The sequence below is a fragment of the Streptomyces sp. NPDC050147 genome (assembly GCF_040660195.1).
Classification (GTDB): Bacteria; Actinomycetota; Actinomycetes; order Streptomycetales; family Streptomycetaceae; genus Streptomyces.
On sequence record NZ_JBFALJ010000009.1, the window covers coordinates 228,186 to 272,347 of the forward strand.

The 44,162-nt window shown below is 70.2% G+C and carries 39 protein-coding genes (1 of these 39 only partly in view); 20 read left to right on the plus strand and 19 right to left on the minus strand.

The annotated features are described in order from the left end of the window. Window positions 1-168 carry the final stretch of an amino-acid N-acetyltransferase gene (locus tag AB0I94_RS16930; RefSeq protein ID WP_363310334.1) on the plus strand. 366 nt of this gene lie to the left of the window's left edge, so only the last 168 of its 534 coding nucleotides appear in the window; its start codon lies beyond the left edge, outside the window; the stop codon is at window positions 166-168. A 223-nt stretch (window positions 169-391) separates the two neighbouring features. Continuing rightward, the gene (locus AB0I94_RS16935) at window positions 392-730 is read left to right on the plus strand and encodes an Lsr2 family protein (protein ID WP_363310335.1); all 339 of its coding nucleotides are present in this window, start codon (window positions 392-394) and stop codon (window positions 728-730) included. On the opposite strand, the gene AB0I94_RS16940 is transcribed toward AB0I94_RS16935, so the two are convergent. Beyond that, on the minus strand, window positions 709-1,302 hold the full coding sequence (locus AB0I94_RS16940) for an SCO3374 family protein (protein ID WP_363310336.1): 594 nt from the start codon (window positions 1,300-1,302) through the stop codon (window positions 709-711). The genes AB0I94_RS16935 and AB0I94_RS16940 overlap by 22 nt on opposite strands. 441 nt (window positions 1,303-1,743) lie before the next feature. On the opposite strand from AB0I94_RS16940, the gene AB0I94_RS16945 reads away from it, so the two are divergent. Further along, a complete protein-coding gene (locus AB0I94_RS16945; RefSeq protein ID WP_363310337.1) occupies window positions 1,744-4,269 on the plus strand; it encodes an ATP-dependent Clp protease ATP-binding subunit in 2,526 nt (841 codons plus the stop codon). A gap of 143 nt (window positions 4,270-4,412) precedes the next feature. Here AB0I94_RS16945 and AB0I94_RS16950 read toward each other — a convergent pair whose 3' ends face one another. Beyond that, window positions 4,413-6,977 carry an NACHT domain-containing protein gene (locus AB0I94_RS16950; protein ID WP_363310338.1) on the minus strand — a complete coding sequence of 855 codons (2,565 nt, stop codon included), beginning with the start codon at window positions 6,975-6,977 and terminating at the stop codon, window positions 4,413-4,415. A gap of 344 nt (window positions 6,978-7,321) precedes the next feature. Next, the gene (locus AB0I94_RS16955) at window positions 7,322-7,768 is read right to left on the minus strand and encodes a PPOX class F420-dependent oxidoreductase (protein ID WP_363310339.1); all 447 of its coding nucleotides are present in this window, start codon (window positions 7,766-7,768) and stop codon (window positions 7,322-7,324) included. Between the two features lie 208 nt (window positions 7,769-7,976). On the opposite strand from AB0I94_RS16955, the gene AB0I94_RS16960 reads away from it, so the two are divergent. Next, on the plus strand, window positions 7,977-8,699 hold the full coding sequence (locus AB0I94_RS16960; protein ID WP_363310340.1) for a DUF4232 domain-containing protein: 723 nt from the start codon (window positions 7,977-7,979) through the stop codon (window positions 8,697-8,699). Window positions 8,700-8,776: 77 nt separating this feature from the next. Here the strand turns inward: AB0I94_RS16960 and AB0I94_RS16965 are convergent, their stop codons facing one another. The 3 genes from AB0I94_RS16965 to AB0I94_RS16975 are packed head-to-tail and all read right to left on the minus strand — an operon-like array spanning window position 8,777 to window position 10,048. After that, window positions 8,777-8,974: a DUF397 domain-containing protein gene (locus AB0I94_RS16965; RefSeq protein WP_363310341.1), complete on the minus strand. Its 198-nt coding sequence runs from the start codon at window positions 8,972-8,974 to the stop codon at window positions 8,777-8,779. Further along, window positions 8,971-9,159: a DUF397 domain-containing protein gene (locus tag AB0I94_RS16970; RefSeq protein ID WP_363310342.1), complete on the minus strand. Its 189-nt coding sequence runs from the start codon at window positions 9,157-9,159 to the stop codon at window positions 8,971-8,973. The genes AB0I94_RS16965 and AB0I94_RS16970 overlap by 4 nt, the downstream gene beginning before the upstream one ends. Then, entirely contained in the window at window positions 9,152-10,048 is an 897-nt protein-coding gene (locus tag AB0I94_RS16975; protein WP_363310343.1) for a helix-turn-helix transcriptional regulator, read from the minus strand. The genes AB0I94_RS16970 and AB0I94_RS16975 overlap by 8 nt, the downstream gene beginning before the upstream one ends. A 323-nt stretch (window positions 10,049-10,371) precedes the next feature. On the opposite strand from AB0I94_RS16975, the gene AB0I94_RS16980 reads away from it, so the two are divergent. Further along, window positions 10,372-10,788 (plus strand): ATP-binding protein, encoded by a 417-nt coding sequence (locus tag AB0I94_RS16980; protein ID WP_363310344.1) that lies wholly within the window; start codon window positions 10,372-10,374, stop codon window positions 10,786-10,788. Here AB0I94_RS16980 and AB0I94_RS16985 read toward each other — a convergent pair. Further along, window positions 10,778-13,855: an NACHT domain-containing protein gene (locus AB0I94_RS16985; RefSeq protein ID WP_363310345.1), complete on the minus strand. Its 3,078-nt coding sequence runs from the start codon at window positions 13,853-13,855 to the stop codon at window positions 10,778-10,780. The genes AB0I94_RS16980 and AB0I94_RS16985 overlap by 11 nt on opposite strands. 489 nt (window positions 13,856-14,344) lie before the next feature. Between AB0I94_RS16985 and AB0I94_RS16990 the strand changes: the two genes are divergently transcribed. Further along, on the plus strand, window positions 14,345-15,046 hold the full coding sequence (locus tag AB0I94_RS16990; RefSeq protein ID WP_363310346.1) for a M23 family metallopeptidase: 702 nt from the start codon (window positions 14,345-14,347) through the stop codon (window positions 15,044-15,046). 21 nt (window positions 15,047-15,067) lie between these two features. Here the strand turns inward: AB0I94_RS16990 and AB0I94_RS16995 are convergent, their stop codons facing one another. Next, window positions 15,068-15,649, minus strand: a complete 582-nt coding sequence (locus AB0I94_RS16995; RefSeq protein WP_363310347.1) for a helix-turn-helix domain-containing protein — start codon at window positions 15,647-15,649, stop codon at window positions 15,068-15,070. 164 nt (window positions 15,650-15,813) lie between these two features. Between AB0I94_RS16995 and AB0I94_RS17000 the strand changes: the two genes are divergently transcribed. Then, window positions 15,814-17,433 carry an MDR family MFS transporter gene (locus AB0I94_RS17000; RefSeq protein WP_363310348.1) on the plus strand — a complete coding sequence of 540 codons (1,620 nt, stop codon included), beginning with the start codon at window positions 15,814-15,816 and terminating at the stop codon, window positions 17,431-17,433. A gap of 104 nt (window positions 17,434-17,537) precedes the next feature. On the opposite strand, the gene cseC is transcribed toward AB0I94_RS17000, so the two are convergent. The 5 genes from cseC to AB0I94_RS17025 form a co-directional block, all read right to left on the minus strand. Next, complete coding sequence (gene cseC / locus AB0I94_RS17005; RefSeq protein WP_363310349.1) at window positions 17,538-18,866, minus strand: two-component system sensor histidine kinase CseC; 1,329 nt, start codon at window positions 18,864-18,866, stop codon at window positions 17,538-17,540. Window positions 18,867-19,000: 134 nt separating this feature from the next. Beyond that, window positions 19,001-19,714 carry a two-component system response regulator CseB gene (cseB, locus tag AB0I94_RS17010; RefSeq protein WP_363310350.1) on the minus strand — a complete coding sequence of 238 codons (714 nt, stop codon included), beginning with the start codon at window positions 19,712-19,714 and terminating at the stop codon, window positions 19,001-19,003. A gap of 9 nt (window positions 19,715-19,723) precedes the next feature. Further along, on the minus strand, window positions 19,724-20,344 hold the full coding sequence (locus AB0I94_RS17015; RefSeq protein WP_363310351.1) for a hypothetical protein: 621 nt from the start codon (window positions 20,342-20,344) through the stop codon (window positions 19,724-19,726). A 20-nt stretch (window positions 20,345-20,364) separates the two neighbouring features. Beyond that, window positions 20,365-20,913, minus strand: a complete 549-nt coding sequence (locus tag AB0I94_RS17020) for a SigE family RNA polymerase sigma factor (RefSeq protein ID WP_363310352.1) — start codon at window positions 20,911-20,913, stop codon at window positions 20,365-20,367. A gap of 181 nt (window positions 20,914-21,094) precedes the next feature. After that, the gene (locus AB0I94_RS17025) at window positions 21,095-22,009 is read right to left on the minus strand and encodes an A/G-specific adenine glycosylase (protein WP_363310382.1); all 915 of its coding nucleotides are present in this window, start codon (window positions 22,007-22,009) and stop codon (window positions 21,095-21,097) included. Between the two features lie 199 nt (window positions 22,010-22,208). Here AB0I94_RS17025 and AB0I94_RS17030 point away from each other — a divergent pair, with 199 nt between their 5' ends. Next, window positions 22,209-23,807: a histidine kinase gene (locus AB0I94_RS17030; protein ID WP_363310353.1), complete on the plus strand. Its 1,599-nt coding sequence runs from the start codon at window positions 22,209-22,211 to the stop codon at window positions 23,805-23,807. After that, on the plus strand, window positions 23,804-24,457 hold the full coding sequence (locus tag AB0I94_RS17035) for a response regulator transcription factor (protein ID WP_363310354.1): 654 nt from the start codon (window positions 23,804-23,806) through the stop codon (window positions 24,455-24,457). The genes AB0I94_RS17030 and AB0I94_RS17035 overlap by 4 nt, the downstream gene beginning before the upstream one ends. 18 nt (window positions 24,458-24,475) lie before the next feature. Here AB0I94_RS17035 and AB0I94_RS17040 read toward each other — a convergent pair whose 3' ends face one another. Continuing rightward, window positions 24,476-25,132: a phosphatase PAP2 family protein gene (locus AB0I94_RS17040; protein WP_363310355.1), complete on the minus strand. Its 657-nt coding sequence runs from the start codon at window positions 25,130-25,132 to the stop codon at window positions 24,476-24,478. Between the two features lie 184 nt (window positions 25,133-25,316). Here AB0I94_RS17040 and AB0I94_RS17045 point away from each other — a divergent pair, with 184 nt between their 5' ends. Next, a complete protein-coding gene (locus AB0I94_RS17045; RefSeq protein WP_363310356.1) occupies window positions 25,317-26,135 on the plus strand; it encodes a hypothetical protein in 819 nt (272 codons plus the stop codon). 87 nt (window positions 26,136-26,222) lie between these two features. Here AB0I94_RS17045 and disA read toward each other — a convergent pair whose 3' ends face one another. After that, the gene (gene disA, locus AB0I94_RS17050) at window positions 26,223-27,347 is read right to left on the minus strand and encodes a DNA integrity scanning diadenylate cyclase DisA (RefSeq protein WP_363310357.1); all 1,125 of its coding nucleotides are present in this window, start codon (window positions 27,345-27,347) and stop codon (window positions 26,223-26,225) included. A 79-nt stretch (window positions 27,348-27,426) separates the two neighbouring features. Then, window positions 27,427-28,845 carry a DNA repair protein RadA gene (gene radA / locus AB0I94_RS17055; RefSeq protein ID WP_363310358.1) on the minus strand — a complete coding sequence of 473 codons (1,419 nt, stop codon included), beginning with the start codon at window positions 28,843-28,845 and terminating at the stop codon, window positions 27,427-27,429. Window positions 28,846-29,031: 186 nt separating this feature from the next. Here radA and AB0I94_RS17060 point away from each other — a divergent pair, with 186 nt between their 5' ends. Then, window positions 29,032-30,732, plus strand: coding sequence for a hypothetical protein (locus AB0I94_RS17060; protein ID WP_363310359.1), 1,701 nt, complete (start codon window positions 29,032-29,034; stop codon window positions 30,730-30,732). Window positions 30,733-30,801: 69 nt separating this feature from the next. Here AB0I94_RS17060 and AB0I94_RS17065 read toward each other — a convergent pair whose 3' ends face one another. Then, window positions 30,802-31,644 carry a hypothetical protein gene (locus AB0I94_RS17065; RefSeq protein WP_363310360.1) on the minus strand — a complete coding sequence of 281 codons (843 nt, stop codon included), beginning with the start codon at window positions 31,642-31,644 and terminating at the stop codon, window positions 30,802-30,804. A 71-nt stretch (window positions 31,645-31,715) separates the two neighbouring features. On the opposite strand from AB0I94_RS17065, the gene AB0I94_RS17070 reads away from it, so the two are divergent. The 5 genes from AB0I94_RS17070 to AB0I94_RS17090 all read left to right on the plus strand — a co-directional run bounded on the left by AB0I94_RS17070 (window position 31,716) and on the right by AB0I94_RS17090 (window position 36,782). Then, window positions 31,716-32,648 carry a Ppx/GppA phosphatase family protein gene (locus AB0I94_RS17070; protein WP_363310361.1) on the plus strand — a complete coding sequence of 311 codons (933 nt, stop codon included), beginning with the start codon at window positions 31,716-31,718 and terminating at the stop codon, window positions 32,646-32,648. Between the two features lie 136 nt (window positions 32,649-32,784). Then, the gene (locus AB0I94_RS17075) at window positions 32,785-33,609 is read left to right on the plus strand and encodes a sugar phosphate isomerase/epimerase (protein ID WP_363310362.1); all 825 of its coding nucleotides are present in this window, start codon (window positions 32,785-32,787) and stop codon (window positions 33,607-33,609) included. Continuing rightward, window positions 33,606-34,235 carry a TetR family transcriptional regulator gene (locus AB0I94_RS17080; RefSeq protein WP_363310363.1) on the plus strand — a complete coding sequence of 210 codons (630 nt, stop codon included), beginning with the start codon at window positions 33,606-33,608 and terminating at the stop codon, window positions 34,233-34,235. Before AB0I94_RS17075 ends, AB0I94_RS17080 begins: the two co-directional genes overlap by 4 nt. A 146-nt stretch (window positions 34,236-34,381) precedes the next feature. Then, entirely contained in the window at window positions 34,382-36,235 is a 1,854-nt protein-coding gene (gene ilvD, locus AB0I94_RS17085; RefSeq protein ID WP_363310364.1) for a dihydroxy-acid dehydratase, read from the plus strand. Window positions 36,236-36,488: 253 nt separating this feature from the next. Further along, the gene (locus AB0I94_RS17090) at window positions 36,489-36,782 is read left to right on the plus strand and encodes an SH3 domain-containing protein (protein WP_363310365.1); all 294 of its coding nucleotides are present in this window, start codon (window positions 36,489-36,491) and stop codon (window positions 36,780-36,782) included. Between the two features lie 72 nt (window positions 36,783-36,854). Here the strand turns inward: AB0I94_RS17090 and AB0I94_RS17095 are convergent, their stop codons facing one another. Then, window positions 36,855-39,065 (minus strand): PQQ-binding-like beta-propeller repeat protein, encoded by a 2,211-nt coding sequence (locus AB0I94_RS17095; protein ID WP_363310366.1) that lies wholly within the window; start codon window positions 39,063-39,065, stop codon window positions 36,855-36,857. Between the two features lie 185 nt (window positions 39,066-39,250). Between AB0I94_RS17095 and AB0I94_RS17100 the strand changes: the two genes are divergently transcribed. The 4 genes from AB0I94_RS17100 (at window position 39,251) to proC (ending at window position 42,364) form a co-directional block, all read left to right on the plus strand. After that, window positions 39,251-39,781 carry an EamA/RhaT family transporter gene (locus AB0I94_RS17100; RefSeq protein WP_363310367.1) on the plus strand — a complete coding sequence of 177 codons (531 nt, stop codon included), beginning with the start codon at window positions 39,251-39,253 and terminating at the stop codon, window positions 39,779-39,781. A 100-nt stretch (window positions 39,782-39,881) separates the two neighbouring features. Beyond that, window positions 39,882-40,727: an ABC transporter ATP-binding protein gene (locus AB0I94_RS17105; RefSeq protein WP_363310368.1), complete on the plus strand. Its 846-nt coding sequence runs from the start codon at window positions 39,882-39,884 to the stop codon at window positions 40,725-40,727. Then, a complete protein-coding gene (locus AB0I94_RS17110) occupies window positions 40,724-41,461 on the plus strand; it encodes an ABC transporter permease (RefSeq protein ID WP_363310369.1) in 738 nt (245 codons plus the stop codon). The genes AB0I94_RS17105 and AB0I94_RS17110 overlap by 4 nt, the downstream gene beginning before the upstream one ends. 90 nt (window positions 41,462-41,551) lie before the next feature. Further along, on the plus strand, window positions 41,552-42,364 hold the full coding sequence (gene proC, locus AB0I94_RS17115) for a pyrroline-5-carboxylate reductase (RefSeq protein WP_363310370.1): 813 nt from the start codon (window positions 41,552-41,554) through the stop codon (window positions 42,362-42,364). A gap of 51 nt (window positions 42,365-42,415) precedes the next feature. Here proC and trpS read toward each other — a convergent pair whose 3' ends face one another. Beyond that, a complete protein-coding gene (gene trpS / locus AB0I94_RS17120; protein ID WP_363310371.1) occupies window positions 42,416-43,426 on the minus strand; it encodes a tryptophan--tRNA ligase in 1,011 nt (336 codons plus the stop codon). Window positions 43,427-44,162: the final 736 nt, after the last annotated feature.

Consider the following 44,162-nt stretch of genomic DNA (forward strand, 5'->3'; position numbering starts at 1 on the left):
GACTTCTTCGCGAAGCACGGCTTCGTGGAGATCGGTGAGACGCCTGTCGACGGAGATGTCTACAGCGAGCTGCTGCGTTCCAAAGACGAGGGCGTCGCGGAGTTCCTCGGCCTCGAACGAGTGAAACCGAACACCTTGGGCAACAGCCGGATGCTTCTGCATCTGTGATCGTCGCCGGTATTCCGGTCTGCCTGCCACCCCGGTTCCCTATGTCCGAAACGCGCACGTTTCCTGGGTTCTCAGGGTCCCAGGTCTCTCCCGGGGGTTTGTGTTTTTCCAGCAAAAGCGGTTTGCTTTCCGACGTACTGCAGTACTGCATATAACAGGGGGCGGCGATTCTGCGGCTCGCGCCGTGCGATCCGGCCCTAAGTTATCGATGAAAGGAAATCCGGTGGCACAGAAGGTTCAGGTCCTTCTTGTCGATGACCTCGACGGTGGCGAGGCAGACGAGACCGTGACGTTTGCGCTGGACGGCAAGTCGTACGAGATCGACCTCACCACGTCGAACGCGGACAAGCTCCGCGGTCTTCTTGAGCCTTACCTCAAGGGCGGTCGTCGTACCGGTGGCCGTGGTTCGGCCGGGCGTACCAAAGCCCGCGCCTCCGCCACGAGCGGCGGTCAGGACACCGCGGCGATCCGTGCCTGGGCCAAGGACAACGGTTTCGAGGTCAACGACCGCGGCCGCGTTCCCGCGTCCATCCGCGAGGCCTACGAGAAGGCCAACGGCTGACGACGGGTCCGTCGCAACCGGACCCGGTGGCACTGCGTTGCCGCCGTGTCCACAAGTCGTACGAGACCGGAGCCCACGGCGGGGTCGCTGTGGGGCATGGCGCCACCCCCCACGCAGGACAGGGAAGGCAATGCCGGCAGCGTCGGCTCCACCTCGCACCCGGGCTCCGGGGGTCGCAGCCACACGGCGGCCCCCCGCGTGCCGGGCCACCCCGGAGGCGTGGGCGCGTCGATCCGTCCGCCCGCACCGATGGCCGTGAGGTCCAGTGGGATGCCACCCCACTCCAGCCAGTCCAGGAGCCCCGGCAGCTCGTCGGCGCTCCCCGCGGCCACGAAGAGCCGCATCGTTTCTCCTCGCAGAGCCACCGGGGCTTTCGGCCCCAGATGCCTCAGCGCGGCGAAGCCGGCCTCGGCGGGCAGCTGCAGTACGTCGAAGCGGAGCCCCGTCAGGAGCCGCACCGGCAGCCCGGGGAGGCGCTCGTCCGTCGCCCAGCCGAGCTCGTTCTCGTACCACTGCCGCACCAGGACGCTGGGCTCGACCGGCACACGGGGCTGGGGAACGGTGAAGGCCATGCATGGAGCAACCGGCCGGAAGCGCCTTGAGTTACGCAGAGTGGCACAACGATCGCCCTGGGTGGCCGGAAAGAGGGCGTGAACGCGCACTCGGCCGCGCAAGGGTGTTCGCCCGTAGCGGAGGGAACCGGCGTGCGCCGCATGGAGTGTCAGTCCTTACGGGTAAGACATCCCTAGTGGGGAGGGGCGACACACGCGCGAGGCCGTCTCACGTTCGCCATCGGCGTAGTGGTGGTGAGGGTAAGTGCTTGGCCTGCGGGAACATCGTCTCGCACCATCGGGTTGGAGCAGTTGTCGGCGTTCGGGGTCAGGAGGCACCTCTTGTTCTCGGCCGGGTGTCGGCAGTTGGAATGAGCGGTCCCCGCTTGCGGGACTAAGCTGCGGAAGGACAGGGAGGGGACAGCCCCCTTACTGCCTGACCGCTCTGAGGAGCGATTAACGATGTTCGAGAGGTTCACCGACCGCGCGCGGCGGGTTGTCGTCCTGGCTCAGGAAGAAGCCCGGATGCTCAACCACAACTACATCGGCACCGAGCACATCCTCCTGGGCTTGATCCACGAGGGCGAGGGTGTCGCCGCTAAGGCCCTGGAGAGCCTCGGGATTTCGCTCGAGGCGGTCCGCCAGCAGGTGGAGGAGATCATCGGTCAGGGCCAGCAGGCCCCGTCCGGCCACATCCCCTTCACCCCCCGTGCCAAGAAGGTCCTGGAGCTTTCGCTCCGCGAGGCCCTTCAGCTGGGCCACAACTACATCGGCACCGAGCACATCCTGCTCGGCCTGATCCGCGAGGGCGAGGGCGTCGCCGCCCAGGTCCTCGTGAAGCTGGGCGCCGATCTCAACCGGGTGCGGCAGCAGGTCATCCAGCTGCTCTCCGGATACCAGGGCAAGGAGACCGCCACCGCAGGCGGTCCTGCGGAGGGCACGCCTTCCACGTCCCTGGTGCTCGACCAGTTCGGCCGGAACCTCACCCAGGCCGCTCGTGAATCCAAGCTCGACCCGGTCATCGGGCGCGAGAAGGAGATCGAGCGGGTCATGCAGGTGCTGTCCCGCCGTACGAAGAACAACCCCGTGCTCATCGGCGAGCCCGGCGTCGGCAAGACCGCCGTCGTCGAGGGCCTGGCGCAGGCCATCGTCAAGGGCGAGGTGCCCGAGACCCTCAAGGACAAGCACCTCTACACCCTGGACCTGGGCGCGCTCGTCGCCGGTTCGCGGTACCGCGGTGACTTCGAGGAGCGCCTGAAGAAGGTCCTCAAGGAGATCCGCACCCGCGGCGACATCATCCTGTTCATCGACGAGCTCCACACCCTGGTGGGTGCGGGCGCCGCCGAGGGCGCGATCGACGCGGCGAGCATCCTCAAGCCGATGCTGGCCCGTGGTGAGCTGCAGACCATCGGTGCGACGACGCTGGACGAGTACCGCAAGCACCTGGAGAAGGACGCGGCCCTCGAGCGCCGCTTCCAGCCCATCCAGGTCGCCGAGCCGTCGCTGCCGCACACCATCGAGATCCTCAAGGGTCTGCGCGACCGTTACGAGGCCCACCACAGGGTCTCCATCACGGACGAGGCGCTGGTCCAGGCCGCCACCCTGGCCGACCGGTACATCTCGGACCGCTTCCTGCCGGACAAGGCGATCGACCTGATCGACGAGGCCGGTTCCCGGATGCGCATCCGCCGGATGACCGCGCCGCCGGACCTCCGCGAGTTCGACGAGAAGATCGCGGGTGTCCGCCGCGACAAGGAGTCCGCGATCGACTCGCAGGACTTCGAGAAGGCCGCTTCGCTCCGTGACAAGGAGAAGCAGCTGCTCGCGGCGAAGGCCAAGCGCGAGAAGGAATGGAAGGCCGGCGACATGGACGTCGTCGCCGAGGTCGACGGCGAGCTCATCGCCGAGGTCCTGGCCACGGCCACCGGCATTCCGGTCTTCAAGCTGACCGAGGAGGAGTCCTCGCGTCTGCTGCGCATGGAGGACGAGCTCCACAAGCGGGTCATCGGCCAGAAGGACGCCATCAAGGCGCTCTCGCAGGCGATTCGTCGTACGCGTGCGGGTCTGAAGGACCCGAAGCGTCCCGGTGGCTCGTTCATCTTCGCCGGTCCGTCCGGTGTCGGTAAGACGGAGCTTTCCAAGACGCTCGCCGAATTCCTCTTCGGTGACGAGGACGCCCTGATCTCCCTCGACATGTCGGAGTTCAGCGAGAAGCACACGGTCTCGCGTCTCTTCGGTTCGCCGCCCGGATATGTCGGTTACGAAGAGGGCGGGCAGCTGACGGAGAAGGTCCGCCGCAAGCCGTTCTCGGTCGTCCTCTTCGACGAGGTCGAGAAGGCCCACCCGGATATCTTCAACTCGCTCCTTCAGATCCTGGAAGACGGTCGCCTGACCGACTCCCAGGGCCGGGTCGTGGACTTCAAGAACACGGTCATCATCATGACGACCAACCTCGGCACGCGTGACATCTCCAAGGGCTTCAACCTCGGATTCGCCGCCGCGGGTGACGTCAAGTCGAACTACGAGCGCATGAAGACCAAGGTCAACGACGAGCTGAAGCAGCACTTCCGCCCGGAGTTCCTGAACCGTGTCGACGACACGGTGGTCTTCCACCAGCTCACCGAGGAAGACATCATCCAGATCGTCGACCTCATGCTCGCCAAGGTGGACGAGCGTCTGAAGGACCGCGACATGGGCATCGAGCTCAGCGGTGACGCGAAGAAGCTCCTGGCCAAGAAGGGTTACGACCCGGTCATGGGCGCCCGGCCGCTGCGCCGGACGATCCAGCGCGAGATCGAGGACATCCTGTCGGAGAAGATCCTCTTCGGCGAGCTCCGCCCCGGCCACATCGTGGTCGTCGGCACGGAGGGTGAGGGCGAGGAAGCCAAGTTCACCTTCCGCGGCGAGGAGAAGGCGGCGCTTCCGGACGTCCCGCCGATCGAGCAGGCGGCTGGTGGCGCCGGGCCTAACCTGAGCAAGGAGGCGTAGGCCTCCGGCCCGCAGAGCAGTGCAGGGGCTGCCCCGGATCGTGAGAAACGGTCCGGGGCAGCCCCTTTTTGGCGTCTTCCGGCTGCGGGTGCGTTGTGGTTGCTCGCGCAGCTCCCCGCGCCCCTTACGGGGCGCCCCCGGGGCTACGACGTGATCGTGATTCCCTCCGGTACGTTCCGTACTCGGGGCAGGCGGGGGTTCACGCGCAGCACGCTCAGGTTCGGGAAGCGCGAGAGCCAGGACATGTCCGTGTCGGCCAGCTCCGCGGTGACCCACAGATGGGTGAGCTGCTCGTGCTCCAGGCCGTCCAGGAGCTCCTCGGTGCGTATGACGCCCACGACCTGGATCCACGGCCGCCCGCCCAGCTGCCGCAGCGCCGCGAGCTCGGCGGTGTCGGAGACGGGGAAGTACAGGCCGACCGGATCGAGGTGGGCGATGATCTCGCGCGCGTACCGCTCCGTGTCGAAGTGCCGCCACGGGCGGACGAGCTCGACCCGGATGGACAGCGCCGAGCGGTGGCGCATGCGGGCGAGGTAGTCGATGGCGGCGTCGTCCTGGACGCGGGTGGCCGTGATCGCGAGGAGCAGCGCCTGCTGATCGCTCGGCACCTGCTCGGGGTCCGGAAGCTGCTCAAGGACGATGGGGCCGACCCAGCCGAGGCTGCGGGCGGCGAGCTCCGTGGTGGGGCGTACGAGGTTCTTCGTGCGGTCGTGGACGAGCTGCTGCACCGCCGGGTCGAGCTCGGTGACGTGCTCCAGGCAGGCCGCGGCCATCAGGCGCCGGTGGTTCACGTGCGGGCGGCGCAGGTTCGGGGCCGCGGCCAGGAGCCGCTCCAGGAAGTCGGCGCACTCCTCGGGCCGCGCGTGGGCGGCGGCCATACGGATGACCTCTTCCCACTCGGCACGGTGCGCGTGCTCGACGAGGGTGCGGAACTGGCCCCGGGCCACTATCTCCTTGGCGGCGAGATAGTCCTGGAAGGTGCGGTGGATGAAGTCCACCGAGACGCCCGCCTGCTCGCGCAGCAGACCGGTGCGGTGCAGCAGATGACGGAAGATCTTCTCGCCGTCGCCCTCGGCGCGTGCGGAGGGGATGGCGGGCAGAGCGCTGTCCAGGATGGCGACCACGCGTTCGCGCGGCAGCTCCGAGACACCCTCCTCCACCATCGCGTGGGCCAGCTTGCGCAGGAGCAGCTCCCGGGGCCCTTGCTGGAGCCGCACATCGTCGGCGTACAGCACGTCGCGTTCGGGGTCGCGGCGCTGGAGGAGCATCTCCAGGGCCGCGTCGTACAACTCCTTGCGGCCTTTGGGCAGGGAGCCGGAACGGTCCCGGTTGAGGGCGCAGATCAGGCCGCACATCAGGGGGTTGGTGGCGAGCTGGCGCAGTTCGCGGTAGATGCGCACGGAGTGCAGGAGGCGCTCCTCGTACTCCCGCAGCTTGTCGCGGTCCGTCTGCTCCTTGCACTGGTCGTCGCTCATCGCCGCCGCGTGCCAGTCGTGGATGAAGCGGGTGACCTGGTCGCGTGACATCGGCGCAAGGGACAGCTCCTTGAAGCCCTCTTCGGCGAGGCGTTCCTGGGCGAGCCAGCCGTCGTCGACGGCGGAGGGGCGGGACGTCACCAGGCAGCCGTTGCCGGAGAAGATGCGAAGGAGGCGGCGCAGCTGGTTGCGCAGCTCGCCGCGGGTCGCCTCCGGGGCCTCGTCGATCCCGTCGACCAGGAGCATGGCGCGGCCCGCGAGGAGGGTGCGCACGACCCACCCCTCGGGGGCCTGGCCGGCCAGCGGGTGGCGGACGGCGTGCAGGAAGTCGTCCGGGGCGGGGAAGCCCTCGCGGGCGAAGCGGCGTACGGGCAGCACGAAGGGTACGCGGGCGCCCTCGCGCGCCGCGGCCACGGCGAGCCACTGGACGAGGGTCGTCTTGCCCGAGCCCGCGTCGCCGCGCAGCAGGACCCGCTCGTGGCCCTCCAGGGCCCGGTCGGCGAGCAGCACGGTGCGCGGCTCGCCCGGTACGCCGCTGCCGCTGCTCTCCTCGGCCTCCAGGCTGAGGTAGGTGTCCTCCAGGGGCCAGCGGTCCGGCGCGTTGGCCAGGTCCACGCCGACGATCGTGAGCCAGCCGTGCTGACGTACGACCTCTTCGGCGTAGGCGGCCTCGAAGTCCCGGTCCTCCTGGGAGCGTTCGGGTTGGCGGGACGCTGCCTCCGCGTCGTTCAGGTCGATGAGCTGGCGGATGCGGCTCGCCCGCTCGGCCATGTGCCGCTGGATGTGCGGGGAGCGCCGCACGAAGTGGTACAGGACGTGCAGGCACACGGCGACGAGCAGCTCGTCGTGGAACCAGGCGGCCCTGGGGGAGAGGGCGCGGTCCGCGCCCTGCACGGCGCCCCTCAGGCGCCGGGCGTAGTCCTGCGGGCCCAGGCGCACGGCTTCCACGTCCGTGAGGTCCAGTTCCCCGATGGCGAGCAGTGTGCGCGTCAACACGTCGACGACAGCGGCCAGTTCGGCCGTCGGGGCGGAGTGCGCCTCGGCGGCGAGGTGGACGAGGTCCGCGGCCGTGCGGTGCACGTCGTCCGGTGTCGCCGGGGCGCCGGCGCCGCGCCAGGTGGTGAGGGCGGCGATCAGGTCGGGCGTGTTGGGTGGCTGTTCGGGAGGCAGCCGGATGAGCCGTTGTACCAGGGGTCCTGCGAGCGTCGAGGAGATGCGGACAACGGGCTCCATGGACATAGGGGGTCCCTGCGGGTGGGATTTCGTGTGTCGTGGAGGGTCAAGGGTAGGTCAATTCCCCTGCGGTGGAGGGGGGATGGGCTCGATCCGGCGCGCGCGGGGGAGTGGGGGCGGGTGTGGGGGCCCGGGTGGGCGTGAGGGGGTGGGTCGGGGTGCAGGAAAATCCCGTCAGGTGGGGCCTGGTGCCGCGGCCGACGGGATTTTTCTGCAACGCGTACGCCGATGTGGCGGGCGGCCGTGGGGTGAGAGGGGGCGGTGGGGCTGATCGGGTCGGGTTGGGCTGGTGGGGTCGGTCGGGTCGGTCGGGTCGGAGGGTGTGTTCCGGCCTGTGCGGGGGCTCAGGTGAGTTCCGTGCCGTACACCTTCTCGACCGTCATCGTGATCAGCACCCGGCGGTCGGACACCATGGTCTCGCGGTACTCGTCCCAGTCCGGGTGCTCGCCCGCCGCGGCCCGGTAGTAGTCGACCAGCGCCTGCACCTCGGGCCCTCGCGGGTCGGTCCCGGGCCCGATGAGGGTGGCGGTGCCTTCGGCGGTGGCCCAGGCGCGGCCGTCGGGGCTCGTCACCTCCAGCGTGGCGCGGGGGTCACGGCGCAGGTTCGCGACCTTCGCCGTCCGCGCGGTCGTCGATACGCGGATGACGCCCGCGGCACGGTCGTACGCCGGCATGACAGGCGAGAGCTGGGGCCGCCCGTCGGCCTTGATGGTCGCCAGCACACCGAGGCTGCTCCGGGCGAGGAGGGAGTGGAGGGCGTGGGGGCCGAAGGGTGCGTCCGTCGTCGTCATGTCGGACCCAACTCGTCGCGGTGGTACGGGTATTCCTGGCGTGGGACCAGCCGCTGCGCACGGCTTCATCGGCGTAGAAGTCCAGTGCCCCGGAGGGCGTTAGGTGGATGTTAGTGGGGCGGGAGCTCGGCATTAGTGGGCTCGGTCAGAGTCGGTGTTGTTCCCGAGGAGGGGACGACGACACCGACTACCTACGAGGGATTCCGCCATGCGTTCCAACTCCACCGCTGCCACTCGTCGCCGCACTCTCCGCTTCGCCGCCGCGGCTCTGACCGTCGCCGCGAGCCTCTCGCTCACCGCCTGCAACGGCGATGACATCACGGGGCAGGGCGACCCCTCGGCCGCCTCCAGCTCCTCCAGCTCGTCCTCGTCGGGCGGCGGCTCGGAGCAGGGCGGTTCCGGTTCGGACAGTGGTTCGGGGCAGGCTGGTGGGAAGGACTCGGCCGCCAAGGCCTCCGGCGGGCAGGGCGCTGCGGCCGGGAGCGATGCGGGCGGCGTCGAGCGAGCCGAGAAGTGCCGTACGGATGATCTCGACATCTCGGCGTCGGACAGCACCATCGACGGTGACGACAAGGGTTCGGTCGCGGTGACGTTCAAGAACCCCGGCGACCGGGGCTGCCTGCTCTCCGGGTTCGCGGGTGTCGACCTGAAGACCAACGCGGGGGATCTGTCCGCCACGCGTGAGGGCAAGCCCGCCGACCAGATGGTCCTCACGGGCGGGGAGTCGGTCTCCTTCTACGTCAGCTACCCGATGAACGACTCGGGCGGCTCCGGTGTCCGCATCACCGGCCTCGTGGTGACCCCGCCCGGAGAGACGAAGTCGTCCACCCTGGCCTGGCCGGGCGCCGCCACGCTGCCCGTCAGCGACGGCACCGGCCCCTCGGTCAACGTCGGCCCGATCGGCAGCGCGGGCCAGGGTGGCGCGTCGTAGCTCGCCTCCACCCTTGACCACGGAGTGACCGCAGCAGGGCCCCAAGGCTGAGGACGGCGCCTTGGGTCCCCTTGCGTTTAGCGGGGCGCCCTGTTGAGGGTGCGTATCAGGGCGGCGAGGGCTTCAGGTGTTGTGGTGAGGGTTGTCTCCGGGGTGTCGCTCTCGCGGAGGTGGATGGTGAGGGCGTTGTCGCCGTGGGTTGCGGAGGCGACGTTGACGCAGTTGGCGCCGGCTGCCTCGCTGAAGGATGACTTCTGCCAGGTGGGCTCGGTCATTGGGGCCTCCTGGTGAGGGTGCGTATCAGTGCGGAGAGGGCGGCTGGCGTCGTGGTGAGGGTCGTCTCTGGGGCGTCGCTTTCGCGGAGGTAGATCGTGTCGGCTTCGCGAGATGAGGCGATGTAGACGCAATTGTCTCCGCCGCCTTCGCTGAAGGTGGACTTCTGCCAGACGAGTTCAGTCATGGTGGCTTCCCTGGTGGGTGTAGAGCAGATGTTGGATCAGGCCGCAGGAGTCCCGGTGCTCAAGGGCGCCGGTGGGCACGGCCGGTGGGAGGGCGTTGTGACACAGGTCGGTGAACGTGGCCCGGTAGCGCGCCAGGCTCTCCTCGTCGTCCAGGACAACGCGCGCCGCCGGGTGTTCCAGGAGGACAGTGCCGAGTCGCGCTACGGCGGGTTCGACATGCAGGAAGGGTGCGCTCAGCCAAGCCCCAGGTCCCGCCTCGAAGGGCAGGACCTGAAGGGTCACGTTGGGCAGAGCGGCAGCACCCAGGAGGTGCGTCAGTTGCTCGCGCATGACGCGCGCGTCGCCGACGACAAGTCGAACGGCGGCTTCGTGGATGACCGTGTGCAGATGAGGACCGGTGGGTTCGAGCACCGACTGTTGGCGGGCGAGTCGGAAGGCCACCAGGTTCTCGATCTCGTCGGGTCGCGCCGTGGGACGGGAGCTTTGAAAGAGGGCCCGCATGTAGGCCTTGGTCTGGAGGAGTCCGGGCAGGACCAGGGTTTCGTAGCTGTGGATGTGGACTGCGCCGGACTCCAGTTCCGCCAGGTCCAGCGTGCGTTGCGGGAATGCGCGCCGGTACTCGGACCACCAGCCCTTGCCGTCGCTTTCCGCCAAGGAAGCCAGCGCCTCGGAGTAGGGCTCAGATCTGACGTCGTAGGCGTACATCAGTGCGGTGAGGCGGTCGGGTGCGATCGCTGTGCGAGCGGCTTCGATGTGACTGAGGTGGGCGGCCCCCATGCCGATCTGTGCGCTGGCCGCGTTCACCGACAGGTTGGCGGCTTCCCGCAGTTTGCGCAGTTCTGAGCCGAGCCGCCGCTGCCGTTCCGTGATGTGCGTGCGCAGAGCCATGTGGGCCTTCCCGGTGGTTGGGCCACAGTTTGCCGCTAACGCTCGGGTTGGGTCCATCAATCGCCGAGATCATGTTGCAGATCTGAGCACCTGGCCGCTACTTTAAGTGCGGCGACGCTCACGCAGAGATGTCGGAAGCCTCGCTGTCGACGCAGTAACCCCCTGCCCAGCCGCAGAAGCGCACTGTCCGATCCAAGTCCCCGTGCCGGACGGCGACTTGTTCGCGAAGGGCAGTAGGCCACTGCGGCCGGGCCACCAGCCGGTCAGGCGACAACATCACCGTCACAGCGATCGAACCCCGACGCGCGCCTTGGAGGCGTCTCATGGGTGTACCCCCGCATGACTCCGCAGCCGTATCCGAGCCCGAACTGCCCCACAGCTACACCCTGTTCGCCCCCGCCGGCGCCAGTTCCCCCAAGGTCTGCCGGGACTTCGTACGCAGCGCGCTGACCACCCTGGGGCTCGGCCACCTCGCCGAAGCCGCCGCGCTCTGCACCTCGGAACTGGTGACCAATGTCCATCAGCACACCAAGGGTGACGTGCACCTGAGAGCCGCCATCGCGGCCACGCACGTACGTGTTGCCGTGTACGACGGGAGCGATCAACTGCCGTCCCCCCGACGGGCTCCCGCCGAGGACGAAGGCGGGCGGGGGCTCTTTCTCGTGACCGCTCTGTCGGATGTGTGCGGGGTGACGCCCACCGGGGGTGGCAAAGGGGTGTGGTTCCAGCTCAATCGGTAGTGGCCGGGTAGACGTCGACTTCGATTCCGGCAGGGATCGTTTCGAGGCCGGTCACCTGGATGTCCGGGACGATCACGTGCCGCAGCGTCGGCGGGAGGGACACGGCGCTCAGGTCCATCGTCTCCTCGCCCGGTCGCGTGACCACCTGCAGGCGTGTGACCGCCGGGAAGACCTCCGCCAGGTGGGATGTCGCGTCCCGCCAGCCGTTGGTGCTGGTCAGAATCAGCTCCTGGATGGACGACAGGCGCAACGGGGGAGTCGCGTGGGCGAGGGTGGAGGGCGGAAGGCTCAGGCGTTCGAGCCGGGGGAGGTCTTCGAGTGTCTGCCAGTCGGCCACGGTGCTCGGGCCCCCGTCGGCACCGAGAATGAGCCAGGTCAACTCCCGCCATCTGCGGATGCGTTGTGAATCGATGAGCGCGTTCCAGCTGCCGACGACCCCGAGCGTACGCAGCGGAGCCTCGGCCGGGATGAGCGCGAGGCTCCACGCCTCGGCGACAAGGGAGAGATTGACGAAGCGGAGTGAGTCCAGGCAGCGCAGGCCGTCGAGCGCCTCGGGCGTGAGCCGGTCGGGAGGGATCTCCAGGGCCAGAGAGGTGGGGACGCAGGACGCGATCAGTCCGGACGCGGCCTCGGGGGAAACGGAGCTGCGAATGTCCAGATGCTTCGGCCGCAGGCCCAGCCGTTCGAGTTCCCTGACCTGGGCGTCGCTCTGGAGCGAGAAGTGCGTTTCGCCGTCGTCGAGTTGGGAGATGACCTGTTCCGCATAGGGGCGGGCCTCATACCGGCCCCATCCCCACATGAGCTGGCTGCGCACCCGCCAGGACGGATGCCGCGCGAGCCGTGCGAGCAACGGGATCGCCGCTTCCGACGCCACATGCGTCCCGGTCACCGCCACGCGACGGGCTTCGTCCTCGCTCAGGCCGTCCGGACCCGGCAGCAGGTCCAGGACCATGGGTCCGATCGCCGCCAGCTCGCGCGCCTCCTCCGTGCTTCGCGGCGGAATGAGCGCCGTCATGCGCCGCTCCACCTCTCCCCGCACATCGGGCGCCAGCTCCGCCGCGTGCTCCAGGCAGGCCGCCGCCATCAGATGGATCCGGTTCCGTGACCGTACGTCGGCGTGCGCGTCCCCGCGTTCCAGCAAGTCGCGGAAGATCTCCGCCCGTTCACGCGGCCGTGCCTGCGCCACGGCCATTCGGATGACGTCCGCCCACTGGTCGTCCGTGGCCTGTGTCACCAGAAGACCGAAGTCCCCTTCGTCCACCACGGCCCGCGCCCCCAGGAAGTCCTGGAACGTGCGGTGGATGAAGTCGACCGTGCCGGGGCTCGGTTCGCGCAGCAGACCACTGCGGTGCAGAAAGTGGACGTACACCGCCTGCGCGTCGCCGAGGACGGCCAGCTCCGGGACCGACGGCAGGGCGTCGGCGATGATCGCCTCCGCGCGCGAACGGTCCATCTCCGTGCGGCCGTTGCGGATCAGCCAGTACGCGAGACGTTGCAGCAGCTGGAGCTGCGGCTCCTCGCGCACCTCGGGGGTTCCCATGTCGCGCTCGCGGTCGCGGCGGACGAGCAGCATGGACAGCGCCGCCGTGTAGAGGTCCTTGCGGCTCAGCGGCAGGAAACCCCTGCGGTCGCGGTGCAGGGCGCAGATCAGGCCGCACATCAGGGGGTTGGTCGCCAGGAGGCCCAGGTCGGGTTTGGAAGAGACGGCTTGCAGCAGCTGGACCTCGTACGAAGCCAGCCCGGCGTCCTCCTCCGGTACGCCCGTCACGGCGGCGCTGTGCCAGCGGCTGATGAAGGCGGCGACCTCCTTCTCGCCCATCGGGGACAGGGTCAGCTCCGTGAAGCCCTCCTCGGCCAGCCAGTCCTCCCGTACCGCCGAGGGCCGCGACGTCACCAGCCAGCGGTTGCCCGGGTGGGCGTCGATGAGGTCGGTCAGCCACGCCCGCGTGCGTGCGCGCTCCGACTCCGGGATCTCGTCGATCCCGTCCACCAGGACCAGGGCGCGGCCCGCCGTCAGTACGCGGGTCTCCCAGCCCTTGGGCTGCGCGCCCGCCAGTGGGGACCCGACCGCGGACAGGAAGTCCGCGGGGGCGGGGAGGCGCTCGCCGTGCCGGGTGAGGGTACGGAGGGGGAGGACATAGGGAACGCGATCGTAGAGGTACGCCATGCGGTCGTCGTCCGGGGCGGGGCCGGCGGCGCTGACCGCGAGCCACTGGACGAGTGTCGTCTTGCCGGAGCCCGCCTCGCCGCGCAGGAGCACGCGGTCGTGGTCGGCCAGTGACTGGTCGGCGGGGCGGGGCGTGGGGGCGTTCGCGCTCCAGGGGCTCTCGCGCGGGTCCGCCATCCACGAGGCCTGCGTCCGGTCCGTGGCCTCCAGCGACATGTACGCGGCGTCCAGCGGCCACTTCCCCGGTGTCCGGGTCAGGTCGATCCCGAAGATCGTCAGCTTCCCGTGCTTCTTGGCGACGTACGCGAGATACCGCTGCTCGAAGGCCACGTCCTGAGCCCCTGGCAGCGGGTTCCGGGAGATCAGCTCGTCGGCCTTCGTGATCAGCTCGGCCTGTCGGCGGCTCTGTTCGACCAAGGTCCGGGCCACGAAGGACGACCGTTGCGTGAAGAAGTTCAGGACGTGCAGGCACGTCGTGTCGAGCAGGCGCTCGTAGAAGTACGTCGCGTCCGCCGACAGGTCACGGTCCGGGGCGTCAGCCGCGTCCCGCAGGCGGCCCGCCAGCGCCCGGGGACCCAGCTCCACCGCCTCCACGTCGCTCAGAGACAGGTCACCCAGCGCGTGCAGGGTGCGGGTCAGCGCGTCCGTGACCGCCTGCCGTTCATCGGCGGCGATCTCCCGTTCTCCCGCCCCCAGCGCCTGGTGGACCAGTTCCCCGGCCAGCCTGGTCAGGTCCTTTTCCGTCAGTGTTCGCTTCTCGCCCTTGAAGGACACCAGGCCCGACAGCCGCACAGGCCTGTCCACCAGGCCCGCGCCCGGCCCCTCGCGTACGAACAGCTTCTTGATCAGAGGGGCTACGACGCCCGAGGCGAGCCGGGCGCCCATGACCGCGGGATCCATGCGCCGAAGCGTAGTGCCGGTCACATTCCGAAGGTTGTGGATCTCGGTGACCGGTGACATGACGCACAGGCGATATGTCAGGTACTAGGCGGAATAGTGGTGACACTCGGGAGGCCGTTCGGGACCTTCGGCACGCAACCCCCGGGACCTTGGTCGCGTCGGGGGTGTTCACCCCCGGGACCTGCTGGCGCTGGCCCGAGACGCGCTGTCGAAGTGTGGTTAAACCCGGCTGCGGGTGCCTATTCCGGCATGTGGTTGAAGGAGTAATTGTCGGCATTTGTCGGTGTCAAGGGGTCGAAAGCCGGGCGGCTGGCTACGGCTTTAGGTAGTAGATGGGGGGTTTGAGCGGTGGGCGGAGCACGGGTTACCAAGGTGGGGCCCCGGCGGAACGCAGCGAAGCGTGTGGCCGGGTCCCTTTGTGTCCCACGTGCCTCGCAGCGACATGCGGCGGTGTCACGTACACGCTCCCCATCCCGGAGGTCATCCGCCATGACGAAGCGCGCCACGTCCACCCAGTCCGCCCTGTCCCTGCTCCGTACGCGGACGGCCGTCGTCACCGCCGCCACCCTCGGGCTCGGCGCCTCCGCCGTTCTCGGTACCGGGATCGCGGCCGCCGCGGACACCAAGGGCGGCGCGCTGCCCGGCGTCTCCGCCAACTCGATAGCGGCGCAGGCCGACGCGCAGGCCAAGGCCGCGTCCAAGGCTCAGCAGGCCGCCACCAAGGCCAAGCAGGATGCCGCCAAGGCCAAGCAGGCCGCCGCCAAGAAGGCCGCGGGCTGGCAGGACCCGGTCGACAAGTACACGCTCTCCGCGTCCTTCGGGCTCGGCGGCAACATGTGGTCCAGCAAGCACTCCGGCCAGGACTTCGCCGTATCGATCGGCACGTCCGTCGAGGCCGTGCACAACGGCACCGTCGTCAAGGCCGGCGGCAACGGCGCCGGTGACGGTCCCGCGTACGGCAACGCCATCGTGATCAAGCACGACAACGGCACGTACTCGCAGTACGCGCACCTGTCGAAGATCGACGTGCGCGTCGGCCAGACCGTCGGCACCGGCCAGCACATCGCCGCCTCCGGCAACACCGGCAACTCCAGCGGCCCGCACCTGCACTTCGAGATCCGTACGACCCCGAACTACGGCTCTGCGGTCGACCCGGTCGCGTTCCTGCGCTCCAACGGCGTCACCGTCTGACCCGTCCGACCCAGTAGTCGCTCAGGCGCCCTCGTGCGCCCGTGTCACCAGATCGATGGCGACCTCCAGGATGGCCTTGCGCTTCTCCTCGGGGTCGCCTTCGGCGTCCTTGAGCACGAACATCCCGCCGTGCATCGTGAACAGCGCGCTGAAGCAGCGCACCTGGGTCGTCATCGGCGCGTCCGGCTCGCGCAGGATGTCGAGCAGGCTGAACATGCGGTCCTTGAAGGTCTCACCCGTCTTCAGGTCCCGCATCGTCGCCTGGTTCTCCTGCATGAAGCGGAAGAGCGAGGCCGCGCCCGTGAGGATCTCGCTGTAGCGGGTCAAGATCGTCCGCTTGACCTCCAGCGTGCGCGGCTGGTCCTTGCCCCACTCCACCAGATCGTCGATGGGCCTGGTCAGGTCCTCGAAGATGCTGGTGAGGATGGCTTCCTTCGTCTTGAAGTGGTAGTAGAGCGCCGCCTTCGTGACGTCCAGACGTTCCGCGATCTCGCGCAGTGACGTCTTCTCGTACCCCTGCTCGGCGAAGAGTTCGAGGGCCACGTCCTGGATGCGCTGGCGGGTGTCCCCGCGGCGCTGCTGCTTGCCCGTGCCCGTGACCATCGTGGTGCTCCTCGGTCCCTCGACTCGAATCCTTGGACCCGATTTTACTTACTTGACGCCCGGCTAGTCAGGCGTCTACTTTCCCTCAGTGTAGTCAGCTTGCCGGTCGGCAAGTAAGTAGGAGAGCGACAGTGAGCTGTCGGGGTTACCGGGGAGTGGGGAACATGGCCGAGACAGAGATAAAGCCGGGGGAGCAGGCGAAGGACGCGCCACCGCCGCGCAGCGTGCGCGTCGTGATGATGGCGCTGATGGTGACGATCCTGCTCGCCATGCTCGACAACATGATCGTGAGCCCCGCGATGCCGACGATCGTCGGCGACCTCGGCGGCATGGAGCACCTGTCGTGGGTCGTGACCGCCTACATGCTCGCGACCGCGGCCTCGACCCCCATCTGGGGCAAGCTCGGCGACATGTACGGGCGCAAGGGCGTCTTCCTCATCTCCATAGTGATCTTCCTGCTCGGTTCCGTGCTCAGCGGCATGGCGCAGGACATGGGTCAGCTGATCGGCTTCCGTGCCGTCCAGGGGCTCGGCGCGGGCGGTCTGATGGTCGGCGTCATGGCGATCATCGGTGAGCTCGTCACGCCGCGGGAGCGCGGCAAGTACATGGGCATGATGACCGGCGTCATGGCGGTCGCCATGATCGGCGGACCGCTCGTCGGCGGCACCATCACCGACCACCTCGGCTGGCGCTGGGCCTTCTACATCAACCTGCCGCTGGGCGCCGTCGCCCTCGCCATGGTGACCGCCGTACTGCACCTGCCGAAGAAGAAGGCGGAGGGGCGGATCGACTACCTCGGTGCGGCCCTGCTGACCGTGGGCATCAGCGCGCTCGTGCTCGTCACCACCTGGGGCGGCACGGAGTACGCCTGGACCTCGACCGTGATCATGGAGCTCATCGCGATCGGAGTCGTCGCGCTCATCAGCTTCGTCATCGTGCAGAAGAAGGCCGCCGAGCCGATCCTGCCGCTGCACATCTTCCGCAGCCTCAACTTCACGCTGATGTCGGTGATCGGGTTCCTCACCGGGTTCGTGATGTTCGGCGCGATGCTGTTCCTGCCGCTCTACCAGCAGGCGGTGCAGGGGGCCTCGGCCACCAACTCCGGGCTGCTGCTCCTGCCGATGCTGCTCTCGATGATGGTCGTCTCGTTCTTCTCGGGCCGGTTCACCACCTCCACCGGCAAGTACAAGATCTTCCCGATCGCCGGCACCGTACTGATGGTCCTCGGGCTCTTCCTGCTGTCCCAGATGGACACCGAGACCACGCGGTTCACCTCGGGTCTCTACATGGCGGTGCTCGGCGCGGGCATGGGCTGCCTGATGCAGATCACCATGCTGGTCGCGCAGAACAGCGTCGAGATGAAGGACATGGGCGTCGCTTCGTCGTCGGCCACGCTCTTCCGTACGCTCGGTTCGTCGTTCGGCGTCGCGATCATGGGGGCGCTCTTCAACAGCCGGGTCGAGGACACGATGGCCTCGCGCGGCGGGGAACTGGGCGGCAAGGTCACCGAGCAGTCGGCGCAGCTGGACGCGGACAGTCTGGCGAAGCTGCCGGAGGCGGTGCGGGACGCGTATCAGCATGCTGTGTCCGCCGGTACGCACTCGGCGTTCCTGCTGGGGGCGATCATCGGGCTCGCCGCGCTGGTCGCTTCGCTTTTCGTCCGGGAGGTTCCCCTGCGGGGGGCCGGGCCCAAGGACTCCCCTCCCGGGGGCGACAAGCCGGCCGAGGGTGCGGCTGGGGACGCCGCGCCTGGTCCGCGGGAAGCGGTTGCAGAGGCCGTCTGACCTGCGGTCCCTGTTCCCTCGGCTGAACGGCCCCCGGTACCTTCTGGTGCCGGGGGCCGTTGCTGTCGGGTGCCGCCCTGCTTGTCCGTGCCCCGCAGCTTCAGCTACCGGTACTTGTCCGGCAGCTGAAGGATCGGGTAGCTGCCCGTGTTCGTCGGGGCGTGTTCCGGGAGCCAGAGGACCGCCACCGCGCCCTCCGCCGGGTCGTCAGGGCCCGCCCCCGCGGGGGTCACGTTCCGGAAAGTGAGCCTCGCGCCGAGGACCCGCGCCTGACCGGCCGCGATCGTCAGGCCCAGGCCGTGGCCGACGCCCGCACGGTCCGTACTGCCGGTGCGGAAACGGCTCGGGCCCTCCTCCAGGAGTCCCGCGGGGAACCCGGGGCCATGGTCGCGGACCCGCACCACGCGGCCCTCGACGCTGACCTCGACCGGCGGCTTGCCGTGCTTGGCCGCGTTGGCGAGGAGGTTGCCCAGGATGCGCTCGAGGCGGCGCGGGTCGGTCGTCACCTCCGACTCGTGCACCACCGTGACCCGCACGTCCGAGTTCAGGACCGCGATCCGCCGCGTCACGAACTCGCCAAGGAGCAGGTCCTGCAGCTCGGCCCGCTCGGCGGCGCTGTCCAGACGGGCCACTTCGAGCACGTCCTCGACGAGCGTGCGCATCGCCTGCGCCCGGTCCCTGACCAGCTCGGTCGGCCGCCCCGGCGGGAGCAGCTCGGCCGCCGTGAGCAGTCCGGTCACCGGCGTACGCAGCTCGTGCGCGATGTCCGCCGTCACCCGCCGCTCGGCTTCGAGGCGCTGCTTGAGCGCGTCCGCCATCGCGTCCACCGAGCGCGCGAGGTCATCGGTCTCATCGCGTACGACGCCGCCGATGGCGTCCCGTACGCTCACGTCCGTCTGCCCCTGGGCGACCTCCTGGGCCGCGGTCGCCGCTTTGCGCAGGCGCCGCGAGAGCTGGCCGCCGATGAGCACGCCGAGCGCGCAGCCGCCGAAGACGACCGAGATGGAGCCGATGACCAGGGCCTGGTCGAGGTCCTTCATGACGGTGGCGCTGCGGTCGGTGAAGCGGGTGTGCAGCGACAGGATGTGGCCGTCGCTCAGCGGCACCGCCGCCCAGATGTCCGGCACACCGCCCTCGTGGTCCTCCACGTAGGTCGCGCGACGCCCGGCCAGCACCTTCGCCAGGAGGTCCTTGGGCATCTCCGGGTCGTCGATCTTCATGCCGAACTGGCCCGTGCGCCCGGACGTCTCGTAGATCCGCTGGGCGTACAGAATCCGCTCGTCCTGTACGTCGCGTGCGTTGTCGAGCATCGAGACGCGTGCCGCGTTGTGCACGACCAGGCTCAGCGCCACCGCGACGAGCGCGCCGACCAGCGCGATCGCCGCGCTGATCTTCCAGCGCACGCCGGTGCGCAGGCCGGAGCCCAGCCTCATGCGGAGCTTTGAGGCCCATCTCGTGCGCAGGCGGGCGCGCAGCGCGGCCACCGTCCCCCCGCTCATATGTGTCCCCCGGGATGCGCCACGTCTGCGAGCCACGTGACGTGGTTGATCTCAGCCATGCCGTCGGCTCACGCCTTGAGCTTGTAACCGAAGCCGCGGACCGTCTCGATCCGGTCCTGACCGACCTTCGTGCGCAACCGCTGCACGTGGACGTCGACGACACGGGTGTCACCGCCCCAGCCGTAGTCCCACACGCGCTCCAGGAGCTTGTCGCGGGAGAGGACCGTGCCGGGCGCGGAGGAGAATTCGAGCAGCAGGCGCATCTCGGTCGGCGTAAGACCCACCGGAGCGCCGTCCTTGCGGACCTCCATGCCCTCCGTGTCGATCTCCAGATCACCGAAGTGCAGCACGCCGCCGTCCGGCGAACCGCCCTCACCGGCGGCGGGCGCCGCCGAGTCGGGACCGCTCGCGTGCCCGAAGCGGCGAAGCACGGCGCGGATCCTGGCGACCAGGACAGCGCCGTCGAAGGGCTTGGTCACGTAGTCGTCGGCCCCCGCCTCGAGACCGAGCACGACGTCGATGGAGTCGGCGCGCGCCGAGAGCATGATCACCGGAACCGTCGACTCGTCACGGATGCGGCGGCACAGCGAGACGCCGTCGATCCCGGGCACCATCACGTCGAGCAGCGCGATGTCCGGGCGGTCGGCGCGGAACGCCTCAAGACCCTTCAGACCGTCGGGCATCGCGGTGACGACGAAGCCGTCCCGTTCGAGCGCGAGCTGCGTCGCCTCGCGGATGACGTCGTCGTCCTCGACGAACAGGACATGGGTGTGCTCTGCCATCGGGTGCTCTCAGTTCTCCGTCGGAGCGGGCGCGTCGCCGCCTGCCGCGCTGCTGTAGTGACTGCGGGTGCGGTCCGTCTCGGTGAAGTGGTTCGAGGACCAGCGGTACGTGATGACTTCCTCGCCGGACGGATACGACACCGGGTCACCCTTCTCGTACACCTGCTTGGTCACCACCAGGTCGCCGCGGTCGATCTCCGCGTAGACGGGTGGCTCCTCGTCCTGGAAGACATTCTCGTACTTCTTGCCCTCGGCGCGGTACACATAACTGCTGGTGCCGACCGCGTCGCCGCAGGTCATGATGTTCACGACGACATCGGAGGCGGACCCTCCGGTCAGGCTGCCGTACGAGACGTCGACCGGATACTCGTCCGCGACACAGGGCTTCAGGTCGCGCTTGACCGTCCGGCTCACCTTCGGGTCGCCCTTGACGAGCTCGACCGCCTCCAGGCTGGAGGGCGGCGAGGGCGCGGACGTCGTCGACGGCGTGGGGGACGGCGAGGGAGTCATCACCGTCTCCCCCCGGTTGCCGGGGCCCTCGTCGCGGGCGCCGGAGCCACCGGTCGAGCAGGCGGTGAGTAAAAGGCCGATGGCGGCGAGCGCGACCGCCGCCGCACTCCCCGCCCTCATCGTCCTGCCAGCCCGGGTGCTTAGGCCGCGCAACGCTCCCGCTCCTCACGTTCGAGCGCGCCGTTGGCGGGCTCCTCGCGGTCCCGGCTCTCCAGCTCCTGGCGGAGCCGTGCGAGCGCCCGGTGCAGGGTGCTCTTGACCGTTCCCGCCGACATGCCGAGTGCCGCGGCCGTCTCCTCTGTGGACATCTGCTCCCAGTGTCGCAGCACGACGACGCTGCGCTGCTTGGGGGCGAGCACCTTCATGATGTCCATCAGCAGGGCACGGTCGGCGTGCTGCTCCGTGGAATCCTCCACGCGGGCGTCGGGCAGCTGCTCGGTGGGGACCTCTTCGAGCTTGCGGGCCCGCCACCACTCCGTACGCGTGTTGATCATGACGCGGCGCAGGTAGGCGTCCGCGAGCCGCTTGTCGGCTATGCCGTCCCAGCGGCCGTACGTCCGCACGAGCGCGGTCTGCAGCAGGTCCTGGGCGTCGACGGGGTCGGGAACCAGGCGCCGGGCACTGCGCAGCAGGGCGTCCTGCCGAGTGCGGACGTACTCTTCGAACTCGAGCACCTCTCCGTGCGCCATACCCAACCGCCTCCGTTCACCGACCACCGCTGCTTGTGCGGTACGGCTATGAAGTTACGGAGGCGTTGTCACGAGGCTGTGCGGAGCAGCCGCCGGAGGGCGCACGGCCTTCCGTCGGTTGTGTAACAGAAGTAGGCGCGACGTAAAGCTGAGGCGTTACGCGGCTTTTGGCGGCGGTTCCTCAGGTCAGGGGCAGGCGGTAAAGCCCCTCGGGCAGCGGTTCGACGAGGCCGTCGGAGACGAGCCCGTCCAGTGCGCGGGCCCGTTGCACGGGTTCGTCCCACACCCTGTCGAGAGTCGCCTGCGGCACGGGAGCGACGGCCTCGCGGAGCACCGCGAGCAGCTTGCCGCGGACCTGCCGGTCCGTGCCCACGTACGTCTGCCCCCGGCGGGCCGGACCCTCGTGCGCCGGTTTGCCGGCCGCCTGCCACGCGCACTGCCGCGCGATGGGGCAGCGGGCGCAGTTCTCGTTCTTGGCGGTGCAGACGAGGGCGCCGAGCTCCATGGAGGCCGCGGCCCAGCGGGAGGCCGTGCGGTCGTCCTCGGGGAGGAGGGCGCGGGCCAGCTTGCGCTCGGCGGCGGTGGTGGCGTTGGGCGGGTACTGGGTACCGGTCACGGCGCGCGCGAAGACGCGGCGCACGTTCGTGTCCAGGACGGCGTGCCGCTGGCCGTACGCGAAGGAGGCGACGGCCGCGGCGGTGTACTCGCCGATGCCGGGCAGCGCGAGCAGCTGTGCGTGCTTGGCCGGTACGTCGCCACCGTGCCGTTCCGTTATGGCGACGGCGGCGCCGTGCAGCCGCAGCGCGCGGCGCGGATAGCCGAGGCGCCCCCAGGCGCGGACGGCTTCACCCGGGGCTTCCTTGGCGAGGTCGGCGGGGCGGGGCCAGCGGGCGATCCACTGCTCGTACACGGGCAGGACGCGGCTGACCGGCGTCTGCTGCAGCATGAACTCGCTGACCATCACGCCCCAGGGCCCGGCGTCGGGCCGACGCCACGGCAGGTCGCGCGCGTTCGCGTCGAACCAGGCGATGACGGGGCTGTGCAGGGCCTCGCCGACGGGCTCGGGGCTGTCTTGTGACGTTGGCATGGGCGGCATGGGCTTCGTGGGCGCAGTCATGGCAGGACGATCCTGCCACGGGGGCGGCGGAGGGAGAGCCAGGCGGGGCCGTTTTGTGCTCGCGGGGGGTTGCACCGGGCCGCGTGTGCACCGCGGGGTGATCGAGTGGGTGGGTGGGAGAGCCAGGACCTGACGATCGGCAGGGGTGCGGAGCCCGAGGGGGAAGTAGCGTCGGGGCGTGGTGAGCGGACGGGGCCGGGGAGCCCTCCTCTGGGTGGCCCTGGTGATACCCGCGGTGAGCGCGGACCACCTCGGCCTGGACGAGCCCCGGGCAGCGTGGCCGCAGGCCGCCGGAGCCGCCGCGCTGGCACTGGCCGTGGCCGGCCGCCACCGGTGGCCGGCGGCCGCCTTCACGGCGGCGGCAGGGCTGGGCCTGGTGGCGGCACCCTCCCTGTTCACCCTCTCGTACGGCCCCGCCCTGGCGGTCCTCGCGCTGCTCATGGGGAGCCGAGCCACCCGAATCCGGCCCGCGGCCCTCGCCTTCGGGGCCACCGCCCTGGTGGGCACGGCCAAGATCCTCGTACGAGGCGTCGACCCCGTCGTGGAGTGGCTCGTACTCATGGGGACCCTGCTCTTCGGAGCCGTCTTCCCCTGGCTCGCCGGCCGCTACCTCCGTCAGGGCCGCGAACTCTCCGCCGCGGGCTGGACCCGCGCCGCCCAACTGGAGCGCGAGCAGCGCATCGTCGCCGACCGGGCCCGGCTGCGGGAGCGTGCCCGCATCGCCCAGGACATGCACGACTCCCTCGGCCACGAGCTGAGCCTCATCGCGGTCCGGGCGGGCGCGCTCCAGGTCGCCGCCGACCTGCCGGAACGGCACCGCGCCGCGGCGGCCGACCTTCGCGTGGCCGCTTCGGACGCCACTGACCGGCTGCACGAGATCATCGGGCTCCTGAGGGAAGAGGGAGACGAGGTCGCGCCGCTCGGCCCGGCGGGCGAAAGCGTGCGCGCCCTCGTCGAGCGGGCTGCCGATTCAGGGCTGCCGGTGCGGTACGCACATGACGGCGAGGGGGACCGCACGGACCAGACGGACCACACGGACCACACGGAAGGAAACGGACACGCGCGCGAGGACACCGAGCGGACCGTCTACCGCGTCGTCCAGGAAGCCCTCACCAACGCCGCCAAACACGCCCCCGGCGCCCCCGTCACCGTAGAAGTGCGCGAAGCGGCGGTCGTCGTCACCAACGGAGCTCCCCAGCGCCCGGGTCCGGGCCCCGGCGCAGGCTCCGGCCTCGTACATCTGCGGGCCAGGGTCGAAGACCTCGGCGGCACCCTCGTCGCGGGCCCGCACGGTGACGGCTTCCGGGTCGAAGCGCTGCTCCCCGCGCGACCCACCGCCGAGGCGGCGAAGACGGCCGCGCCCGGCCTCGCCTCCGCCCGCCACCGCACCCTGCTGGCCTTCGGCGCCGCCCTGGCCACCGGGGTCCTGCTCGTCGGCGGGGCCTTCGCCTGGTACGCGTACTCGCGGTCGCACGCCGTCCTGGAACCCGCAGACTTCGCACGCCTGACGGTCGGCCAGGCCCAGACCGACGCCGAACGCCTGCTCCCCGACCTGGTCGCCTCCGACCCGCCCGAGGAGCGCGCCCCGACCCCGCCGCCCGCGGAAGCCGACTGCCGTTACTACCGTGCCAGCGGTGAACTCTTCGTCGCTGTACGGCACTTCAGGGTCTGCTTCAGGGACGGGGCCCTCGTGGAGAAGAGCGTGATCCCCACAGCGGGAGCCAAGGCAGGATCCGAGCACGAGGCGCGAGAGCACGAGAAGGAGTGGGAGCGGTGATCCGCGTACTGCTGGCCGACGACGAGGCGATGATCCGCGCGGGCGTCCGCGCGATCCTCGGCGCGGGTGAGGACATCGAGGTGGTCGCGGAGGCGGGCGACGGGAGAGAGGCCGTCTCCCTGGCCCAGGCCCACCGGCCCGATGTCGCGCTGCTCGACATCCGCATGCCGGGGCTCGACGGCCTGGCCGCGGGCGAGGAGATCGTACGGACGATGCCCGGCACCGCGGTCGCGATGCTGACGACCTTCTCCGAGGACGCGTACGTGGCGCGAGCGCTGAGCGGCGGAGCCACCGGCTTCCTGCTGAAGTCCGGCGATCCCCACGAACTCATCGCGGGGGTAAGGGCGGTGGCCGGCGGGGCCGCTTTCCTTTCGCCCAAGGTGGCCCGTCACGTCATCGACGCCTACGGCGCACAGCGCACGGTTCGCGGCGCCGACGCCCGCGCGCGGACCGCGGCCCTCACCCCGCGCGAGCGCGAGGTGCTCGGGCTCGTCGGCGAGGGCCTCTCCAACCCTGAGATCGCCGCCCGACTCCACCTGGTGGAGGGCACGGTCAAGGCGTACGTGAGCGCGGTCCTCGACCGGCTCGGGGTCAAGAACCGCGTTCAGGCGGCGATCGTCGCCTACGAGGCGGGACTTGTACGGCTCTGACCCCCGCCCCCCGGCGCGTCAGCGGCGATGTGACACCGGCCGCCGGTGCGACGCGTGCGGCTGCGCCATCGGGCTCCCCGGCCCGGCGAACCACCTGACGACGCCCGTCGACGAACCGCGCATCGTCTCGACGACACGCGCCACGGGGCGGGTCGTCAGACGTACGAGGAGGAAGGCGAGCGCGGCGCCGAGGAGCAGGCCGACCGCCACGTCATGCGGATAGTGCACGCCCACGAAGACCCGTGAGAACGCCATGAGTACGGCCATCGGCAGCGTCAGCGCCGCGATCCGCGGCCAGGCGAGCGCGAGGCCCACGGCCGCGGCCCCGGCGATCGTCGAGTGATTGCTGGGGAAGGACCAGTCGCCGTACGCGGGGCACTCCACGATCGAGGTGACCGCGCCGGCGACGGCCCGGCACGGACGCTCCTCGTCGACCGCGGACTTGAGCGCCTCGCTGCACACGTAGGCCACCGCGGTGGCCAGGGGCGCGAGAACGGCTATCGCGAGGGCGCGAGGGTCTCCGCGCCGAGCCCGCCACCAGGCGACGATGAAGAGCACGCCGAAAAGCAGCAGTCCGAGCTCCGTCCACACCTCGGCGAGATGCTGGAACCAGGTAGGGGTGTCATGGGCGAAGTCGGTGACATCGCGATAGAGATCGTCGGTCATGGTGTCCATGATTACGGACGGTACGTAGTGGGGCCGAATCGTCACACCCGGCGATCGACCCGTCACGCCCCCTGACGAAAGACAGGGGTACGGAAGCGGAGTTACTCATTCCGTGATGATGATCCGCAAACTTTGTGACTCTGAGCGGCGGGTGGGGCAGGACAAGGCCCGGATCTCTCGTAAGGTTTGGGCCGTGGGATCTCTGCGCAATCCGGTCGGGCCGCTTCCCTCCACCATCTACTGGCGTCGGAGGGCCGTTCTGCTGTCCTTGATCGGGCTGTTGGCGCTGCTGGCCGTGTGGGTGCTCACCATGGGCGGTGGGGGCGAGAACGACGGCGCCGACGGCCCGTCGGGCTCCGGGCCGGCTACGTCCATCACGCCCGGCCCTTCCAGTTCCGGGCCCGCCATCAGCCAAAACCCGGGCGGGCGCGACGAGTCGGACGACGAGGGCGACTCCGGCTCGGGCGGCTCCGGTGGTTCCGGCGGTGGTTCCGGTGACTCCGAGAGCTCCGACGGCGCGGGCGGCGTCGGCGGCGTCGGCAGCGGTTCGGGTGACGACGCCAAGGGCGGCGGCGGTGCGGGCGGGCAGTTGCCCGCGGGGTCGAGCCTGCCCAACTGCGTGAGCGGCGACGTGAAGTTGAAGCTGCGGAGCGTCCACAACCGCTACGAGGTCGGCGAGAAGCCGAAGTTCGAGCTCGTCGCCCAGAACAGCGCGGGCAAGGCCTGCAAGGTGGATCTCGGCGGCAAGAAGACCGTGCTGACGATCGTTCAGGCCGACGGCGACAAGGAGATCTGGTCCTCGGCGGACTGCCCCGCCGGTGGCGGGAGCCTGCTGCTGCGGGTCCCGGGCGACGGGCGCGTCACGCACACCGTCGAGTGGGACCGCAGGGGGAGCGAGCCGAACTGCGCCACGCCTTCGGCGGGCAAGGCGTCGCCCGGCACGTATCTCGTGGAGGCCAAGTCCCCGGGCCTGGGGTCGGTGAAGACCTCGTTCGTCCTGGAGGACAGCTGACCGCCGAGTCATGGCGGGGTGGGCGGAGACAACCGCCCACCCGGGCGCCGGCGCCCGCCCAGCACCCGCTAGACGTACCGCAGGCCGCTAGACGTACCGCTCCAGGATCGACGACTCCGCCAGCCGCGAGAGTCCCTCGCGAACACTCCGGGCCCGCGCCTCACCGACGCCGTCCACGGTCTGAAGGTCATCGACGCTCGCGGCGAGCAACTTCTGCAGCCCACCGAAGTGCTCCACAAGGCGGTCGATGATCGCGCCGGGAAGGCGCGGCACCTTGGCCAGGAGGCGGAAGCCCCGCGGGGAGACCGCGGAGTCCAGCGCTTCGGGGGAGCCGGTGTAACCCAGCGCCCGCGCCACGGTAGGCAGTTCGAGCAGCTCCGCGTGGCTCAGCGCGTCCAGTTCGAAGAGCGCCTCCTCGACCGTGCGGGAGCGCTTCGGGGTCGGCTCGGGAACGTAGTCCCGGACGACCAGCTCACGCTCGGGCTCGACGCCCGCGATCAACTCGTCCAGCTGGAGGGAGAGAAGACGGCCGTCGGTGCCGAGCTCCACCACGTACTCGGCGATCTCCGTGGCGATGCGGCGCACCATTTCGAGGCGCTGGGCGACCGCGGTGACATCGCGGACCGTCACCAGGTCCTCGATCTCCAGGGCCGACAGGGTGCCCGCCACCTCGTCGAGGCGCAGCTTGTACCGCTCCAGGGTGGCGAGCGCCTGGTTCGCGCGGGACAGGATCGCCGCCGAGTCCTCCAGGACCTTGCGCTGCCCGTCCACGTAGAGCGCGATGAGGCGCATGGACTGGGATACGGAGACGATGGGGAAGCCCACCTGCTTGGACACGCGGTCCGCTGTGCGGTGCCGGGTGCCCGTCTCTTCGGTGGGGATCGTCGGGTCGGGGACGAGCTGCACGCCCGCCCGCAGGATCTTGGTGATGTCCTTGTCGACGACGATGCCGCCGTCGAGCTTGCAGAGCTCGCGCAGTCGCGTCGCCGTGAACTCGACGTCCAGGATGAAGCCGCCCGTACACATCGATTCGACGGTCTTGTCCCAGCCGAGGACGATGAGCCCTCCGGTGTTGCCGCGGAGGATGCGCTCAAGGCCGTCGCGCAGGCCGGTGCCGGGCGCGACCGCGCTCAGGGAGGCGCGCATCAGCCCTTCGGCACCGGAGCTTCCGCCGGGCTTGCCGGGAGCTGACGCCCGGTCGTTGGCTGCCACTGCACTCCTCGGGTCGCGGGTTGTCCAAGCCCCGGTCCGTACGACCGCTTCGTACGGATGGGCGAGACCAGGGCAAAGTCTACCGGCGCTCTTCGTCCTCCCGTGGGGCCTCTCTGCGACGCGACCTGGGAAGGACACGCAGCGCGTCCCCCATGTCGGCGACTTCGGTGACCTTCATACCGGGCGGGACCTTGCCCGGGTCGGAGGGGACGAGGGCGTGCGTGAAGCCGAGACGGTGCGCTTCGGCCAGCCTCCGCTGGACTCCCGTGACCCGTCTGACCTCACCCGCGAGGCCCACTTCGCCGATCGCGACGAGATTTTTCGGCAGCGGGGTGTCGCTCGCCGCGCTGGCCAGGGCGAGGGCGATCGCGAGGTCCGCGGCCGGCTCGGAGAGCTTCACGCCGCCGACCGTCGCGCTGTAGATGTCGCGCTTGCCGAGAGCGGTGATACGGCCCCGCTGTTCCAGGACGGCCAGCATCATCGAGACGCGGGAGGTCTCCAGGCCGGAGGTGGTGCGCCGGGGGGAGGGGATCTGGGAGTCGACGGTGAGGGCCTGGACCTCGGCGACCAGCGGGCGGCGGCCTTCGAGCGTGACCGTCAGGCAGGTGCCGGGGACGGGCTCCGTGCGGCGGGTGAGGAAGAGGCCGCTGGGGTCGGCGAGGCCGGTGATGCCCTCGTCGTGCAGTTCGAAGCAGCCGACCTCGTCCGTCGTGCCGTACCGGTTCTTGACGCCCCGGACCAGGCGCAGGCGCGCGTGGCGGTCGCCCTCGAAGGACAGGACGACGTCCACGAGGTGCTCGAGGAGGCGGGGACCCGCGATCGCGCCGTCCTTGGTGACATGGCCGACCAGGAGCGTCGACATGGCGCGCTCCTTGGAGGCGCGGATCAGCGCGCCCGCCACCTCGCGGACCTGGGCCATGCCGCCCGGCGCCCCGTCGATCTCCGGGGACGCGATCGTCTGGACCGAGTCGAGGATCAGGAGCGAGGGCTTCACCGCGTCCAAGTGGCCCAGAACGGCGGCGAGATCGGTCTCGGCCGCCAGATAGAGGTGGTCGTCGATCGCCTTGATGCGGTCGGCGCGCAGGCGGACCTGGCTCGCCGACTCCTCACCCGTGACGTAGAGCGTGCGGTGTTCTTCGCTCGCCGACTTCGCCGCGACGTCCAGGAGCAGCGTCGACTTGCCGACGCCCGGCTCACCCGCCAGCAGTGCCACGGCGCCGGGGACGAGGCCGCCGCCGAGGACGCGGTCGAACTCGGGCACTCCGGTGGAGCGTGCCGTGGCCTGGCGGCCGTCGACCTCGCCGATGGGCAGGGCGGAGGAGGTGACGCGGCCGGGGGCGGTGGTGCGGACCGCGGGCGCGCCGTACTCCTCGACCGTCCCCCAGGCCTGGCACTCGGGGCAGCGGCCGAGCCACTTGGCCGTCTGCCAGCCGCACTCGGTGCAGCGGTAGGACGGGCGTTGCTTCCCGGTGTTGCCGGTCTTCGTACGGGTGGCCATGAACCGAACCGTAGCGGGCAGCACTGACAGCGACGGACAGAGCCTGCCGAGGGCGCCGCCGGGCGCGGGCAGGGGACACGGAATCATGGGGTTCCTGTCCCCCTTTGAGGGATCTGTTCACCCGTAAGGGTTAAATGTGCTCAAGTGGGAGGAGGGGCCCGGCATCATCCGCCTAACTTCGCACGGGTGATGAGCAGCAGGCCGGAGACCCCCACCCAAGCGACCGGCGCACACCGGGCGCATCCCGACGCGCGCGAACGCGTTGTGCCCCGCTCGGTGCCGCAGGCGCCGCCCGCACGCTATGAGCCCTGTCTGGACGGCCTGTTCACGTACTGCCTGTCCGTGCTCTGCGATCACGACGCCGCGACCGCCGCCCTGGGCGACGTGCTCGCCATCGCCGAGCGCCGCGGCTCACGCGGCCCCGAAGCCGAGGCCGAACTGAAGACCTGGCTCTACGCACTCGCCCGCTGGGTCTGCCTGCGCGCCCTCGCCGACGCCAAGCGCAAGCGGCAGGGCGGCGCCCACGCCTCCACAGCGGCCTCCCGCGCCCCGAAGACGGACGGGTCCGACACGCTCCCGGACGAGACGGAGCGCCGGCGGCGCCGCGAACTCGCCCAGCTCGCATGGCCGGAGGCCGCGGGTACGACGCCCGAACAGCGTGAGGCCCTGGAGCTCGCCGTACGTCACCAGCTCGCCGCCAAGGAAGTCGCCGCGGTCATCGGCATGGACCTCGTGAAGACCCGCGACCTCCTCGCGTCCGCCGCCTGCGAGGTGGAGCGCACCCGCGCCGCGCTCGCCGTCGTGGAGACCGGCACCTGCCCGATCGTCGCCCGCCTCACCGGCGACAACCAGCTCCTCCTGGGCACGGCCCTGCGCCGCGAGCTCGTCCGGCACGTCGACGACTGCCCGCGCTGCCGCCGCACCGCCGAGCGCGCCGGATCCTCCGCCTGGCCGGGCACCGCGGCGTCCCCGGCCGCCCTGCCCGTCATCGAGGCCCCGCGGGCCGCTGTGCGCGTGGCGATGGCGCGCGCCCCCCGCGCGCGGGGCGCCGCCCCGCGCTTCGACCGGCACGGATACCCGATGGACCCCAAGGACCACGCGGCCCGCCGCGACCGGATGCGCGCGCGTGCCGTGACGACGACGGTCGTCGCCACCGTGGTGGCCGCCCCGGTGCTGGCGCTCTGGGCCGCCTACCGGGGAGCGCCGCTCACCGGCGAGGGCGAGGACGGCCGCTCGGTCAGCGCGAGCGAGGCCGGGGCCGACGGGATGAACGGCGGCCACAGCCGCGAGGACTACGAGAACGCGGGCAACGCCCACACGACGCCCGACCCCCGCTTCACCGCGGGCAGCCGCTCGCCGGACGTCTCCGTGGAGGTCATCAGCGCGGGATCGCCCCCCTCCCGTTCGGGGACCGGAGCGGGCCGCCTCACCGTCGCGGCGCAGCCGAGCGGCGGCACGACACTGATCACGCTCTTCGCCTCAGGAGGCGAGCCGGTCCACTGGTCGGCGAGTACGGGGGCGTCCTGGCTCCACCTGAGCCGTTCGTCCGGGACGCTCGCGCCGGGGGAGACGTTCACGATCCGGGTGTACGTCGATCAGGCGCGGGAGCCGGCCGGACACTGGAGCGCACGTGTCTCCATCGCGCCCGCGGGGGCGATCGTCTCGATCGACGGGTACGGCAGCGGTTCGGGGCGCCCGACGCATCCGGGCCCCAGGCCGACACCGATCCCACCGAAACCCAAGCCGACACCGTCGATCCCGGATCCGACGCCAACGCCGTCGGACCCGACTCCGAGCTCCCCGGACCCGACGCCGACACCATCGGACCCCGGGAACTCGACGCCCCCGCCGAGCGACAGCGGCGGGCCGAGTCCGAGTGAGGGCTAGGCGGAGCCCCAGGCAGGCCCCGCGCCGAGCGGGTTTTCGGGAAAGGGCGGGGTCGGGGACAAATCCTCTCTACCGCGAAGGATCCGCAGGGTGCGGTGCAAGCAAGGGCAGCTGCGACGCCAGTCGCTCCTCGCACAGCTCCACGAGCCGGTCGTAGCCCTCCTTGCCCATCAGCTCCGTCAGCTCGGGGCGGTAGGAGACGTACACCGGGTCGCCCGCGCCGTGCGCCGACGTCGCCGACGTGCACCACCAGTGCAGGTCATGGCCTCCGGGGCCCCAGCCACGCCGGTCGTACTCCCCGATCGACACCTGGAGGATCCGCGTGTCATCGGGCCGGTCGATCCAGTCGTACGTCCGCCGGACCGGCAGCTGCCAGCAGACGTCCGGCTTGGTCTCCAGCGGCTCGCGGCCCTCCTTCAGCGCCAGGATGTGCAGCGAGCACCCCGCGCCCCCGGCGAAACCGGGCCGGTTCTGGAAGATGCAGGAGCCGTTGTACGGGCGGGTCTGGCGCTCGCCGTCGTCGTCCGTCGACACCCAGCCGCTCACCGTGCCGATGTCGTGGTGCTGCCAGATGTCCGGCGTGAGCCGCGCCACGGACTCGGCCACCCGCTTCTCGTCGTCCTCGTCGGAGAAGTGGGCACCCAGAGTGCAGCAGCCGTCGTCCGCCCGGCCCGCCTGGATGCCCTGGCAGCCGCTGCCGAAGATGCAGCTCCACCGAGAGGTCAGCCATGTCAGATCGCAACGGAAGACCTGCTCGTCGTCCGCGGGATCCGGGAACTCCACCCAGGCGCGGGCGAAGTCGAGCCCCTTCTCGTCCGGCTGGACCTTTCCCGGCTTCTCCGGCCTCCCCGGCTTCTCCGACTTCGTCTTCGACTTCGTTTTGTCGGTCTTCGCCTTTTTCGTCTTTGGCACGTCTCCAGGGTATGCGCGCGGTACCCGGTCCGAGGACCAGCGACCGCCGTACGCGCAGTAGCGTTCCGTACATGAGACTCGGTGTCCTCGACGTAGGTTCGAACACGGTGCATCTGCTGGTGGTGGACGCCCACCCCGGCGCGCGCCCCCTGCCCGCGTACTCGCACAAGGCGGACCTGCGCCTCGCCCAACTCCTCGACCAGGCAGGGGCGATCGGCCCCGAAGGCGTCGACCGTCTCGTCGGCACCGTCCGTGACGCGATGGAGGCCGCCGAGGACAAGGGCGTGGAGGATCTGCTGCCGTTCGCGACCTCCGCCGTACGGGAGGCCAGCAACGCCGATCAGGTCCTCGCCCGCGTCAAGGAGGAGACCGGCGTCGATCTGCAGGTCCTCTCCGGCGCCGAGGAGGCCCGCCTCACCTTCCTCGCGGCCCGCCGCTGGTTCGGCTGGTCCGCGGGAAAGCTCCTGGTCATCGACATCGGCGGCGGCTCCCTGGAGATCGCGTACGGAATCGACGAGGAACCGGACGCCGCGGTCAGCCTGCCGCTCGGCGCCGGCCGTCTGACCTCCGCCTGGTTCCGCCAGGACCCGCCGGACCCGGCCGACGTGAAGGCGCTGCGGCGGCACGCCCGCGCCCAGATCGCACGCACGGTCGGCGAGTTCAGCCGCTTCGGCGCCCCGGACCATGTCGTGGCGACGTCGAAGACGTTCAAGCAGCTCGCCAGGCTCGCGGGCGCCGCGCGCTCCGCCGAGGGCCTCTACGTCCAGCGCGAGCTGAAGCGGAAGTCCCTGGAGGACTGGGTTCCGCAGCTGGCGGCGATGACCGCGGCCGAGCGCGCCGAGCTGCCCGGAGTCTCCGAGGGACGGGCCGGACAGCTGCTCGCGGGGGCGCTCGTCGCCGAGGGCGCGATGGATCTCTTCGGGGTCGAGACGCTGGAGATCTGCCCGTGGGCGCTGCGCGAGGGCGTGATCCTGCGCCGGCTCGACCACCTTCCGGCGACCTAGGCGGCCACCACCGACGACGGCGCGTAGGCGTACGTATCGGCCGTCGTGCGTCGGTCGTAGACATACGTCACATACGGCCCAGGTGTGGGGGAGACCACCTCCCGCGCGCCCAGGCGTGGCCCGTACGCTGTCCCTCGTGGCAGAACCAGTGGTGCGCATCCCGGATGCGAAGGTCGCCCTGTCGACGGCCTCGGTCTATCCGGAGTCGACGGCGACGGCCTTCGAGATCGCCGCGCGCCTCGGCTACGACGGCGTCGAGGTCATGGTCTGGACCGACCCCGTCAGCCAGGACATCGAAGCCCTGCGCAGGCTCAGCGACTACCACCAGATCCCGATCCTCGCCGTTCACGCCCCATGCCTCCTGATCACACAGCGCGTGTGGTCCACGGACCCCTGGGTGAAGCTCCAGCGCGCGCAGGCCGCCGCCGAGAAGCTGGGCGCGTCGACCGTCGTCGTGCATCCGCCCTTCCGCTGGCAGCGGGGGTACGCGAACGCCTTCGTCGACGGCATCTGGCGGATGGCCGACGAGACGGACGTGCGATTCGCCGTCGAAAACATGTATCCGTGGCGTTACCGCGACCGCGAGATGCTCGCCTACGCCCCCGACTGGGACGTCACCAAGGACGACTACCGCCACTTCACGGTCGACCTCAGCCACACCGCGACCGCCCGCACGGACGCGATGGGGATGATCGACCGCATGGGCGACCGCCTCGGGCACGTCCACCTCGCCGACGGCAAGGGCTCCGCCAAGGACGAGCACCTGGTGCCGGGCCGCGGCACCCAGCCGTGCGCCGAACTCCTGGAGCGCCTCGCGACGAGCGGCTTCGACGGACACGTCGTCATCGAGGTCAACACGCGCCGCGCGATGTCCAGTGCCGAACGCGAGGCAGACCTCGCCGAAGCCCTCGCCTATACGCGACTGCATCTGGCGTCCGCGGTGAAGGTGCCCCGCTCGTGACGGCTCCGGCAGCGGGCGGTGCGGCTCCGCGCCGCAGGGGACGACCCTCCCGTACGCAGTCGGCCGAGGGCCCGGCGATGCGCGACCGCATCCTGGAGGCGGCCCGCACCGAGTTCTCCGCACGGGGGTACGAGAAGACGTCCGTGCGCGGGATCGCCAAGGCCGCCGGGGTGGACTCGGCGCTCGTGCACCACTACTTCGGCACGAAGGACCAGGTCTTCGCCTCGGCGATCGAGGTGGCCTTCGCGCCCGCGCTCGCGGCGCCGGCGGCGATCGAGGATGGCCCGCTCGACAGCGTCGGCGAGCGCCTGACCCGCTTCATCTTCGGCGTCTGGGAGAACCCCGCGACCCGCGTCCCGCTCCTCGCGATCGTGCGCTCGGCGGTGAACAACGACACGGCGGCGGCCGTCTTCCGCCGCCTCGTCACGACCCAGCTGCTGGGCAAGGTGGCGAGCCGTATCGACCGGCCGGACGCGGAGCTGCGGGCGGAACTTGCGGCCGCGCAGCTCGTGGGCACGGCGATGCTGCGGTACGTGATCCAGGTGGAGCCGCTGGCGTCCGCCGACCCGGAGGCGATCATCGCGCGGATCGCGCCTGTGGTGCAGGGGCATCTGACGGGTCCGTGAGCCCGCCACGTACGTCGTTCCGCAGGCCGCTCACCGAGACAGCCGTCCCGCTATCCGGACAGCCTGTCCAGATCGTGGAGCGTCGGCGTACGCTCGACAACAGTCGGTCCTTATGTATCTCCAGAACCCTGAAGGAGCGAGCGACGATGCCCGAGCTCAGGTCCCGCACAGTCACCCACGGCCGCAACATGGCGGGCGCGCGCGCCCTTATGCGTGCCTCCGGTGTACCGGGCGCGGACATCGGGCGAAAGCCGATCATCGCCGTCGCCAACTCCTTCACCGAGTTCGTCCCGGGCCACACCCACCTGCAGCCGGTCGGCCGGATCGTCTCCGAGGCGATCACGGCGGCGGGCGGCATCCCGCGCGAGTTCAACACGATCGCCGTGGACGACGGCATCGCGATGGGCCACGGCGGCATGCTGTACTCCCTGCCCTCCCGCGACCTGATCGCGGACTCGGTGGAGTACATGGTGGAGGCGCACTGCGCGGACGCGCTGATCTGCATCTCCAACTGCGACAAGATCACCCCCGGCATGCTGAACGCGGCCCTGCGCCTCAACATCCCGACGGTCTTCGTCTCCGGCGGCCCGATGGAGGCCGGCAAGGCCACGCTGGTCGACGGCACGGTCCGAAAGCTCGACCTGGTCAACGCGATCAGCGACGCGGTCGACGAGAGCGTCTCGGACGAGGACATCCTCCGCATCGAGGAGAACGCCTGCCCGACCTGCGGCAGCTGTTCCGGCATGTTCACGGCCAATTCCATGAACTGCCTGACGGAGGCGATCGGCCTCTCTCTCCCCGGCAACGGCTCGATGCTCGCCACGCACACCGGCCGCAAGGCGCTGTACGAGAAGGCGGGCGCCACGGTCGTCGAGATCACCAAGCGGTACTACGACGGCGACGACGACTCCGTCCTGCCGCGCAACATCGCCACCCGCGCAGCCTTCGACAACGCCATGGCGCTCGACATCTCCATGGGCGGCTCCACGAACACGATCCTGCACCTGCTCGCCGCCGCGCAGGAGGCCGAGCTCGACTACGACCTCGCCGACATGGACGAGGTCTCGCGCCGCGTCCCCTGCCTCGCGAAGGTCGCCCCGAACGTGGCGCCCGGCGGCACGTACTACATGGAGGACGTGCACCGCGCCGGCGGCATCCCCGCGATCCTCGGCGAGCTGTACCGCGCGGGCCTCCTGAACGAGGACGTGCACACGGTCCACTCCGCGTCCATCAAGGACTGGCTGGACACGTGGGACGTGCGCGGCGGTTCCCCGTCGGAGGAGGCGGTGGAGCTGTGGCACGCGGCCCCGGGCTGCGAGCGCTCGGCGACGGCCTTCTCCCAGTCGAAGCGCTGGGAGACCCTGGACACGGACGCCGCGGGCGGCTGCATCAGGGACGCGGCCCACGCGTACTCGAAGGACGGCGGCCTCGCGGTCCTCAAGGGCAACCTCGCCGTGGACGGCTGCGTCGTGAAGACGGCGGGCGTCGACGAGTCGATCTGGACGTTCGAGGGCCCGGCCGTGGTCTGCGAGTCGCAGGAAGAAGCGGTCGACAAGATCCTCAAGAAGCAGGTGAAGGAAGGCGACGTGGTCGTCATCCGCTATGAGGGCCCCAAGGGCGGCCCCGGCATGCAGGAAATGCTCTACCCCACCTCCTTCCTCAAGGGCCGCGGCCTCGGCAAGGTCTGCGCACTGGTCACGGACGGCCGCTTCTCCGGCGGCACGTCGGGCCTGTCGATCGGCCACGCGTCGCCCGAGGCGGCGTCCGGCGGCACGATCGCCCTGGTCGAGGACGGCGACCGCATCCGCATCGACATCCCGAACCGCGGCATCGAACTCCTCGTCCCCGACGAGGAACTGGCGGCCCGCCGGGAGGCCCTCGGCGGCGTCTACGCCCCCAAGGCCCGCGAGCGCAAGGTCTCGGCGGCACTGCGGGCGTACGCGGCCATGGCCACGAGCGCGGACCGCGGCGCGGTGCGCGACGTGTCGAAGCTGGGCTAGGCGGCGGGCTATATCCAGCCCGTCCGGCGTTCGAGGACGGACTCGGCGGAGCCGGTGATGACGGCGGCCAAGGCTCTCGCGCCGAGCGACCCGCGGCGGAGCCGCAAGTGTCACAGCCGGGAAGGGACGGGGTTGGGGAAGGAAAAGTCCTCAACCCCAACACCCCGCAACCGCCCCGCCACCCCCACGCGTCCACCCCTGTAAGCGAACGCGCCAAGGCGGCCCCAGCCGCCGCCGAACGGGGGAGAGAAGCATGAGCGAGAACGTCATAGCGCCGGAATCCGCAGAGGCGATCGAAGCCGCGGCGGCAAAGACGTACCCGATCGTCGCGGACGTCAACGTCCGCTCAGGACCGGGTACGTCGTACGCCAAGGTGGGCCGCCTCTCGGCAGGGAGCCGAGTGACGATCCACTGCCAGAAGCCGGGCGAGACAGTCACGGGCCCGACCGGCACATCGAAGCTCTGGGACCGCATCGGCAGCGGCCGCTACATCTCCGACACGTACGTCCGCACGGGCAGCGACGGGTACGTCGCGCCGCGCTGCTGATTCACGGCCCTGTACGCGGTTCAGGAGCCGCCGAAGTTCACCGGGACGTCGGCGGCTTCGTCGCGTCGAGGCTCACTCGGACTTCGGCGGCTTCGTCGCGTCGAACGAGAACACGGTGTTCTTGGCCGCCGCCACGAAAACCACACGTCCCGAAACCGCGACCCGCGGACTCGCGTTCACCTCACCGCCGAGCCCCTCGGCCCGCGGATCGGTGCTCCACAGAGTCCTGCCGCGCGGTGAAACCGCCACCACGCGCCCACTGGGCGAGCTGAAGTACAGCGCACCGCCGCTCACCGTCGGCCCGGAGGCCCCTTCCACACCCGTCTGCCGGGACCACTTCTGGCGCCCGGTCGCGGGATCCACGGCGCTGATCCGCCCGGACGGCTCCGCGAAGTAGGCCGTGCCGTCGGCGATGCCGGGCGTGGCGCCGTACGTCGTCTTCAGCGGCCGGGTCGAGACGCGACCGCTGCCCGGATCGACCCGCAGCACCTTGTCGTACCCGAGGAATTCGGGCCCCTTCAACCGCTGGTGAAGGAGTACGAGCCTGCCCTTGTCGCCGCCCACCGGATGTACGGGCCCCTCGACCGCGACGCCCTTGCCGAACGTCCCCGACTTGAGGTCGAGGGTGTGCAGGACAGGGTCGCGCACCTCGACGTCGGCGACCTGGGCCGACGGCGCGCACATCGCGTACATGCGCTGACCCGCAGGGACCGGCGTGCACTCCGAGCCCGCGGGGAACGGTGTCGACCAGAGCAAGCGCCCGCTGTGCGCGGCCCTGGCCTCGACCCGCGTACGGCCCGGCTCGACCGACAGGACCGTCGAGCCGGAGACAACCGCGTCCTGCGACCGCCCGGTGAAGATCTGGGACTGGCCGCTGATCGGACGGGACCACAGTTCCTTGCTGGTCCGGGCGTCCAACGCCACCAGCTGGACGGGCTTTCCGGACGACGCCGCCTCATCCGGCATGCGGTAGCCGAGGACGGTGTCGTCCGTGGCGCCCACGATGTGCATGCCCTGCATGGGCACGCCGGGGCTCTTCACCTTCCAGACCTCCTTGCCGTCGGAGATCCGCAGCCGTGTCGCGACGACTCCGCCGCCCCCGCAGAACAACGCGTCCCCGCGAGGCACGCAGCGCACTTCGTCCGGGATGCCCTTGTCGTTGGGGACGGTCGTGCGCCACGGCCGGTAACCGTCGGGCAGGGGTGCCTCGGCTGCGGCGACGGTGCGGTCCTTGCCGTCGTCGGCGCCTCCGTCTCCAGCGGGGTCGTCGGACGAGCCGAGCTGGAGCGCCGCGATCCCACCCCCGAGCGCGGCCACGGCGACGGCAGCGGCGATCACGGTGCGCAAACGGCGGCGCGGGCGAGGGCTGTTGGGGGCGACTTCGGTCCCGTCACCCTCACCCAAGGAGGACCGATGATGGTGCTGCGTATCGATGTCCCGAGTGCGACTGGCCCGCACCCCCGCCGCGTCCCCCATCTCGACCGGCAGGTCCCGCAACCGCACAAGAAGCTGGTCCGCCGAAGGGCGCGCCTCGGGGTCCTTGTCGAGGCATGGCTCGACCACCGATCGCAGGGCCGCCGGCACGGAGTCCAGTTCCGGCGCCTCGTGCACCACCTGATACGCCGTCATGTACGGACTGTCCGCGTCGAACGGCCCCTGCCCCGTCGCCGCGTACACCAGCAGCGTGCCCAGCGAGAAGACGTCGGACCGTGGCCCCACCCCGCGCGGGGCCTGCAACTGCTCCGGCGACATGAAGGGCGGCGTACCGATGACCCGCCCCGTCATCGTCAGCGTCTGCTGGTCCGCGGCGCGCGAGATGCCGAAGTCGATGACGCGCGGCCCCTCGGGCGAGAGCACGACGTTCGAGGGCTTCAGGTCGCGGTGCACGACGCCCACACGGTGGATGTCACGCAGCGCCTCCGTCAGCCCGATGGCGAGCGTGCGCAGCTCCGCGCCGGTCAGCGGGCCCTTCTTGGCGATCTCCTGGGCGAGCGTGCGCCCCTCTATATAGGTCGTCGCCATCCACGGATACTCGGCATCCGGATCGGCGTCGACCACGGCGGCGGTGAACGCGCCGCTCACTCGCCGCGCCGCGGCCACCTCCTGCCGGAAGCGGATGCGGAACTCCTCGTCCCCCGCGAACTGCTGGTGGATCAGCTTGATCGCCACGGGTCGCCCCGATGCCGTACGCGCCAGATAGACCGTGCCCATGCCGCCCGAGCCGAGGCGCGCCTCGAGCGGGTAGCCGCCGATCTCGGCCGGGTCACCTCCGCGGAGCGACACTCTCTCGACCTCCTCGTCCCGCGTGCACCGGTTTTCGCACTTCTCGTACTTCTCGCACGAGCCCGTGCGTCTGTCCTGCCCCACAAACTAGCCGCCGGGCGGTACGCCAGGGCAAGGCGGGGGACGAATAGGGCGCGCCTGCCCGGCGCCGCCGCGCCGCCGCCCTCCCGGGCGATACTCGAAGGGTGAGCGCAGATTCCAGTACCCCCGACCGCACGGCCGCGACAGCCGGGCCGTCCCCGTCGGCCGCGACGGCCCCCGGCCCGCAGCCCGAGCCCCTCCGCTTCTTCGGCACGACCTGGGTCGGCCACGACAACGGCTACGCGGCGCGCCGCGCGGGCGTCGCGGTGGGCTCACTGCTCGCGTCGGCGGCCGGCTGCTTCGTGCTGCGGTTCGCGTACGAGGGCATGGCGATCGCGGCCGTGGGGACGTTCGTGAACTTCCTGGTCCTCATCATGTTCTCGATCTGCAGCGCGATCGCCTTCCGCCGTACGTGGGAGGGCTTCACCCGCCGCCACGACCCGGCGTCCCAGTCATCGATGCGCGGACTCATGACGATCGGCTTCGTGGGCGTCCTCCTCGCCTACTTCTTCCGCTCCCTCACCGAGGCCCCCGGCGAACAGCTCCACCGCGAGGAGTACGAGACGGCCCGCGCGCAGTACGCGAAGCGCACGTCACGCCGCACGGGCAACCCGTCCCGCAAGAAAAAGGGATAGCCGCCCCGCCCACTCCTGCCTGAAGGACCGACACCGCCCCCTGAAGACGGAAGGGGGCGGCCCTTGACGTGCCCGGCTCCGGGAGCGCCATAATCATCACATGATGAATATAAAAGAGCCCCCCGAGCCCCCCGCCATCGAGGCACGCGACCTGACCGTCGTCCGAGGCCCCCGCACAGTCCTCCGCGGCCTGAACTTCACCGTCCCGAAGGGACAGATCACCGGCCTCCTCGGCCCCTCGGGGTGCGGCAAATCCACCCTCATGCGCGCGACGGTCGGCAGCCAGGCCAAGGTCACCGGCGCCCTGAAGGTCCTCGACCAGCCGGCCGGCGCCCCCGCCCTCCGCTCCCGCATCGGCTACGTCACCCAGAGCCCATCCGTCTACGACGACCTGACCGTCCGGCAGAACCTCGACTACTTCGCCGCCGTCCTGGACCCCGGCCGCGGCCCCGCCGTCCAACGCCGCCACGAACACGTCACCCGCGCCATCGACGACGTCGACCTGACCACCCACGCCGACGCCCTCGCGGGCAACCTCTCCGGCGGCCAGCGCAGCCGCGTCTCCCTCGCGGTGGCCCTCCTCGGCGCCCCGGAACTCCTCGTGCTCGACGAACCCACCGTCGGCCTCGACCCCGTACTCCGCCGTGACCTCTGGAACCTCTTCCACTCCATCGCCGCCGACCGAGGCACCACGATCCTCGTCTCCTCCCACGTCATGGACGAGGCCGAACGCTGCCACCGCCTCCTCCTGATGCGCGAAGGCGAACTCCTCGGCGACGACACCCCCGAGGCCCTGCGCACCCGCACCGACACCCGGACCGTCGAAGCGGCCTTCCTCCACCTGGTGGACGAGGCCAACGCCGGGCAGGGCGACACCACCACCGGCGACCCCACAACCGGCGACAGCACCACCGGCAGCACCGCCCCCACCGGGAGCCCCCGATGAACACCTACCGCACCCTCGCCACCGCGGCCCGCGTCCTGCGACAGCTCCGCCACGACCCCCGCTCCATCGCCCTGATGCTGCTCGTCCCCTGCGTGATGCTGCTACTCCTGCGCTACGTGTTCGACGGCAGCCCGCGCACCTTCGACTCCATCGGCGCCTCGCTCCTCGGCATCTTCCCCCTCATCACGATGTTCCTGGTGACCTCCATCGCCACCCTCCGCGAACGGACCTCCGGCACTCTCGAACGCCTCCTCGCGATGCCCCTGGCCAAGGGCGACCTCATCGCGGGCTACGCCCTCGCCTTCGGCTTCCTCGCCGTCATCCAGGCCGTCCTCGCCACCGGCCTGGCCCTGTGGGTCCTCGGCCTCGACGTCACCGGCTCGGCCTGGCTGCTGCTCCTGGTCGCACTCCTCGACGCCCTGCTCGGCACGGCACTCGGCCTCTTCGTCTCCGCCTTCGCGGCATCCGAGTTCCAGGCCGTCCAGTTCATGCCGGCCGTGATCTTCCCCCAGCTCCTCCTCTGCGGCCTGTTCACGCCGCGCGACAACATGGCACCCGCCCTCGAAGCGATCTCCAACGCCCTGCCCATGTCGTACGCCGTGGACGGCATGAACGAAGTCCTGCGCCACCCCTCCGTCACCGGCGACTTCGTACGCGACGCGGTCATCGTCGCGGGCTGCGCCGTACTCGTCCTCGCCCTGGGCGCCGCGACCCTGCGCCGCCGCACGGCCTGACGCCACCAATGCGAGGATGACCCCACCCGGCTGAAGCACTGTCCCGCTCCCAGCCGAAGCGCCGACCCGCACCTGGAGGGTGACCCACACATGCCCCAGCCCGTCGCAGTCCTCGGCACCGGCAAGATCGGCGAAGCCCTCCTCAGCGGAATGATCCGGGCCGGCTGGGCCCCCGCCGACCTCCTGGTCACCACCCGCCGCTCCGAACGCGCCACGGAATTGCGCACCCGCTACGGCGTCGACCCCGTCAGCAACGCCGAGGCCGCCAAGCAGGCCGACACCCTCATCCTCGCCGTCAAGCCGCAGGACATGGGCCGCCTCCTGGACGAGCTCGCCCCGCACGTCGCCCCCGACCGCCTCGTCATCAGCGCCGCGGCCGGCATCACCACCTCGTTCATCGAGGAACGCCTCGCCGACAGCACCCCAGTCGTCCGCGTCATGCCCAACACCCCGGTCCTCGTGGACGAAGGCATGTCCGTCATCTCCGCCGGCAGCCACGCCACCGCCGCCCACCTCGCCCACACCGAGGAGATCTTCGGCGCCGTCGGCAAGACCCTCCGGGTCCCCGAGACCCAGCAGGACGCCTGCACCGCCCTCTCCGGCTCAGGACCGGCGTACTTCTACTACCTGGTCGAGGCGATGACCGACGCGGGCATTCTCCTCGGCCTGCCCCGCGACAAGGCCCATGACCTCATCGTCCAGGCCGCGATCGGCGCCGCCGTGATGCTCCGCGACAGCGGCGAGCACCCGGTCAAGCTCCGCGAGAACGTCACCTCCCCGGCCGGCACCACCATCAACGCCATCCGCGAACTCGAGAACCACGGTGTACGAGCAGCCCTCATCGCCGCCCTCGAAGCCGCCCGCGACCGCAGCCGCGAACTGGCCTCCGGCAACAACAGCTGACCGCCCGGTGGCGGGGCGCGCCCCGGCCGCGCCCCGCCACCGGCCCCGTGCCTACCGCGCCTCGCCGACCGGCGACAACAGACCGATCGCGCGGTAGGCGGTGTCCACCGTCGGCCTGGACATCTCCCTGGCCCGCTCGGCACCCCGCCGCAACACCTCCTCCACGTACGAGGGGTCGGCCATCAGCTCCTTGTGCTTCTCCTGCAAGGGCCTCAGCACCTCCACCACGGCGTCCGCGGTGTCCTTCTTCAACGCCCCGTACGTCTCGTACACACCGCTCAAACCCTCGGGGCTCCCACTCTCACAAGCCGCCAGGATCTCCAGCAGGTTCGAGATCCCCGGCTTGGCCTCACGGTCGTACTCGACCTCGCTCCCGCTGTCCGTGACAGCGCGCAGGATCTTCTTCCGCACGACCTCCGGCTCGTCGAGGAGATAGATGATCCCGGCCCCTGCCTCGCCGGACTTCCCCATCTTCGACGTCGGGTCCTGCAGATCCATGACCCTGGCCGCCACCTTGGGATACGTGGCCCGCGGCACCACGAACGTGTGGCCGTACCGCTGGTTGAACCGCACCGCCAGATCCCGGGTGAGCTCCACGTGCTGCACCTGATCGTCCCCGACCGGCACCTCGTCGGCCCCGTACGCCAAGATGTCCGCCGCCATCAGCACGGGATAGGTGAGCAACGACAGCCGCACACTCCCGCCGCGAACCCGCTCCAGCGCCGACTTCTCCTTGTACTGGATCATCCGCCGCATCTCGCCGTCCGTCGCGACGCACTCCAGCAGATACGAGAGCCGGGCGTGCTCGTCCACATGACTCTGTACGAACACGGTGGCTCGCTCAGGATCGATCCCCGAAGCAAGCAACAGCGTCGCCGCCTGCCGACTGAGCCTGCGCACCCGGCCTGGGTCGTGGTCCACGGTCAGGGCGTGCAGGTCGACGACGCTGAACAGCGACTCGGCGCGGTGCTGATCGACTTCCGCCCACTGGCGTACGGCGCCCAGGTAGTTCCCCAGGGTCAGGTGCCCCGTCGGCTTGACCCCGCTGAAGATCCTCGTCATCTCTCCACCTCCTGGTCAGGACCACCGGCCCGACGACCGGGCTCCGGGTCCTCCAGGGGGAGAAACGAGAAACGGCCGCCGAATCGGCAGCCGTTGAGTACATGCGTGTGTACGGCCGCCGTCAGGCGGCCCACCACAGTTGGGTGTGCGCATGCGTAGTCACGTCCCCCACGGTAGTCCTCTCGGGCCACCGTGGACCAGGGTTGACACGCCCAGACCGCGTACGTAGTGTTCTCCGAGTTGCCCGACGTGAGCGTCGACCCTTGGTCGGTCCCCGGGCAGCCATTCCGTAACAACCATTCAAGCGATCGACGTCGTGTCTCTTCTGCGACCCGCCGTCCGCTCGTTTTCATGGGCTTTTGCGAAATGAGGAATCCGCGTTCGAAAGGGCGCCCCCGATTAGGTCGGGAGCGAGGATTCCGCTAAAGTCTCACTCGTCGGAACGGCCCAACAGCCGGGAAGACAAGCCCGCTGACTGGGAATCAGGCCCGAAAGGATCTGATAGAGTCGGAGCCGCCGGAAAGGGAAACGCGAAAGCCGAAAGGCCGGAGCGGGAACCGGAAAGGCGCCGAGGAAATCGGACACGAAAGAGTCTGATAGAGTCGGAAACGCAAGACAGCGAGACAAAAGAAACACCGAAGGGAAGCGCCCGGAGGAAAGCCCGAGAGGGTGAGTACAAAGGAAGCGTCCGTTCCTTGAGAACTCAACAGCGTGCCAAAAGTCAACGCCAGATATG

Coding starts and splice junctions, on each gene's coding strand:
- ilvD (WP_363310364.1), top strand. CDS start 34,382: ATGCCCGAGCTCAGGTCCCGCACAGTCACCCACGGCCGCAACATGGCG.
- AB0I94_RS16940 (WP_363310336.1), bottom strand. CDS start 1,302: ATGGCCTTCACCGTTCCCCAGCCCCGTGTGCCGGTCGAGCCCAGCGTC.
- trpS (WP_363310371.1), bottom strand. CDS start 43,426: ATGACGAGGATCTTCAGCGGGGTCAAGCCGACGGGGCACCTGACCCTG.
- AB0I94_RS16970 (WP_363310342.1), bottom strand. CDS start 9,159: ATGACTGAACTCGTCTGGCAGAAGTCCACCTTCAGCGAAGGCGGCGGA.
- radA (WP_363310358.1), bottom strand. CDS start 28,845: ATGGCCACCCGTACGAAGACCGGCAACACCGGGAAGCAACGCCCGTCC.
- AB0I94_RS16950 (WP_363310338.1), bottom strand. CDS start 6,977: ATGGAGCCCGTTGTCCGCATCTCCTCGACGCTCGCAGGACCCCTGGTA.
- AB0I94_RS17000 (WP_363310348.1), top strand. CDS start 15,814: ATGGCCGAGACAGAGATAAAGCCGGGGGAGCAGGCGAAGGACGCGCCA.
- AB0I94_RS17070 (WP_363310361.1), top strand. CDS start 31,716: ATGAGACTCGGTGTCCTCGACGTAGGTTCGAACACGGTGCATCTGCTG.
- AB0I94_RS16975 (WP_363310343.1), bottom strand. CDS start 10,048: ATGGCTCTGCGCACGCACATCACGGAACGGCAGCGGCGGCTCGGCTCA.
- AB0I94_RS16980 (WP_363310344.1), top strand. CDS start 10,372: ATGGGTGTACCCCCGCATGACTCCGCAGCCGTATCCGAGCCCGAACTG.
- AB0I94_RS17020 (WP_363310352.1), bottom strand. CDS start 20,913: ATGGCGCACGGAGAGGTGCTCGAGTTCGAAGAGTACGTCCGCACTCGG.
- AB0I94_RS17090 (WP_363310365.1), top strand. CDS start 36,489: ATGAGCGAGAACGTCATAGCGCCGGAATCCGCAGAGGCGATCGAAGCC.
- AB0I94_RS16965 (WP_363310341.1), bottom strand. CDS start 8,974: ATGACCGAGCCCACCTGGCAGAAGTCATCCTTCAGCGAGGCAGCCGGC.
- AB0I94_RS17105 (WP_363310368.1), top strand. CDS start 39,882: ATGATGAATATAAAAGAGCCCCCCGAGCCCCCCGCCATCGAGGCACGC.
- cseB (WP_363310350.1), bottom strand. CDS start 19,714: ATGGCAGAGCACACCCATGTCCTGTTCGTCGAGGACGACGACGTCATC.
- AB0I94_RS16995 (WP_363310347.1), bottom strand. CDS start 15,649: ATGGTCACGGGCACGGGCAAGCAGCAGCGCCGCGGGGACACCCGCCAG.
- AB0I94_RS17015 (WP_363310351.1), bottom strand. CDS start 20,344: ATGAGGGCGGGGAGTGCGGCGGCGGTCGCGCTCGCCGCCATCGGCCTT.
- AB0I94_RS17110 (WP_363310369.1), top strand. CDS start 40,724: ATGAACACCTACCGCACCCTCGCCACCGCGGCCCGCGTCCTGCGACAG.
- cseC (WP_363310349.1), bottom strand. CDS start 18,866: ATGAGGCTGGGCTCCGGCCTGCGCACCGGCGTGCGCTGGAAGATCAGC.
- AB0I94_RS16985 (WP_363310345.1), bottom strand. CDS start 13,855: ATGGATCCCGCGGTCATGGGCGCCCGGCTCGCCTCGGGCGTCGTAGCC.
- AB0I94_RS17025 (WP_363310382.1), bottom strand. CDS start 22,009: ATGCCGCCCATGCCAACGTCACAAGACAGCCCCGAGCCCGTCGGCGAG.
- AB0I94_RS16955 (WP_363310339.1), bottom strand. CDS start 7,768: ATGACGACGACGGACGCACCCTTCGGCCCCCACGCCCTCCACTCCCTC.
- AB0I94_RS16990 (WP_363310346.1), top strand. CDS start 14,345: ATGACGAAGCGCGCCACGTCCACCCAGTCCGCCCTGTCCCTGCTCCGT.
- proC (WP_363310370.1), top strand. CDS start 41,552: ATGCCCCAGCCCGTCGCAGTCCTCGGCACCGGCAAGATCGGCGAAGCC.
- AB0I94_RS16960 (WP_363310340.1), top strand. CDS start 7,977: ATGCGTTCCAACTCCACCGCTGCCACTCGTCGCCGCACTCTCCGCTTC.
- AB0I94_RS17040 (WP_363310355.1), bottom strand. CDS start 25,132: ATGGACACCATGACCGACGATCTCTATCGCGATGTCACCGACTTCGCC.
- AB0I94_RS16945 (WP_363310337.1), top strand. CDS start 1,744: ATGTTCGAGAGGTTCACCGACCGCGCGCGGCGGGTTGTCGTCCTGGCT.